The sequence below is a fragment of the Leptotrichia sp. oral taxon 215 str. W9775 genome (assembly GCF_000469505.1).
GTDB lineage: Bacteria > Fusobacteriota > Fusobacteriia > Fusobacteriales > Leptotrichiaceae > Leptotrichia_A.
In genome coordinates, this window is record NZ_KI272826.1 from 55849 (window position 1) to 113519 (window position 57671).

The following is a 57671-nucleotide window of genomic DNA, read 5'->3' on the forward strand; positions in this document are numbered from 1 at the left end:
AAAATGAATTTAAACTGAATAAATTTTGGAAAGGGAAAATTTCTGAAATTGTTTCATGAAATAGAATTGTTGAAAAAAGATGGCATATTAACTTAAAAAAATTAATATCAAACTAAAAATAAGGGACTTCCCTTATTTTTAGCTATAAGTTAAATTCTTTTTCAAAATAGAAAAATTCAAAAAAATCATTTATATTTAGGATTATTTTTCATATTTTTCTGTAATAACTCTTAGTGAATGCCAGCTAAGAGTGGCACATTTTACCCTTGCAGGCATATTTGCAACATATTCCATAAGAACTGCATCTCCAAGTTTTTTACTTTCTTCAGAAGTAAGTTTTTCTTCCTGCTTCATCATTTTAAAGAACAGATTTACCTTTTCTTCAGCTTCAGCCATTGTTTTTCCTTTTATAAGGTCAATAAGCATTGCTGTAGAGGCACTTGAAATGGCACATCCGCTTCCAAGGAAAGCCGCATCTTCAATAACGTCACCATTTAACTTAACTTCAAGTGTAAGGTCATCCCCACAGTTTGGATTGTGGCCTCTTTCAATATATGTAGGTTCTTCAATTTCCTTTTTAAGTTCTCTTCTGTTACTGTATTCCAGTATTGTCTGCTGATATATTTTTTCTAAATTCATATTTTAAACACTTCCTTTATTTTTAAAAGTCCTTCAATTAGTTTTTCTATATCTTTTTCATCGTTGTAAATGCTGAAACTTGCACGGCAGCATGACGGAACTCCCAGATATTTCATAAGAGGCTGGGCACAATGATGGCCAGATCTTACTGCCACATGATAGGAATCCAGAATAAATGCCACATCGTGGGAATGTACCCCCTTTACATTGAAGGCAATAACTCCTGTTCTGGCAACATTTTCTGTGCAGTATGTTTCTATAAATCCTAATTTTTTCATTTCTTCCAATGCTTTTGACGCTAAACTATCTTCAATTTCAGTAATTTTATCATAACCTATCTCTTCAATATATTCAATGGCCGCCTTTAATGTAACAGCACCTTCCACATTTTGTGTTCCCCCCTCAAATTTATTTGGCAGAGGAGCAAATGTAGAATCTTCCTCAGTTACAAACTCTATCATGTCTCCACCGTACAGGAATGGTGGCATTTTATCAAGCAGTTCCTTTTTTCCGTACAATATTCCTATTCCCATTGGAGAAAAAAGTTTATGTCCTGAAAATACGAGGAAATCAGCATCCATTTTTTGTACATCATGTTTATAATGAAGTATAGACTGGGCTGCATCAACTACAGTCAATGCTCCGTATTCATGAGCAAGTTTTACAATTTCTTCAACAGGCTGAATTACTCCGGTAACATTTACCACAGCTGAAACAGCTACTATTTTTGTTTTGTCTGACAGCTTGTTTTTAAAGTCGTTAATATCAAACTGACCATTTTCATCAAGGTAGACAAACTTTATTACAGCTTTTTTCTTTTTAGCAATAAACTGCCATGGAACAATATTTGCATGGTGGTTTGATATTCCAAGTATAATTTCATCCCCTTCATTTATAAATTCCAGACCATAGGAATATGCAATGAGGTTGATTGATTCGGTAGTATTTTTAGTAAAAATAACTTCTTCAAATTTTTCCGCATTAATAAAGTTTTTTACCTTTTCCCTTGCATCTGAAAGCAGGCCTGCAGCTTCTATTGACAAGGCATGGGAACCTCTACCAGGGTTTCCGTTATATTTTTCATAGTATTCCATAATTTTATCAAGCACTATTTTTGGTTTTTGCGAAGTAGCCGCTGTATCTAAATAATGATTTGTAATATTTTGAAATATAGGAAAATCTTTTTTATAGTCCATGTTGACTCCTTTCACTTTTTGTGTCCTCTAAATCTTATAGTAAAGGCTTTTCCTTTACAATTATTATACTTTTTATTTACTGTAATTTCAAGTGGTTTTTAAATACAATTATAAAGTCAGAAAAAAAATTGACAGTTCTTTTATTATGTAGTTTTCCATCTAAATCTTAATTATATTATTTAAGAAATGAAAAGTTATTTAAATAAGAAAAATTTTCATGAAATCCTTGACAATATGAAAAAATATCTATAAAATATCAATAGAAAAATTTCACAAACAAGGGAGATATTGTGATTAAAATTATAAGTCTTGAAAAAGACAGCTAAAAAAACAAAGTAAGTAATAAAAAAATAATATAAAGGAGAGAAACGGCTATGAAATTTGGAACAAAAATTATACATGGGTATAATATGATTGACGAGTCAACAGGAGCTTCTTCCATATCGATATGTCAGGCATCAACATTTCATCAGAATGATATAGATGATGATCAGAAATATACATATTCGAGATTTGGTAACCCTACAAGGGAAGCTCTTGAAGAAGCAATTGCCACTCTTGAAAAGGGGAAATACGGACTTGCCTTCTCATCTGGGATGGCGGCAATAACAGCCGTTCTGCTTTCTTTTTCACAGGGGGATCACCTTGTAATGTGTAAAGATGTATATGGAGGGGCTTTCCAGCTTGTAATGGAAGTTTTTCCACGTTTTGGAATTGAAGTAAGTTTTGTCGATGAAACAGATGTTTCAGAATGGGAAAACGCAATAAAGGAAAATACAAAAGCCTTTTACATGGAAACACCATCTAATCCATTATTAAAAATTACAGATATAGAAGCTGTAGTAAGTATTGCGAAAAAACATAATCTGAAAACAATAATAGACAATACCTTCATGACACCCCAATATCAGAATCCGATTCCTATGGGAGTGGACATTGTTATTCACAGTGCGACAAAATTTCTTAATGGTCACAGTGATGTAGTATTAGGAATGATAGTCACTGATGATGAAGATTTATATAAGGAAATGAAAAAGCAGCAGATAATTTTAGGGGCATTACCTGGAGTTGAAGAATGCTGGCTAGTTTTACGTGGAATGAAAACAATGGAAATAAGAATGAACAAGAGTTCGGAAACGGCTTTAAAAATAGCTGAATATCTTGAAAAACACCCTAAAATTGAAAGAGTGTATTATCCTGGACTGAAAAATCACGAAGGATATGAAATCAATCAAAAACAGGCTTCAGGTGGTGGAGCTGTATTATCTTTTGATTTAGGATGCTGTGAAAAAGTAAGAAGATTCTTTAAACTTATAAAATATCCTATTGTTGCAGTGAGTTTGGGAGGGGTTGAATCAATATTATCATACCCTTATAAAATGTCTCATGCATGTGTACCTGAAGAAGAAAGAATTAAAATGGGGGTAACTTCCGGGCTTATAAGACTTTCTGTCGGAATAGAAGATAGCGAAGATTTAATAAATGACATAGAAAATGCACTGGATAAAATGGATGAAGAGTAAAGGAAGAATATAGATAGTTAAAAAATAATACAGAGGAGGAAATTATGTTAAAAAAACCTGTTATAGGTATATCTTCAAGTGTAATAACTGACCAGGGAGGTATGTTTCCAGGATATAAAAGAACTTATGTAAATAAAGATTATGCAGATGCTGTTATAAAAAACGGAGGTCTTCCAATAATACTTCCCTTCAATGAAGATGAAGAAATTATTAAGGGACTTGTTTCATGTATAGATGGGCTTATTCTGTCAGGAGGACACGATGTGGCACCTTTTAATTATGGGGAAGAACCAGAACAAAGATTAGGGGAAATATTTCCTGAAAGAGATAAATTTGATTTCATGCTTTTATCTGAAGCAAAAAAGAAAGGAATCCCTATTTTAGGAATATGTAGAGGGTTCCAAATAATAAATGCATATGAAGGGGGAACGCTTTACCAGGATCTTTCGTATATTGATTCTGTTCCGGTGTATAAACATTCTCAAGGACATAGTCCTGAATTGAGGACACATTCGATAGAAATTGATGAAAATTCTATTTTACATGAAATATTTGGAGTTAAGGAAATGAAAGTAAATTCATTTCATCATCAGGCTGTAAAAAAAGTGGCAGAAGGATATAGAGTTTCTGCAAAGGCAAAGGATGGAGTTGTAGAAGCAATTGAAGCGGAAAACTATCCATTCCTGGTGGGAGTGCAATGGCACCCTGAAATGTTGGTTAAAATGTATGAAGATATGAATAAGCTGTTCACAGTACTGGTGAATAAAGCAGAAGAAAGGATGGGATAAAATGGCAGAAAAGCAAAAAATGAAGTTCTGGTCAATAGTATTACTTACAATAAATTCAATAATAGGAACAGGGATATTCCTGTCTCCCGGAAGTGTGGCAAAATTATCGGGAAGTTTAGCCCCTTGGATTTATCTATGTGCGGCGGTATTTGCCTCTGTATTGGCAATAACTTTTGCATCGGCGGCAAAATATGTTACAAAAAATGGAGCGGCATACGCCTATTCGAAAGCGGCATTTGGAGAAAATGTTGGGTTATATGTAGGAATTACAAGATTCGTGGCGGCAAGTATTGCATGGGGAGTTATGGCTACAGGAGTAGTAAAAACAACTCTTTCTATATTTGGTTATGACAGTAATAACACTTTATATATAACAATTGGATTTCTTGTTTTAATGTTAATTCTTATGGTTATAAACTTAACAGGAAATGGAATACTTACATTTGTAAGTGACATTTCTACAATAGGAAAACTTTTAGCTCTTGGAATTACTATTATTGCAGGTATTGTTATTTTACTTCAGACGGGGCACACTAATCTTTCTGAAATAAATTTACTTAAAGATGCTTCAGGGGAAAATTTAATCCCAGCTATGACAGTTACAGGTTTTGTTACAGCAGTAATATCAGCATTCTATGCATTTACAGGATTTGAAAGTATCGGAAGTGGAGCAAGTGACATGGAAAACCCTGAAAAGAACTTGCCACGTGCAATTCCTCTGGCTATAGGAATTATAGCGGCTATATACTTTGGAATAGTTCTTGTTTCAATGTTTATAGACCCTAAGGCACTCATTACTTCTAAAGAGGTTGTTGTCCTGGCTTCAGTTTTTAAAAGTAAGATTATTTCAAATATAATAGTATATGGAGCACTTGTTTCAATGTTTGGTATAAATGTAGCGGCATCATTCCATACTCCAAGAATATTTGAAGCAATGGCAAAGGAAAAACAGATTCCTGCATATTTTGATAAGCGTACAAGTAACGGAGTACCTATGAGAGCCTTCTGTATAACAGCATTGCTGGCGATAGTAATACCGATGGCATTTGGTTATAATATGATGGGAATAATGATAATCAGCTCAATTTCAAGATTTATCCAGTTTATAATAGTTCCTCTTGGAGTAGTTTTATTCTTCTATGGAAAAAACAGGGAAGAAGTACTGGATGCGAAAAAGAATTTTGTTACAGATGTGTTCTTCCCATTATTATCAGTAGTTTTAACAGTGTTCCTACTAGTTAAGTTTAACTGGGTGGCACAGTTCTCCTTAAAAACAGAATCAGGAGACATGGTTACTAACTGGTATGCAATTTCAGCAATGGTAATCGGATATGTAGTTCTACCTCTAGTTATGTTTATGTTCAAGAAAAATGAAAAATAATTAAAATATGGTATTATAAAAAGACTATCTCAAAATGATAAAATATAAATATAATAAAAACTATATTTCTCTTCATTTGTTAAAATTTTACTCATATAAAACAGTCATTCATAAAGGAAAAGTCAAAAACTCGCCTAAAGGCTTGGACAGATGACTTTTCCTAAATTCATTTACTGTTTTACATTTTAAAATTTTAAATAATTCGAAAAAATATAGTTTTTTACATTTATTTTTAAGTTTTCTTCTTGAGACAGTCTTTTTTATTATTTTTTAGAGATAGTCTCTACGTTTATTATATTCTCTTTTCCAGTTCATCAAATAAGTGTTCTTTTATTGCTTCATCATCGATGTTATCAAGTATTGGTCTGAAAGATGATTCAACTATAAGTTTTTTAGCTCTGCTTTCAGAAAGTCCTCTGCTCATCAAGTAGAAAAGCTTTGCTTCATCAACTTTTCCTACAGAAGCGGCATGTTCTCCTATTACATCATCTTCATTACAGAATAATGTTGGAATAGAGTGAGCCTTTACATTTTTATCAAGAAGTATTGCAAATTCCCCTTCTCTTCCTTCAGATTTTGAAGCTCCTCTTTCAAAATATAGGTTTCCCCTGAAAACCTTCTGAGCTGTATCTTTAACTGCTCCTCTTCCCTGAATTTCACCTATTGATTTTCTACCTTTAAATACGATTGAATACTCAAGATCAAGTTTTCTATTAAAATCAGCAAGGTATGCAGGTTTAATATATATTTCCGCAGCATCTTCTTCAAGATATGATTTATGGCTTATTCCATTTACTTTAGCACCAAGTTCTACACTGTAATATTCAACTTTTCCTTGCCCAAGAGCTTCTATTTTTGAAGATTCAAAGTTTTCAGACTCAGTGTTTAATGTCTGTATTTTTATTATTTTAACTTCAGAATTTCTTCCAGCTACAACTCTTATTATTCCGTTACGGTAGGATTTTGCTTCATCTTCAGAATTGTAGATCATTATAACAGTGGCTTTTGCAAAATCTTCAACTTCAATAATATTGTAGTCTATAAGAAGATTATTTTCCTTATTAAAGTTATAATTTATATAAATTGGTTTATCTACTTTTTTTCTTTCACTTATTTTTATATATTTTCCTTCATTGTAAAATGTATAATTCTGCAGCTTGAAAAAATCTCCAAGCCCGTATTCATTGTCATTTGAAAGTCTTTCAAGATCTTTCAGGGAATCATTTAATTCCTTTATGGATACACCATCCTGATCGGCATTTTTTACAACAGCGCTATTGAAAGGTTTAAATTCTTCAGGTTCGTTATATTTATATCCGACTCTTTTCCAGTTAGGCTTTTCAAGGGAAGCATATTTTTTAAAACTTTCTTTTCTATAACTGTTGTTATCAAGATTTTGTAAACTTGCTTCATTTAGCATTATATATTCCTCCTAAAATTACTTCTATATTTCTTATCCGATTGTTCCTTCAAGTTCAAGTTCAATCAGCTTATTTAATTCTACTGCATATTCAAGTGGCAATTCCTTTGAAATAGGTTCAACGAATCCTCTTACTATCATGGCTTTTGCCTCATCCTTGCTTATACCTCTTGACATCAGATAAAATATTGCTTCATCGCTTATTCTTCCTATCTTAGCTTCGTGTCCTATATCTACACTGTCGTTATTTATTTCAATTATAGGAATAGTGTCTGATCTTGATTCGTTGTCAAGCATCAATGATTCACATTCAACTGTAGCCTTTGATCCCACTGCATTTGAATTAACTTTTAGCAGTCCTCTGTAAAAAGATGTTCCTCCATTTTTAGAGATTGATTTAGAATGTACTGTTGAAGATGTATTTGGTGCGGCATGAACAATTTTACATCCTGTATCCAGGTATTGTCCTGCTGAAGCAAATGTAACTCCTGTAAATTCACATCTTGAACCTTCCCCTCTTAGGATAGTCATAGGGTAAAGCATTGAAACTCTTGATCCAAATGATCCTGATACCCATTCCATTACACCGCCTTCATCAACGATTGCTCTTTTTGTATTAAGGTTATACATGTTTCTTGACCAGTTTTCGATTGTAGAATATCTCATTCTGGCTCCTTTTTTTACAATCAGTTCAACTGCTCCGGCGTGTAATACGTTCTTTTTATACTTTGGTGCTGAACATCCTTCGATAAAGTGAAGGTCTGCCCCTTCTTCAACTATTATTAATGTATGCTCAAACTGCCCTGCTTCTGCCGCGTTAAGTCTGAAATAAGATTGCAGAGGCATGTTAACTTTTACCCCTTTAGGAACATATACAAATGATCCTCCTGACCATACAGCTCCATGTAATGCCGCAAATTTATGGTCATGCATAGTTATAACTTTCATAAAGTGTTCTTTTACAAGGTCTTCGTGTTCTCTTATGGCAGTTTCTATATCTGTGTATATTACTCCCTGATCTGTAAGTTCCTTATGAACACTGTGGTAAACAACTTCCGAGTCATATTGTGCTCCCACTCCTGCAAGTGACTGTCTTTCAGCTTCAGGTATTCCAAGTCTGTCGAAAGTTGATTTAATATAATCAGGTACATCATCCCAGTTGTCACTCATTACTTTTGCATCAGGTTCAAGATAATGCACTATATCGTTTATATCCAAGTCTGATAAATCAGGACCCCATGTAGGAACAGGCTTTGAATTGAACACTTCCAGAGCTTTAAGCCTGTATTCAAGCATCCATTGAGGTTCATTTTTCTTTTCAGAAATTTTTCTTACGATTTCTTCTGTAAGACCTTTACCTGTTGTAAATTTATGATGCATTTCATCCTTGATGTCATAGACACCTCTTTCAATGTCTGCAATGTAGGTTTTTTTTCTACTATCTTCCATTTTTATTATTCTCCTCTTTAAATTCTCTAAATCTTAGAAAGATTGGGTTATACAAATATTATAATCCAAGTTCTTCCTTCATTTTTCCATATCCGTCTTTTTCTATGGCTTCTACTATTTCAATTCCACCACTCTTAACTATTTTTCCATTCATCAGGACATGTACAAAATCAGGTTTCAGATATTCAAGTACTTTATCATAGTGAGTTATAATAAGTAGAGCTGTATCCTTTGTTTTTAATTTCTGTACCCCTTCAAAAACAATCTTTGTAGCATCAATATCAAGTCCGGAATCTGTTTCATCAAGAATTGCTAATTTTGGTTCAAGTACTGCCATCTGTAAAATTTCATTTTTCTTTTTTTCTCCTCCTGAGAATCCAACATTTAAATGTCTTTCAGCATATTCAGGATTAATATGTAATTTTTCCATTTTTTCTACTAATTCGTTATGGAATTGCATTATATACTGTTTTTCTCCTGTAACAGCTTCTTTAGCAGTTCTTAAGAAATCTTCTACAGTAAGTCCCGGAATTTCTTCAGGATACTGGAATGACAGGAATATCCCCTTTTGTGCTCTTTCATCAACTTCAAGCTCAGTGATGTCTTCACCGTCAAGTAAAATTTGTCCACTGACTACTTCATGTTTAGGATGCCCAACAAGAATACTTGCCAAAGTAGATTTTCCGGCACCGTTAGGTCCCATAATCACGTGAACTTCTCCTTTATTAATCGTTAAATCCAATCCTTTTAATATTTCTTTTCCTTCTACTTCAGATTTAACATTTTTTAATTCTAACAAACTCATTTCTATTTACCTCCAAAATTTATATTAAAACATTCTTTAATAAGTTTACTCTTATATTTTACAAAAAAATTGTAATAAAGTCAAATTTAAAAAAGTTATATTTTAGGTTACAGGAGCACATGTTCATATATGTTTTATATTATCCAATATATTGAATGAATTTTACAATTAATTGAATTTATAGTAAACTTAATCATAGTAATATTTTATTTAATGATATATAAAATAAGATATGTGGGGATGTCGTTATTTTATATGATTGGTTATATATTTGATTTATTTAAAAAATTACTGATTATTGTGCTGTTTATGTGTGAAAGATGATTTCGGAACCTATTAAAACGGGTTCTTTTTTTTACTCATGATTTACTTTACAAGTTACTTATCTTATAGTAAAATACGGGTATAAAATAAAATTATAAAATAATATTTAAAGAAAGGAACAGTAATTAAATGAAAATAAAGGATATATTTGAAGAAAAGGAGCATGTAATTTCATTTGAAATTTTTCCGCCAAATAAAAACTTTTCAGAAGAAAGACTGAAGGAAGTTACTGGAGAGCTTGTAAAACATAAGCCGGACTTTATAAGTGTAACTTATGGAGCAGGAGGTACAACAAAATCAGGAACTATTGAAATGGCTTCCCATATAAAAAATAACTTGGGTTCTGAAGTTTTAGCCCATCTGACATGTGTAGGAAGTAAAAAAACAGAGATTGACAGTTTTCTTGAAGAGGCAAAAAAGCATAATATTAAAAATATAATGGCATTAAGAGGAGATATCCCTCAGGGTGAAGATGAGTCCATTTATGAAAGAGGAGATTACAGATATGCTTCAGACCTTGTAAGAGGTATAAGGGGAGCTCATAAGGATATTTCCATAGGAGCGGCCTTCTATCCTGAAACTCATTATGAAAGCAATGATCTTGCTGATTTGGTTCATTTAAAGAAAAAAGTGGATGAGGGAGTTGATTTTCTAATTTCCCAAGTATGTTTTGACAACAGAATGTTTGTAGATTTTAGGGAAAAGGCAGAAAAGCTTGATATTAAAGTTCCTCTAGTAGCAGGTATTATGCCTATTACAAATGCAGCTCAGATTAAAAGAATAGTTCAGCTATGCAAAAGCAGTATTCCTTCAGGACTTGAAAAAATACTGGATAAATACGGAAGTAATCCTGAATCTATGAAAAAAGCAGGAATTATTTATGCGACTGAGCAGATAATAGAACTTCTTTCATATGGAATAAGAGGAATTCATTTATATACAATGAATAAAACTGATACAACGGAAGAAATAATGAATAATATTTCATTTACAAGATAATCTGTAAGGGACTTTAAAATTTTTTAAGTAATTCTATTTTCTAAATTAATGAAAAACAAATTGCTTTGACTGACATAATAATTGACAAGCTAAGAAATAAAATGTAAAATAATAAGAGAACATAATTTTATAGGAGGTCATAGCAACATGAAAATGGAAAAAACATTGAAAAAAGGATTATTTGTAGCGGCAAGTGCTGTATTAATGGGAATGACTCTGTTTGCAGGAGAAACAAAAACATATCCTAAAGACGGAAAAGGGGATCAGGTTTTAGGATATAAAAATTTAGCTAATTCTTATGGAATTTCAACAAGCTTTGAAGGAAATACAGTTTATGTAAATAGAGGCGGAGCCCCTCTTGAACGTGTATTTGGAGCTGTTGAAGGTGAAAATCAGAAAGCTGAAGTAATGAAAAATAACAAGGTAATTATAAATGGTGGAGTTCTGGCTACAAACGGAGTTTGGGAAAAGGATAAATCCATAAGAGGTGGAAGTGCTTACGGAGCGGCAGGTCAGTCAGCGGTGGTAAGTGATAATGAAGTAATAGTAAGAGGAAATTCCAATGTACAGGGAAATATTTATGGTGGATACAGTCATAGAGGTTCTGTAATAAATAATAAAGTGATAATAGAAGGAACTCCAAAATTTGGAGCAGGGACTGTGTTATTTGGAGGAAGAGGAAGCCGTAATGTAAGTCTTAAGGATGGAAAAGCAGCTCCATTTGATGTTGTTACAGGAAATACTCTTGAAGTGAAAACTAAAAATGTAATTGTAAAAGATGTTAAAAACTTTGAAAAATTTGTATTTAATGTGGCCGTGAATCAGGTAAAATCAAATGATAAATTGTTAGTTCTTACAAATACTGAAGGTGTAGAGCTACAGAAACCTGAAATCGTAAAAGTTTCTGAAAAAGCTCAAATATCAGCTGAAGAAAAAGAACAGATATTAAAAGAAAAAAATAAAGATATAAATGTAAATATTGATGTTGTTCTTCAAGGAAAACCTTCAAAAAATATAAAAAATTTAAAAGTAGTCCTTGTAAATGCTGAAGGAGGACTTAAACTGGATAAATTACCGGAAGATATAAGCAGAACAGAAAAAGGTTATAAATATGAAGTTAAATTTCAGCAGGATGCAAAAAATCTATATGCTGTAATAAATGCACAACTTGTAAAATAGCCTAATAACTAACAATTATACATAACAAAAAAGAGAGATTTCTTATTAGAGTCTCTCTTTTTTGTTATGCAAAGTAACATAAATCTTAAATATAATAATCAATTTAATAATGGTTTTACATTTTAAAATTAAACTTTAAAATAACTATTAAAAAATGTTATTTAAGAAGTCCAATCAAATCAGTTAGAATGAAAGGAATAAATAGCTGTTTATCACCAAAATCAGTTGCTTCATTTTGATTGAAAATAAATACTATTGCATCATCTTCCAAATAGAATTTCTGTTTTTTGTCAACACCTTCAAATTTTCTTTTCTTTTCATCTAAAGTAGCTATACCGAACTGTTTTATTCTGTCGTTAACAGCTGCATTTAAGGCATTGTCATAGTTCTGAACGAATATGTCCTTCATTAATAATGGTTTTCCGTTTTTTGCATTGAATGAAATAGCGTCATTGTAAGTAAGTGTTTCGTTTGTAGTTTTGTTTTTACGTTCTATATTGAAAAGTACACTTACAAAATAAGCGTTATTTCCTGTAACAGAATAAGTCACCTTGTAGACATAGTTTTTAGTTTCCTTAAAATCAGCAATGAATTTTTCCATTTCCTTATTCATTACAGTAACAATCTGATTGTTTCCTGAAAAAGAAGGATACTCAATACGTGATAACCCTAAAGCTTTTGTTCTGGAAACTTCGTTTACTGCATCAGGAGAAGTAGGAACAAAGTTCAGGAAAGTAAATGTTGTATCAACCTTTTCCTTTTTTGCCGCAAATGTTGTGTTGAATGCTACTAATGTCATTAAAACAAGTAAAAATTTTTTCATTTATAAATCACCTCAAAAGTTTATTAGTTTATGTTACTTAGTTATTATATACTAAAATTGGTAAATAAGCAAACTGCTAATTGCAAAAAATGTATAGTTTATATATTTTTTATAATTAAACACTATAACCATAATTAAAATATATATTATTCTGTAAAAAGAAAATGAAAAAATACTTTGAAATTTAAAATAATTTTAGAGAAAAATGCCTAAAATCAGAGTAATTATGAAATAATTACAAATAAAATATACTTTGATATGCAAATTATATACTTTTCAAACTAAATAAAAAAACCTCAAAGCAAAGAAAACACTTGACTAGAGAGCTTTAAAATTGTATCATTGTATAGATAAATAAAGACAATTTATATAAATAATTTTTTAGGAGGAACAATGGCTAAAGTGATGAAAACGATGGACGGAAGTCAGGCGGCAGCTCATGCAGCGTATGCATTTACAGAAGTTGCTGGAATATATCCTATAACTCCTTCATCAAACATGGCAGAATTCGTAGATCAGTGGGCTGCTTATGGTAAGACAAATTTATTCGGAACACCGGTGAAAGTGGTGGAAATGCAATCGGAAGCAGGTGCAGCGGGAACAGTTCACGGATCATTACAAGCGGGGGCTTTAACAACAACATTTACTGCATCACAGGGATTGTTGCTTAAAATACCAAATATGTATAAAATCGCAGGGGAATTATTACCAGGAGTTATACATGTGTCTGCGAGAGCGATATCAGCACAGGCATTATCAATTTTCGGAGATCACCAGGATATTTATGCGGCAAGAATGACTGGATGGACAATGCTTGCAACAGGATCAGTACAGGAAGTAATGGATTTAGCTGGGGTTGCACATTTGGCGGCAATCAAATCAAGAGTACCTGTAATGCACTTCTTTGATGGATTCAGAACTTCACACGAAATAAACAAAGTAGAAGTAATGGATTATGAAGTATATGACAGATTATTAGACAGAAAAGCAGTTCAGGAATTCAGGGAAAGAGCAGTAAACCCTGAAAAACCGGTAACAAGAGGAACAGCACAAAATGATGATATTTACTTCCAGGCAAGAGAAGCACAAAATAAATTCTATGACGCAGTACCTGATATAGTAAATGACTACATGAAGGAAATAAACAAAGTAACTGGAAGACACTATGCACCATTTGTATATTATGGAGCGGAAGATGCTGAAAGAGTAATCGTAGCAATGGGATCAGTTACTGAAACAATTAAGGAAACAGTAGATTTCTTAGCTAAACAGGGAGTAAAAGTAGGACTTTTATCTGTTCACTTATACAGACCATTCTCTGAAAAATACTTCTTTGATGCAATGCCTAAAACTGTAAAGAAAATAGCAGTATTAGATAGAACAAAAGAACCTGGAGCTTTAGGAGATCCTTTATATCTTGATGTAAAAGCGCTTTACTATGGAAAAGAAAATGCACCTGTTATAGTTGCAGGAAGATATGGATTATCTTCAAAAGATACTACTCCTGAACAAATGATAGCAGTTTATAAAAACTTGGCTCAACCTGAACCAAAAGACCACTTTACAGTAGGTATAGTAGATGACGTTACATTTACATCATTACCTCTTGAAGAAGAAATCTTTGCAGGAAATGAAGATTCAAAAGAATGTTTATTCTTCGGACTTGGATCTGACGGAACAGTAGGAGCAAATAAAAACTCAATAAAAATAATCGGAGATAAAACAGATTTATATGCTCAAGGATATTTTGCATATGACTCAAAGAAATCTGGAGGGGTAACAAGATCACACCTTAGATTTAGTAAACATCCAATAAGATCTACTTACCTTGTTACAAAACCTAACTTTGTTGCATGTTCAGTTCCTGCATATATGGGAAAATATGACATGATTTCAGGATTAAGAGAAGGTGGAACATTCCTTCTTAACACAATCTGGGATAAAGATAGAGTTGTTGAAACTATACCAAATGAAATAAAAAGAGAACTTGCAAGAAAGAAAGCCAGATTCTTTATTATAAATGCAACAGAACTTGCAAAAGAAGTTGGACTTGGAAACAGAACAAATACAATAATGCAGTCAGCGTTCTTCTATTTGACACAGGTAATACCTTATGAAGAAGCTAAGGGTTACATGAAAGACTATGCTGAAAAGACTTATGGAAGAAAAGGTCATGACGTAGTTGAGAAAAACTGGGCTGCAGTAGATAAAGGAACTGAAGGACTTGAAGAAATTCCTGTAGATCCTTCATGGGCAGATTTACCAGTAAATGAAGAAATTATAGAATCTAACAAACCGGAATTTGTAAAAAGAATAGCAGATCCTGTTAATGCAATAAAAGGATATGATTTACCTGTATCAGCATTTATAGGATATGAAGACGGTACATTTGAAAATGGTACAACACACTATGAAAAAAGAGGAATTGCAGTTGACGTACCTGAATGGCAACCTGATATGTGTATTCAGTGTAACCAATGTGCTTACGTATGTCCTCATGCGGTAATAAGACCATTCTTAATAGATGAAAAAGAAATGGCGGCATCACCTGAAGGAATGCCTACAATAAAAGCTATTGGAAAAGGATTTGAAAATCTTCAGTTTAAAATACAGGTTTCACCTTTAGACTGTACAGGATGTGGATCATGTGTTAACGTATGTCCAGCACCAAAAGGAAAAGCAATTGTAATGAAACCTATTGATTCGCAATTAGAAAGAAAAGAAGATGTATATACAGATTACCTGTTTAACAATGTTACATATAAAGATAAAATAATGGGTAAAGGAACTGTAAAAGGATCACAGTTTGCAAAACCATTGTTTGAATTCTCTGGAGCATGTGCAGGATGTGGAGAAACACCTTACGTTAAACTTATAACTCAGTTATTTGGAGAAAGAATGATGATTGCGAACGCAACAGGATGTTCTTCAATTTACGGAGGTTCAGCACCATCTACTCCATATACTACAAATTCATGTGGAGAAGGTCCGGCATGGGCATCTTCATTATTTGAAGATAACGCAGAATACGGATATGGAATGTTCCAAGCTGTAAATACTGTAAGACATAGAATAGCTAAATTAATGACTGAGTGTGAAAGTGAAGTAGCACCTGAACTAGCCGACTTATTTGTTGAATGGAGAGAAAACATTAATGACGGTGATAAAACAACTGAATTAAGAGATAAAATGATTCCTTTACTTGAAAAAGAAACAGGAGCAAAAGCAAAAGAAATTCTTGAGCTTAAACAGTATCTTGTTAAAAAATCAATATGGATGTTCGGAGGAGACGGATGGGCATACGATATTGGTTATGGAGGACTTGATCACGTACTGGCATCAGGAGACGATGTAAATATACTTGTACTTGATACGGAAGTTTACTCAAATACAGGAGGACAGGCATCTAAATCTTCACCAGCAGGATCAGTTGCAAAATTTGCTTCTGCAGGAAAACCAGTTAAGAAAAAAGACTTGGCAGCAATTTCTATGACATATGGAAACATCTATGTTGCAAGAATTTCAATGGGAGCTAACCAGAACCAGGCATTGAAGGCAATAAGAGAAGCTGAAGCTTATCCAGGACCTTCAATAATAATAGCTTACTCACCATGTATAGCACATGGATTGAAAGAAGGTATGGGAAAATCTCAAACCGAAGAAAAACTTGCTACTGAAGTTGGATACTGGCCAATCTTAAGATTCGATCCAAGATTAGCTGAAAAAGGAAAAAATCCTTTACAGTTAGATTCAAAATCTCCTGCATGGGATAAATATGAAGAATTCCTGAAGAGAGAAAGAAGATATACTACATTACTTGCAGAGTTCCCTGATCATGCAAAAGTATTGTTTGAAATGAACCTTAAAAATGCAAAAGATACATGGAACTACTATAAGAGAATGGCAGCAATGGATTACTCGACAGAAGAATAATTACATAATGTAATAAAATTTTCAGAATAAATAGCCTGCATTAAAACTGTTCACGGTTTTGATGTGGGCTTTTTACATTGTGGATAGTTTCAGGGAATTATTTATAGTTATCGGAAAATATTATTAATATAAGATTCTTATCGATGTATAACTAAAGTATATTTTACTTTTTTTAATTTAGTTTATATAATTAAGAAAAAAAGGAGGAGATTACTATTCAGAAGAAAAAGTTTGGCAAGAATGAGATATATTTAATAATTAATATTATGATGCTTCAGATTATATATTTGTTACTGACAGTTTACACTAATAATATTGAGTTTCTCAGATTAAGGTTATTAGTTACAACAAAAGAAATTCTTAAGCCATTTTATATTTATGGAAGAAAGTCCGTGTATCTTATAATTCCTATAGCGGAAGAGATGATTTTTAGAAAATGGACATATGACTTTTTAAAGACAAGAACTAAATTTTATAATTTGATTCAGGCTGTTCTGTTTGCATTATTTCATATGATACTTATTGATAAAGTAAAAATTGAGGAAAATATTACAATCAGCTTTTTCTTTTCAATAATAACAGGGGTTGTTTACGGAAATATAAAGGAAAAGACAGGGAATTTGAACTGGTGCATATTTTTTCATTCAGTATACTGTTTTACTTTTGCTTTTATTGGATTAATATATATTGAATTTTTTGCAGATATGATTGAAAAAGTTTCCAAATTAAGAATAACGGAGATGAGAACACTTCCTTATATATTTGCTATTTCTTTGGTAATTTTTATCTGGACTTTAAAGAAAATAGGAATGAACTACTATTCATTGAAAGGTGGGGAAAAATATGAATAGAAATAAAAGTATGTATTTTTATCTTGCTGTTCATCTTCTTAGTTTGTCCTTATTAGTTGCGGTTGCACTATTTATTTTGAATAACATAAAATATTTTGATGAAATAATGGGAAATTATGGAACAAAAATATCAAAACTTTCATCAAACTACATAGAAGTAATTAAGACAGTTATCATTGCTCCGATATCAGAAGAAGTTATATTCAGGGAATGGATATATAATTTTTTGAAAAAAAGAACTAAATTTTATAATCTTATTCAGGCATTCCTGTTTGCTCTATTTCATTTTATATTAGTACAGTCTATATATGCTTTTATATTTGGAATTTTTTTAGGAAATGTAAAAAGAAAGACAGATAGTTTAGAGACAGTGATATTCTGTCATAGTTTTTATAATTTATCAGGACTTCCATATTTAGGATACATTTATTATTATCCAATAGAATTTATAGTTAAAAAATTTTTACATACAGAAAATTTTATAGTCATGGCTGTAGCCTTATCAATACTTCCAATAATTACATTTATATGGAGCTGGAAAAAACTTGGAAAAGATCTTTACAAGCTATAAAAAATCTCTAAAAGACAGGGTATTAGTATTGACAAATGACATAAATAAAGGTATCATTTGGGAGAGAGAAAATGTGGAGTAGACATATAACCTGAAATGATATAATTACTGAAATTTATTTTTATAAGTAAAATACATTATAAAATAGATATTTAATGAAGATATGGTTTACATTCCAAGAAGAAATGTAAGCCATATTTTGATTTTAGAAATATTGAAAAAAGGGAGGGAAAATATGCTTACAACATTGTGTTATCTTGAAAAGGATAATAAATATCTGATGTTACATAGAAATAAAAAGGAAATAGATATAAATAAAGGGAAATGGCTTGGTGTAGGCGGAAAACTGGAAAATGGGGAAACTCCTGAAGAATGTCTGAGAAGGGAAGTCAGGGAAGAAACAGGATATGAGCTTAACAGTTTTGAGAACAGGGGACTTGTGATTTTCAACTATAATGCTGATGAGCCGCTGTTTATGTATCTTTATACGAGTTCTGATTTTAGTGGGATACAGAAGGAATGTGACGAAGGGGATTTAAAATGGATTTCAAAAGATGAAGTTCTTGAGCTTAAGCTATGGGAAGGGGATAAGATTTTCCTGAAACTGCTATTTGAAAACTCTCCATTCTTTTATCTGACTTTAGATTATGAAAATGATGATTTAATAGGGTCAAAATTGGAATTTAAGCAGGAATACAGTTCTTTTGAGGTTTTTGTTCCAGAAAAATACGTAGAAAAAATTGTGGAGAATCTGCAAAGATATTCCCTGCTGACAGAAGGATTTTACGCTGATGTCTACTCCACATCTGACACTGTGGGGCATTGGAAAACTCTGGAAGGAGGAAGTCCTTTTGATGGAGAAGTGGGAAAATCCAGTGTTGCAGATGAAAAAATAATGAAGTTCAGGGTAAAAAGAGAATTTGAGGAGCTGGCATATTATCTGGTAAAAGAGGCTCATCCTTATGAAACTGCGGTTATTAATGTATTCAGGATGGAAGTGTAGGATTAAGAAAAAAAGAAATATGATAAATAACAAACTTATCTCCTTTAAAATTATCATATAATATGATAATATAGTGGAAGGTAAGTATTATATTAAAACGGAAGTGTGAAATGGCAACATATAATTTATTATTTAAAAATTTGGAAGAATTAAAAATAAAAGGTGTCGGAAAAACAAATATAAGTAAATTTAATAAACTTGGAGTATTCACTTTGCATGATTTACTCTATTTTTTTCCGAGAGCCTACGAAGACAGGACAAATAGCAAAAATATTGTAAATCTCCTGCAGGATGAGTTTGCTGCAGTAAGGGGAGTTATTATAAATGTTACAACTCAGTATATAAAAGCAGGAAGGACAATGTTTAAAGCTATATTGAAGGATGATACCGGAATAATGGAATTAGTCTGGTTTAATAACAGATATATAAAAAGCTATATAAAAATAGGTGATGAGCTTCTTGTATACGGAAAAGTGAAAAAATCTGCAAAATTCCAGATGGTAAATCCTGAATATAAAAGACTGGATGAAAACGGTCTTGTAAAGGGGAAAAGTGGTGAACAGATATTGCCCATTTATCCTTCTACAGCTTCATTGAGGCAGGAATCAATAAGAAAAATAATAAATGATGCACTGCTTGATTATGGATACCTACTGGAGGAAAATATTCCTGAAGAGCTTTTAAAAAAGGGAAAACTGCTTTCAAGAAAGGAAGCTATATTAAATGTCCATTTTCCTGAAAGCTTTGAAAAGAAGGAGGAAGCAAAGAGGAGATTTATGCTGGAGGAAATTCTCCTTCTGGAAATGGGAATACTGCAGAACAGATTTGAAACAGATAAGGCAAATAACAATATTTATGAAATAGAAGATAATAAAAAGCTTGTCAGTAAATTTATAGACAGCCTTGAATATGATCTTACAAAGGCACAGAAACGTGTAGTTGCAGAAATTTATAAAGAACTTAAGGCAGGAAAAATAGTAAACAGGCTTATACAGGGGGATGTGGGTTCAGGGAAAACAATAGTTTCGCTGATTATGCTGCTGTATATGGCAGAAAACAGTTATCAGGGAGTCATAATGGCACCTACGGAAATTCTTGCCACCCAGCATTACCTTGGAATTGTGGATGAATTTATGAATCTTGATGTGAGGGTGGAACTGCTGACAGGAAGTGTAAAAGGGAAAAAAAGGGAAAAACTTCTGGCAGAGATAGAAAATGGACTTGTGGACATTGTCATAGGAACACATGCCCTCATTGAAAATGATGTGATATTTAAAAATCTTGGATTAATTATAATAGATGAGCAGCACAGGTTTGGAGTCACCCAGAGGAAGCTTCTCAGGGAAAAGGGAAGCCTTGCCAACCTTATTGTAATGAGTGCAACTCCGATTCCACGTTCGCTGGCACTTACAATATATGGAGATCTGGATGTTTCAATTATTGATGAACTGCCTGTTGGAAGAATGCCTATAAAGACAAAGTGGATTAAGGACAAAGCTGAAAGGCAGAAAATGTACAACTTCATTGCAAAAAAAATTAAGGAAGGAAGACAGGTATATGTTGTTTCTCCGCTTATTGAAGAAAGTGAAACATTAAATGTGAAATCGGCTCAGGAAACATTTGAAGAATACAGCGGGATATTTCCTGACAGAAGAATTGGGCTAATTCATGGGAAGCAGAATTATAAGGAAAAACAGGAAGTTATGAGCAAGTTTAAGAAACATGAACTTGACATACTGGTTTCCACGACAGTAATCGAAGTGGGAGTCAATGTTCCAAATGCTTCAATAATGGTAATACGTGATGCCCAGAGATTTGGTCTTTCATCCCTTCACCAGCTGCGTGGAAGAGTAGGGAGAGGTCAGTATCAGTCATACTGTTTTCTGGAGTCAGAAACTGATAATGAACTTTCTGCAAGACGTCTGGAAGTTATGGAAAAAACCACTGACGGATTTAAAATAGCTGAGGAAGATTTGAAATTGAGAAATTCAGGAGAAATAATGGGAACACGTCAGAGCGGAGTTTCAGATATGGTACTGACGGATATTGTGAAAAATGTAAAGGAAATAAAATATATCCGTGACTATGTAATAAAATATCTTGAAAAGAATAACGGAAAAGTGGAAAATGAATATTTGAGACTTGACATATATGAGAAATTTCATAAAAATGGAAAGATAGAAAATTAAAAAAATTATTTTAAAAACAGGTACTTCTAATATTCTATACTGAAAAAATTAAATAATTTTTTATTTAAACGGAAAGGATTTCAATAAATGAAAAAATTAGTAAAAAGATATATTGCAGAATCGGGACTGCTTTTAATAGGAATTCTCTGGGGAATGGGATTTGTTACTGTAAAGATTGGACTAAATGCAGGAATGAACACATTTTATCTTATGTGGCTCAGATTTCTGGGGAGTTTTGTGCTACTGTCCATATTATTCAGGAAAAAAATAAAGAAAGTTTCAAAGGATGATTTGAAGGCTGGAGTAATACTGGGAATTATCCAGTATTTCGGCTATGTTTTCCAGACATATGGAGCGGCACATACAACCGTAGGAAAAAATGCCTTTTTTACAGCAATTAATGTAATAATCGTACCTTATATATTTTGGATGTTAAATAAGAAAAGACCTGATATATTTTCTTTTTCTGCTTCAATTATTTGTCTAATTGGAGTGGGAATAATGAGTCTTGACAGCAACCTGAATTTTACTCACCTTAATAAAGGTGATGTAATGACAATAATATCAGCATTTTTCTTTGCGTTGCAGGTGGCTTATACAGGATATTTCGGAAGAAAAGTTCATCCGATGAATTTAGTACTTCTCCAGATGCTTGTAGGAGGTCTGTTGTTTGCAGGAACACAGTTTGCAACTTCAGGATTAAGGGAAGTTATACCACTTCATGGAGAAACTTTGATGGCAATTATTTATGCAGTAGTATTTTCAACAGCAATCCCTATGCTGCTTCAAATATACTGTCAAAGACTGACAACTGCTACAAGGGCTTCTATACTGATGTCGACTGAATCAATGTTTGCACCTATATTTGCTTTCTTGGTCTTAGGAGAAATGATGACATTACGTGTTGCACTGGGAGCTGTTTTTATACTGTTTTCAGTAGTTGTTTCTGAAACAAAGCTGGGAATGGTAAAGGAAGCAAATTTATAAACATTTAAATAAATGAACTAAAAAAGAACATGATTTACAAAAACTTCTGATTTTATAAGTTTTCTAATCATGTTCTTTTTATTGATTCTTTTCATTCAAAATAGATTTTCTAATCCATTATCAGTAGAAGATTATCTATTTTTTCTGTAATTTTTTCCTTAAGTTCATTTTCCTCAAAATAATCAAGAAGATATGTTCCCCCTAAAATATTGAGGTATATGATAATTTCATTAAATAATTTTGTCTTTATTCTTACTCCATTTTTTTCAAAATCATAAATGGCAGATAAAAAAGCTTTTGTAACAGTAGGACTGTTACTGAAACTGCTTGAAAAAAGATACAGAAGCTTTGTTCTGAAATCTGTTTTAAAAACATTAAGCAGTTCAAACGGATCAGCATGTGTTCCGTCATAAACAAGATGTCCTGTCCACCATAATCTTGCTAAAGGATGCATAATAAGGGACTTTCTTTTTCCATGTGAAAAGAAAAAAGTGTTTTTTATCAGATTTTCAGTTATTTCTTTTTTATCGAAGGAATTTCTATATTTCACATAATCCCAGAAATCACTATGTGCCATTCCGGCCCATAAATTTTCATTTGATGCTTCTACAACTGATAAATTTTTCATTGCAGAATAAAGAATTTTTACATTTTCCAAATCAGTTTTTTCAGGCTCTTCAGAAGACATATCCAAATTAAATTGAGGAACTTCCTTTTTAAATTCGAGGAAGGGTGAATTATCGTCAAAAAACTTGAAAATCCAGTCGTTTGTACTTGATTTATAGTTTTCAAGATTAATTTCAACGTTTTTTCTCAATGTTTCAAGAGAAATTTCCTTTAAAAAATTCAGTATCATACTATTTCCTCCTCGCTCTGTTCAAGTTCCATCATTGCATTGAAACTTCTGCTTACAGGGAAATTTATTATTTTTTGTGCCAAGTCATATGAAAACTCCCTTTCAAGCGTTTCCCTGCTCAGTTCAATATTCATATTTGCCAGCACTTTTTTAATTGTCTTAAACCAGCTGTATTCTTCAAAAGTTTCCAAATCAGAATTTTTTAGGTTTTCAAAGACATAAATCAATGTTGGGAAAATAACTGAGGAATGAAGCAGTGGCTGAAAAATTCCCTTTGACAATATTGAATACTGTTCGTATTCTGTTTTATAAAGTGAAATCCCAATTCTGTCATTCATCATATCAATTTCCATTCCGCTTTTATCTTCAGAATTCTTTTTCAGTATTAAAAATATTGAAGGCATCTGAACAAGATTATCCTTTTCCTTTTCAATTTCAATGTTGAAAGGCTTAGCAATTGCAAGGATATTGGCTTTTTCAATATTAAAAGAAACATCCTTATAATCATCATTGAAGTTTTTATTTGTATAGTTGTCAATCTGCGTTTTTGCTATAATGAAAAAACAGATGTTTATTTTATTGTTAAGCAGGGATTCGTGTATGGAAATATTTTCAAATCCAAGTTTTGATTTTATTATAGTTCTGTAAGAAGTAGAAGGACATTCTATGTGGAATACAAATTCCGCATACTCCTCTTCTATAAGTTTTAATAACTTTTCATCATCTGTATTTGCAGTCAGATGGAAAATTATTTCGTCACCCTTTCTTCCAACTTTCAGGTTTGATGTGAAGGAAGAATTTACATAGTCATCTGAAAAATAAGTAAGTACAGGGTAAGGATAAAGTCTATACTCTATATTCATATAATTCCACCTCCATCGAACATTCATCGGAATAATTTAAAATAAAGGTCATAACAAATTTTTCATCTTTTTTCAAATTTTCAATGTATATTTTATCCTGGTTCAGAAGAAGGGAATTGTCAATGCTGTCATCCTTGTATGCATTTCTTATTTTTGACTTAAGGTTATTCTGTTCTCCTGAAAGGCTTATACGTACACAGGCTTTTTCAATATCCCTCTGAGGAGATATTACAAGTCTGTATTTTTTCATTTTCTTATTTAGTAATATTAAACGCAGACCTACATCTTCAACACGATTTATTTCCTGTATTTCAGTAACATTATTATCAGAATTTAATATGGAAAATTCATTTTTCAGATATTTTTCCTCTTCAGTTATATTTGCCACATTTCCAAATACTGAATCAGCAACTTCCATAACTTCGTCATTAAAGTCATCTGTAATGTTCATTCTAGGATTGTTGAAATCATCACTGGTTTTAGGTATAGTTTTTATATTTCTCTTTTTAGGATTTTCAGTAATCTGCTCAGCAGAAACTTTTCTTGTTTCATCACTTATCTTATCAATTTTGCTATTTTCAACACTTGCATCAAGAAGCAGAAGATTATCAGGCAGGAATTTTCCTATTCCTTCAACTTCCATATGTTCATCAACATTGCTTCTGCCAAGTTCTATAATCTTGTTTATAATCAGCTGTTTCAGTTCCCTTAAAACATTTTTTGCATTTTTGTCGGGATGTCTGTCAGGTTCCCAGCTGTCATGCTGAGGAGCTTCCATCTGTTTGAAATAACTGTTAAGATTATCTCCGCTTAAAATAAAGATGGCAGAGAATCTTATATTTGATGGCAATCTGTCCAAATCAAATATTTTCATTCCATTTGCCCGTGAAATGAGAACTTTTCTGTTTAAGTTGTCGTATAAAATTTTCAGTTCAAAAGGTCCTAAATCCCTGAAAGTATCCCCAAGGAAGAAACTGTTAGGATGTTCTCCGGGGTTGTCAGTAGATGTAAGTACCTGATAGTAACTCCATATAGACTGATATTTTTTGTCTTCGTTTATTTTGAAACTTTCAATTATATTTTTCAGAGTATTTTCTGAAATTGTTATATCTCCAATTTTAACAACAAGGTTTTTATTGTATATCGCCACAAGGAAGTTATCCAGTATAGCTATTACAAGTTCTTCCTGCCAGTTGTCAGCATTCAGGAAACCTGCTATGTAAAGGTCGGTTCCGGTAGTACCGTTTCTCTTGAAGGAAGAATCAAGATTAAGTTCTTCAAATAATGGAGTATTCTTTTCTGTTTCTCCGTAGTATCCTATTCCCTGTGTAAATTTTTCAGTATTTCCTACCTTCCATTTTGGAGGACCTGACATTGAAATCTGATATCCCATTCCCTGTGTATTTTTATTATCTTCTATCGGGAAGGAAATAAGTCTCGAAACACCTTGAGAAGCAAGAATTCCGTCTGTATCAAAACTTGTATAGAAGACAGTTCTTATATCAGAGCATGCAAAAGGGGCGGATTTACCGATACCGTAACTTCCACCTGTTGCACCTTGCTTATCAGAAATACCTGAAGATTTTATCAGGCTATGCCATGGATTTACTTTGTATGGTTCCTTTGAACCTGTCAGTCCTGTAGTGTTAAAATCACTAATTCTTAAAATATCTATACTTTTTTCATTCATTTTGCCACAGGCTTTTTCAAAGAAAATCTTTGATTTCTGATCTGTTTCAAAATGAAGACATGTGTTTAGGGCTTCATCTAATTTTGCATAACCCGGCAGATTTTTTGTTTTTATCTGGAATTTCGAAAATTCCACAGTTACCGGTACTGAAGCGTCAAGACGTGCGTCCAGTGAGTTCTGGCATACCTCCTTTGCCAGAGAAGAAAACAGAGTCCCTCTGTAAGTTTCAATTCCTGCTTCGCTTATTCCGTGCCTTTGGGCATAGTTGCTTTCAGGAAAATTCCAATTTATATTACTCATATATTATAAAAACTGAAATTTCTATAACTTTCAGTTTACACCCTCCTTTAAAATTATATATTATTATACTTTAAATTTATCATAAATAATTTACAATAGTCAATAGTTTTTAAAAAAATATTTGAAAAACTAGTCATTTTATTCAAATTATGTTAAAATACTAAATAGATTATAAAATAAAAAACATAAAACAGACAGAAATTTTAAAGAATAGTTGGAGGAAAAATCTTGGAAATCTTAAGTAGTGTGGCAAAGGAATTAAACCTAAAATTGTCACAGGTTGAAAACACCGTAAACCTTTTTGATGAAGGTGCGACTGTTCCCTTTATAGCACGTTACAGAAAAGAAGTTACTGGTAATCTGGATGAAGAGCAGATAAGGGAAGTAATTGAAAAAGTTACATACTACAGAAATCTTGAAAAAAGAAAAGAAGAAGTTATAAGGCTTATAGAAGAGCAGGGAAAACTTACTGAAGAACTGAAAGCAAGCATAACAAACGCTTTAAAACTGCAGGAAGTGGAAGATCTGTATCTGCCTTATAAGAAAAAGAAAAAGACAAAAGCCGATATTGCAAAGGATCAGGGACTGGAACCGTTATCAATATTCGCTTTATTGCCGAAAACAACTATGGATTCCTTAAAAACTGAAGCAGAAAAATATATTACAGAAGAAGTTCCTACAGTGGAAGCTGCAATTGAAGGGGTACATCTGATTATTGCACAGAATTTATCTGAAGACATAAAAATAAGGGAATTTTTAAGGGAAAGAATTGCAAAATATGGAATACTTACTTCAAAAGTAATTGAAAAGAATAAAGGCGAAGATGAAAAAGGCGTGTATCAGGATTATTATGAATATTCAGAAGCTATTGAAAAGGCGGCTTCAAATAGAATTCTAGCATTAAACAGAGGAGAAAAGGAAAAAATTCTGAAGGTTGACATAGATATAGATGAAAAAACTGAAGAATTTATAATGAACTTCATACTGAAAACTTTTGGAAATAAAAATCTGACTGAATTTTACAGGGAAATTATAAGGGATTCCCTTGACAGACTTGCATATCCGTCAATAAAAAATGAAGTGAGAAATATATATACTGAAAAAGCCGAAGAGGAAGCAATAAATATATTTTCAGAAAATCTGGAAAAACTGCTGCTTCAGCCGCCATTATCTAAAAAAACACTTATGGGTCTTGATCCGGGATACAGGACAGGATGTAAAATGGTTGTTATAAATAAGGACGGATTCTATGAAACAAACGATGTTCTTTATCTTGTTGAGGAAATGCACAATCCAAGACAGCTTGCAGAGGCTAAAAAGAAAATATTAAACTACATTGATAAATATGGTGTGGATATAATAGCAATAGGAAATGGTACAGCATCGAGGGAAACAGAAAGCTTTGTAGCTAAAATAATAAAGGAAGCCAACAGACAGGTGTCATATCTGATAGTAAGTGAAGCAGGAGCATCAGTGTATTCGGCTTCAAAACTTGCGATAGAGGAGTTTCCTGATCTGGATGTTACTGCAAGGGGAGCAATATCAATTGCCAGAAGAATACAGGATCCTATGGCTGAGCTTGTAAAGATAGATCCGAAGTCAATAGGAGTTGGAATGTACCAGCATGATGTAAATCAGAAAAAATTAAACGAAACATTGGAACAGACGATAGAACACGTGGTAAATAATGTTGGAGTAAATATTAATACTGCGTCATGGGCACTTCTTAGCTTTGTATCAGGAATTAAGAAAAATGTGGCTAAAAATCTTGTGGATTACAGACATGAAAATGGGGACTTTAAAGATAGAAAACAGCTTAAGAAGGTAAAAGGTCTTGGAGACAAGGCGTTTGAGCAGATGGCAGGGTTCGTAGTGGTGCCTGATAGTGAAAATCCTCTTGACAATACAATAATTCACCCTGAATCCTATCATATTGCAGAAACAATACTGAAGGAAGCAGGATGTAAAGTTTCTGACCTGAAGGAAAATCTGGATGAAGTAAGACAGAAGCTGAAAACAGTTAATCTGGATAAAATTATAAAGGAAAATGACTTTGGGCCTCAGACTGCAAAAGATGTATATGAAGCGCTTTTGAAGGATAGAAGGGATCCAAGGGATGAATTTGAAAAGCCTTTATTAAGATCTGATATACTGAACATGGATGACCTTAAGGAAGGAATGGTTCTTGAAGGAACTGTTAGAAACGTCGCAAAATTTGGGGTTTTTGTAGATATAGGATTAAAAAATGATGCATTGATTCACATATCCCAAATATCGGATAAATTTGTATCAGATCCTACAAAAGTACTGTCAGTAGGACAAATAATAAAAGTTAAAATCCTATCACTTGACAAGGAAAGAGGAAGAGTGGGGCTTACAAGAAAAGGTATCTAATATTTTAAGTAATTAAATTATGAATAGAGAAAGAAGGTAAAGAGAGATGAGTTTATTTTTAATTGGGCTTGTGCCTATAATTTTGTTTTTGGTTTTATTGGCAGGATTAAAAAAATCTGCAATGTTCAGTGCGTATACTAGTTTATTGACTGCGATTGTTTTAACATTTGTTGTTCCAGCATGGAGAATGCCGGTACAGGGGATACTTGCTTCCATACTGGAAGGATTTGCGGTAGCGTGGATGCCAATAGGATTTGTAGTTATTGCGGCGTTGTTTGCATATGATCTGTCAGTAAAAACAGGAAAAATCGAAACAGTAAAAAAGATGCTGGGAAATATTACAACAGATAAAAGAGCGCAGGCGTTAGTACTGGCATGGGGATTTGGAGGATTCATAGAAGGTATAGCAGGATATGGAACAGCAGTTGCAATTCCTGCGGCAATAATGGTGTCACTAGGATTTAATCCATTGAATGCGGCGTTGATATGCCTTATAGCAAACTCTACACCAACAGCATTTGGTACAGTAGGACTGCCTGTTACAACAATGGTTTCAAAACTGGGACTTGACAAGGCAGGGAACTTTACACCTCTGTTTACATCATTGTTATTACTTATATTGACATGCCTGATTCCATTTATTATTGTTCAAATGGCAAATAAGGAAATAGAAGGTGGAAAAAATCCTGCATTTGGAAAAGGAATAATTCCGGTAATTATAGCTTCAATTTTGGGATATCTTATACAGCCTGCAATAGCATTTACAATGGGAGCAGAGCTGACAACAATATTATCAAGCTTACTTGCAATGATATTAATGATAGTGTCTATAAAAATGTTTGTTAAAAATGATGAGGGATTTGAAAAGGCTCATGTTACAGGACAGGAAGCTATTCTTGCGTGGCTGCCTTATATTCTGATGATAGTACTTATAGTGGGAACAAGTCCGGTTGTGGAACATATCCATACAATGCTGGAACCTACTACTACTAAATTTAACTTTGCTTTAGGAAATCAGAAAGCATGGTTTAATGACGGAGGAGATCCAAGTGTAACATTTAAATGGTTATTAGCTCCTGCGGCACCATTATTTTTAGCAACAGTAATTGCAGGATTTATACAAAGAGCTAAAATAAAGGACATGGGGGAAGTGCTGTGGCATACAACAGTTCACAAAATTCCTTCATTAACAGTAATTATGGGAATAGTTGCATTATCAGTAGTTATGAAACACAGTGGAATGATACAAAGTATAGCTGACGGATTTGTAAGCCTTACAGGAAAAGGATTCCCGCTGATTTCACCATTCCTTGGAACAATAGGAACATTTGTTACGGGAAGTGACCTTTCATCAAACTTGCTGTTTGGAGATCTGCAGCATAGTGTTGCTGAAGGACTGAAACCAGGAAGTGACATGTTGAAATCATTGTTTATAGCTGCAAATACTGCAGGAGCAACAGGAGGAAAAATGATATCACCTCAAAATATTGCAATAGCGGCTTCTACTGTTGGACTTGTAGGACAGGAAGGGGATATGCTGAAATTTACTATTAAATACTCAATAGTTTATGCAATAATTTTAGGTATACTTGTATTCATCGGAAGCGGAATGATAGCTTAATTATAAAAAAATGGTAAAATGGAATATGAGGGCGGCGATGAGCCCTCATATAAACAACAAAAAAATTGGAGGAGAAATGTCAGAAGAACAGAATGTTGAAAAGGTAGATTATGCGGGAACGTTAAATTTACCGAAAACAAGCTTTAAAATGAAAGCAAATCTGGCTCAGAAGGAGCCAATCACTCTAAGGGACTGGAATAAGGCAAATATTTATGAAAAATCCCTGAAGGAAGACAAAGGATATTTCATATTGCATGATGGACCGCCATATGCAAATGGTAATATTCATATAGGACATGCCTTGAATAAAGTTCTGAAGGATATAATTTTAAAATATAAAAGATTGAGAGGCTATAATGCTCCGTATATTCCTGGATGGGATACACATGGACTGCCGATAGAATGGAAAATCATGGAGGAACTTGGAGAAAAGGCTAAAAGCATGACTCCACTTCAAATAAGACAGGAATGTAAGAAATATGCACTTAAATGGGTAGAAAAACAGAAAGCAGAATTTATAAGACTGGGAGTTCTAGGAAACTGGGATGATCCTTATGTTACATTAAGACCTGAATATGAAGCGGAACAGCTGAAAGTATTCAAGGAAATATATGAAAATGGATATGTATATAAAGGGTTAAAACCTGTATACTGGTCACCAACTACAGAAACTGCACTTGCTGAAGCGGAAATTGAATATAAGGATGTTGAATCACATTCAATTTATGTAAAATTTGAAGCAGAGCAGGATTTACTTGATAAACTTGGAGTAGATGAAGCAAGTATCCTAATATGGACAACTACTCCATGGACATTGCCGGCAAACTTGGGAGTGTTCCTGCATCCTGAATTTGATTATGGACTTTATAAAACAGAAAAAGGAAACCTGATTTTAGCAAAAAGTCTTGCTGAAACAGTGTTTGCAACACTCGGATTATCTTATGAGCTATTGAAGGAATTTAAAGGAACAGAATTGGAAAAAACACATTACAGACATCCATTCTTAGATAGAAATGGATTAGTAATGCTTGGAGACTATGTAACTGCAGATGCAGGAACAGGAGCAGTCCATTCTGCACCTGGGCATGGGGTGGATGACTACAACTATGCATTAAAATATAATATAGGAATATTGTCTCCTGTTGATGACAGAGGTCACATGACAAAAGAAGCAGGTAAATACGAAGGTATGTTCTATGCAAAGGCAAGCAATGTAATAGTGGAAGACCTTACTGAAAGTGGCCATCTGCTTCACCACAGTAAATTTACCCATTCATATCCCCACGACTGGAGAAGTAAAAAGCCTGTAATTTTCAGGGCAACTGAACAGTGGTTTATAAGTGTTGATGAAAGCGATATCAGACAGAATGCGCTGGATGCACTGAAGGATGTTGAATTTGTTCCTGAATGGGGGAAAAATAGAATTAATGCAATGCTTGAAACAAGACCGGACTGGACTATTTCAAGACAGAGAGTATGGGGAGTACCGATACCTATATTCTATAACAGGGAAACAAATGAAGTTATATATGAGCCTGAAATAATGGATAAAGTTATTGAGTTAGTAAAAAAAGAAGGAACTGACATATGGTGGAAATATGAAGCTGAAGAAATCATAGGGGAAGAACTGCTTGAAAAATATAACCTGAAAGATACTCCATTAAGAAAAGAAAGAAGTATAATGGACGTATGGTTTGATTCAGGAGTTTCACACAGAGGAGTTCTTGTGCCAAGGGAATTGCCAAGACCTGCAGACCTTTACCTTGAAGGAAGTGACCAGCATAGAGGATGGTTCCAGTCATCACTGCTGACTTCGATAGCAAGTACAAAGGATGCACCATATAGAAGAATACTTACTCACGGATTTGTAATGGATGGACAAGGTAGAAAAATGTCAAAATCATTGGGAAATACTATACTTCCTAAAGATATTACTGAAAAATATGGAGCTGATATTCTGAGACTTTGGGTATCTTCAGTAGATTACAGGGAAGATGTAAGAATTTCTGAAAATATACTTCAGCAAATGTCTGATGCATATAGAAGAATAAGAAATACTGCAAGATTCCTTATGGGAAATTTAAGCGATTTCAATTATTCAGAAGACAAGGTTGAATATAATGAAATGTTTGAAATTGATAAATGGGCTATGCATAAGCTTGAAGAATTAAAGGAAAAGACTACAAAATATTATGATAAATATGAATTTTACAGTTTATTCCAGGAAATAACATATTTCTGTTCAATTGAAATGTCTTCTTTCTATCTGGATATAGTAAAAGACAGACTTTACTGTGAAAATAAGAAATCTCTTGAAAGAAGAAGTGCACAAACTGTACTGACAGAAGTGTTAAGAGTTCTTGTAAGGGTAATTTCTCCTGTGCTGTCATTTACGGCAGAAGAAATCTGGGAAAGAATACCTGAAAGTATAAAAGAGGAAGAAAGTGTTCATTTAACTTCATGGATTGAAGCAAATCCTGAATATAAAAATGAAGGACTTGCTAAAAAATGGGAAAAGATATATCATTTAAGAAAAGAAGTTAATAAAAAGCTTGAAGCTGAAAGACAGGCCGGAATGATAGGGCACTCACTTGATGCAATAGTTCTTCTTAATATATCAAATGATGAATATGCATTCCTGAAGGAATATACAGAAGCTGAAGTTTCTGACCTGTTTATTGTTTCACAAGTTAAGTTTGTAAATGACAGATTAAATGAAAGTGAAATAGATGGAATTACCATCGCTGTAGAAAAAGCATCTGGAGAAAAATGTGAAAGATGTTGGAAATATGATGAGGAAGTTGGTCATGACCACGAACATACAGATGTATGTCCGAGATGTGCCAAAGTTCTTAATTCTTTGGAAAAATAGCAATTAAAAAGAGGGTGTCTCAAAATTTGAAAAAAATAGGTTTACATTATTTTTTAAGTTTTTTTGAGACAGCCTCAGCAAATAAATTTATTTTTTCAAAATAGGAAAAAGGAAGGAAATATGCTTTATATAATAATTATTACAGTCCTTACGCTGATTGATCAATTCACAAAATCTGAGATGCTGTCTGTGGCAGATGGAAGTATTGGGTATTCGATACCAGTTATACCAGGATTTTTTCACTTTACCTATGTGGAAAACCATGGAGGAATTTTTGGACTGTTTCAGGGGAAAATTGGGGTATTTACAGTTGTCAGCTTACTTTTATTAGGGTATATAGTATTTACAGAGTATAAAAACTTTAAAAACTATACAAAATGGACAAAAATAGGAGTTTCCATAATAGCCGCAGGAGCCATAGGAAATATGATTGACAGAATATTCAGAGGGTTTGTCGTGGATATGATAGACTTTAACGGATTATGGCATTTTGTATTTAATGTTGCAGATATGTATGTGCATATAGGTATTTATATTATTGTAATAGACTATCTTGTAAGAAAACATATGGAAAAGAATAGAAAATAGTCCATGTGGATGTCTCAAAATAGGAAAAATATAATAAATAAAACTATATTTTTCATTTACTAAAATTTTACTCATATAAAAGAGCCTCATGCTGATTTTAACTGATATATATTTAAAATATTTAAATAAAAAAATAAGGAAAGGATGGAGACAAATGACTTTTCAGGAAATAATACTTACGTTGCAGAAATTCTGGGGAGAAAAAGGTTGTGTAATCGGGAATCCTTATGATGTGGAAACAGGAGCAGGAACATTTAACCCTGACACATTTTTAATGTCCTTAGGGCCTGAACCTTGGAAGGTTGCATATGTTGAACCGTCAAGAAGACCAAAAGATGGAAGATATGGAGAAAATCCAAACAGAGTTTATCAGCATCACCAGTTTCAGGTAATCATGAAACCGTCACCTGAAAATATCCAGGAGCTTTATCTTGAAAGCATGGTAGCTTTAGGAATAGATCCGAAGAAGCATGATATAAGATTTGTTGAAGATAACTGGGAAAGTCCTACGCTTGGAGCATGGGGGCTAGGATGGGAAGTATGGCTTGATGGAATGGAAATTACGCAGTTTACTTATTTCCAACAGGTAGGTGGACTTGAAGTGGAAATAACTCCGGCTGAATTGACTTACGGACTAGAAAGAATAGCTCTTTATCTTCAGGACAAGGAAAATGTATATGACCTTGAATGGACAAAAGGAGTAAAATACGGAGAAAGACGTTTCCAGTATGAATATGAAATGTCCAAATACAGTTTTGAAGTGGCTGATGTACCTATGAATTTCCAGCTGTTTGACATGTATGAAAAGGAAGCGTTGAACTGCCTTGAACATAAGCTTGTATTACCGGCATATGATTATGTTCTGAAATGTTCCCATACATTTAACAATCTTGATGCAAGAGGAGCCATCAGTACAACTGAAAGAATGTCGTATATTCTTAGAGTCAGAGATTTAGCAAAAAGATGTGCAGAACAATTTGTAGAAGTTAGAAAAGGATTGGGATATCCTTTACTGAAAAAGTAAAAAGGAAAGAGAGGAGATTATATGGATTTTCTTTTTGAAATAGGACTGGAAGAGCTTCCTTCCAGATATGTAGATGAAACTGAAGCAAATTTGAAAAAGATAATGACAGAAAAATTGACAGACGAAAGAATTTCATTCTCTGATATCGAATCCTTCAGTACACCGAGAAGGGTTGCTGTTATTGTGAAGAATATTGCTGAAAAACAGCAGGATCTGGATAAAAAAAGTGTGGGACCGTCAATAGAAATTGCTTACAAGGACGGAAAACTTACAAAAGCAGGAGAAGGATTTATAAAATCCCAGAATGCGTCTGAAAGCGATGTTAAAATTGTAGAAAATGAAAAGGGAAAATATATTTCAATTGAAACATTTATTGCGGGAAAGGCAACTGAAGAGGTACTGCCGGAAATTCTGGACAGTGTTGTAAGAAAAATAGAATTTGAAAAATCTATGAAATGGAGCGACAGAACATTCAGATTTGCAAGACCTATAAAATGGTTTGTAACACTTTTAGGAGACAAGGTGCTGCCTTTTGAATTTGAAGGGATAACAGGAAGCAATAAAACAAGAGGTATGAGATATTTTGCATCTCAGGATGCTGAAATACCTGCTCCGGCACAATATGAAGAAGTACTGGAGAAGAACTGTGTCATAGCTAAAAAAGATAAAAGAAAAGAAGCAATTCTTAAAAGTATAAAAGAAAACTGCGAAAACGACGGAGACGTTGCAGTAGTAAACAACTATCTTCTGGAAGAGGTTATAAACCTTGTGGAATATCCTTATGCAATTAAGGGGGAATACAACAAGGATTATTTACTGCTGCCTGAAGATATTACAACTATTACAATGGAAACACACCAGAGATATTTCCCTGTGAGGGATAAAAATGGAAAACTGACAAACAAGTTTATCCTTATAAGAAATGCTCCTGAATATTCTGAAACTGTAAAGAAGGGTAATGAAAAGGTTATAGAGCCAAGACTTGCAGATGCAAAATTCTTCTTTGATGAGGATTTAAAAGGTAAATTTTCAGATAATGTGGAGAAATTGAAGGAAGTTACATTCCAGAAGGATATGGGAAGTATCTATGACAAGGTGGAAAGAAGTAAAAAAATAGCGGAATACCTTGTAGATGAACTTAATCTTCAGGATAAAAAGGAAAATATACTGAGAACAGTTGAGCTTGCAAAAGCAGATTTAGTATCAAATGTAATAGCAGAAAAGGAATTTACAAAACTTCAGGGATTCATGGGTTCAATTTATGCTGAAAAGCAGGGAGAAAACAAGGATGTTGCGGCAGGTATTTTTGAACATTACTTGCCAAGATACCAGGGAGATACATTGCCTGCCACAATAGAAGGAGCAATTGCAGGAATAGCTGATAAAATTGATACGGTTACAGGATGCTTTTCTGTTGGTTTAAAGCCTACAAGTTCGAAAGATCCGTATGCATTGAGACGTGCAATACAGGGAATAGTGTATGTCACATTGAATTCTAAGCTTGACTTTAATTATAAAAAGCTGATTGAAAAAGCATATGAAATTTTTTCGGAAGATAAAAAAATTCTTTCAGAAAATGTAGTTCAGGATATTACAGAATTCTTTAAACAGAGGGTTGTAAACGTTCTTTCTGAAAAATATAGCAAGGATTTGATTTCATATGAAATTGATCTTGAAGACAGTGTTGTAAAACTGGATGAAAGACTGGCAGTCCTTTCTGAACTGTCAAATACAGAGCATTTTAAAACACTGATAAATCTTCTGAAACGTGTAAAAAATATAGTTAAGGAAGAAAAAGAGAACGATACATTGCTTGATGAGTCGTTATTTGAAAAAGAAGAGGAAAGAAACCTTTACAAATTCAGTAATGAGCTTGAAGCACTTGAAAATCAGGAATTTTCAGTTTATATAAAGACATTGCTTGAAAAATCTGATATAATAGATGAATACTTTGATAATGTAATCATTAATACAGAAAACAGTAAAATAAAAAATAATAGGATTGCACTGATGAAAAAAATAGAAAATTCTATCGAAAAAATAATGATTATATAAGGAAAGATTGAAAAATATTAAAAGTGAAAAATAGTTAAATTCCTTAATTTTAAAGGGATTGAAAAAAAAGTAAAATAAAAAAATTAAAAAACAAAAAAAGAGTTGATTTTTTTAGCAACTTATAGTATAATCTTAGAAGAAAGTTAGGGAAACTATGAAATTAAATGATTTGAAATATCAAGGAGGAAATTAAATGAAAAAGTTAGTTATTTTAGGGACAGCTTTATTAGCATTAAATGCTATAGCGTCTGAAGGACAATTGAAATTCGGATACGATTTCAGTAGAGATGCAAAATATGGTGAAGGAGAAAACCTTAAATTTAAAAAAGGACCAGTTCTTGGTGCAGAATACATCTTCGATAACCAAGGAGAATTTGAATGGGGAGTTGGAGCTGAATACAAATTATCTTCAAATTCAGGAAAATTAAAAGATAAATTCAACAACAAACAATTTAGAAGTGCACCTGTGTATGCATTAGGAAAATTCAACCTAGTAACTACACAATCTGGAAATGATGCTTTATACGTATTAGGAAGAGCAGGATATAACTTCGCTAATGAAGCTAGAGAATTAGCTTCTGATACAGATATTTCTGGTGGATTATATGGAGCAGTTGGATTAGGAACTGAATTTGGACCAGTTTCATTAGAAGCTTTATATGAAAAAGCAGGATTCTCAGAAAAAGATAGAACAACTGGAGATAGAGAAAGAAATTCATTAGACACATTTGGAGTAAGAGTTGGATACAGATTCGGTCAATTGAAAAATGACAGAGGACCAAAAATAGTTAAAGAAGTTGTTACTGTTGAAAAACCAGTAGAAGTTGTAAAACCAGCTCCACAACCAAAAGTAATTGGTGCTAAAACTGTTGAATTACCATTCAGCTGTTCAGCAAGCGAAAAGAAATGTGTAATCAGAGGATTTAAAGTTGACGGAAGAGTACCTAACGAAGCTGAAGCTAGAGATTTAGGAACTATCGCAAACGTAATCAACCAATTCGCTGAAGGTGGATCAATCGATTTCGTTGGACATACAGATTCTACAGGATCAGATGCTTACAACCAAAAATTATCAGTATCAAGAGCACAAAACGTTGCTAGATTATTGAAAGAATATGGATTGAAAAACACAGTTTCTTACGGAACTATCACAGGAAGAGGAGAATCTCAACCAGTTGATACTAACAACACAGTTAAAGGAAGATACAATAACAGAAGAGTTGAATTATTCTTCCAAAATGTAGATTTCGAAAACGTAAGATTTGTTGATGGAAACTAATTTTAAATAATATAGAATTGCCTTGAAGTTTTACTTCAGGGCTTTTTTTTGTTTTATTTATTCAATTTTTTCAAAAAATGTGGTAAAATAAATAACAGATAGGGAAACTACTAATATAGAAAGGAGTCACGGTTAAGTAACATATATCGTGTGAAAAAAATATGAACATAGTATTATTTGGAGCTCCAGGAGCAGGAAAAGGAACTCAGGCGAAAGAACTTATAAAAAAATATGAAATACCTCAAATTTCTACAGGAGATATTTTAAGAGCGGCAATAGCAAATAAAACTCCGTTAGGATTAGAAGCAAAAAAACTTATGGATGAAGGTAAACTTGTATCTGATGAAATAGTAAACGGACTTGTAGAAGCAAGACTTCAGGAAGATGACTGCAAAAAAGGGTTTATTCTTGACGGATTTCCTAGAACTGTTGCTCAGGCCGAGGAATTAGATAAAATATTGGAAAAATCCAACAGGGAAATTGAAAAGGTAATTGCCCTTGATGTAAGTGATGATGAAATAATAGAAAGAATTACAGGAAGAAGAGTATCTAAAAAGACAGGAAAAATATACCACATAAAATATAATCCGCCTGTTGATGAAAATCCGGAAGACCTTGAACAGAGAGCTGACGACAATGAAGAAACAGTGAAAAAAAGACTGGCAGTTTACAATGAACAGACAGCTCCGGTTTTAGATTTCTATAAAAAACAGAACAAGGTTTATTCTGTGGATGGAGCAAAAAAACTGGATGAAATAACAAAGGATATAATCGAAATATTGGAGAAATAGTAAAATAAAGTGATTATATTTATCAGAATCTGAAATAAAGTTTCTGATAAAATTTTAAAGAAAAAGCCCATTTTTAACAGGAATTATTTTCAAATAACTAAAAATGGCAGAAAGAGTAAGTACAATGATAATTTATAAAACAATGGATGAAATAAAAAAGATAAAAAAAGCAAATGAAATTATAGCGAGACTGTTTGAAGATGTACTGCCTCAGTATATTAAGCCGGGAATAAGTACACATGAACTGGATCAGATAGCGGAAGACTACATGAGATCTCAGGGTGCAATTCCAGGGACAAAAGGATATGATATAGGAAGACCTTATCCTCCGTATCCGGCAGCTACATGTATTTCTGTAAATGAAGTTGTAGTGCATGGAATTCCAAGTAAAAAGCAGATCCTGAAAGAGGGAGACATACTGACAGTTGATACAGTTACGGTGCTTGACGGATATTTTGGAGATGCGGCAATAACTTATGCTGTAGGAGAAATAGACGAAGAAGCAAAAAAACTTATGGAAGTTACTAAAAAGGCCAGAGATATTGGAATTGAAGCGGCACGTGCCGGAAATAGAATAGGTGACATAGGGCATACTATTCAGGAATATGTGGAAAGTTTTGGATTTTCTCTTGTAAGAGATTTTGCAGGACATGGTGTCGGAAAAGAAATGCACGAAGACCCAATAATTCCAAACTATGGAAAAGCTGGAACTGGTGCAAAAATTGAAGATGGAATGGTAATTACTGTTGAGCCTATGGTAAATGTAGGGACTTACAAGGTAAAAATACTTCAGGATATGTGGACAGCTGTCACAAAAGACGGTAAAAGATCTGCCCAGTATGAACACAGTCTTGCAATTGTAGATGGAAAACCTTTAATATTAAGTGTAAAGGACTAGAAAATATTAGTATAAAATAGCCGTTTACAGAAAGTTTAATATATTGGAGGTTGAAATTGGGTATTATTGCTGGATTGTTAATATTGCTTGTGGCGGTGGAGCATATCTATATTCTGATTATAGAAATGTTCTTCAGTGAAAGCAAAGTTGCCCAGAGAAGTTTTGGGCTTGAAAAAGAGTTTCTTAAAGATGAAAGAGTAAAAATAATGATGGCTAATCAAGGACTATATAATGGATTTCTGGCGATGGGATTAATATGGAGCATATTTGAGACAGGTGTATTTCAGATTCAGCTTGCCATATTTTTTCTGTCATGCGTGGTGTGTGCGGCAATATATGGTGCTGTTACAGTTTCATACAGAATTCTTCTTATGCAGGGAGTTCCTGCTATTTTGGCTTTGTTGGCTATATTTGCTATATAAAATAAAGGAGAAATTACACTATGGAAACAGTTTTGGTAACAGGAGGAGCAGGGTACATAGGCTCCCATACAGTACTGGATTTGATAAAAAAAGGTTTCGATGTTATTATTGCTGATGATTTCAGCAATTCAAGTAAAAAAGTTATAAGTATTCTGGAAAGGCTGGCAGACAGGAAAATAAAATATTATGAACTGGATATACGTAATAAGGAAGGTTTAAGGGAAGTTTTCAAGGAAAATAAAATTGATGCTGTCATTAACTTTGCCGGATATAAGGCGGTAGGTGAATCAGTTGAAAAGCCTCTTATGTATTATGATAATAACCTAATAGGAATGATAGTTCTTCTTGAAGTTATGCAGGAATTTTCAGTGAAAAAACTTGTGTTCAGCTCTTCAGCTACGGTTTACGGTATTCCAAAGGCAATGCCATTAGTGGAAGACAATGACATGGGAGCTACAAATCCTTATGGAAGAACAAAACTTATGATAGAGCATATTCTTGTGGATCTGGCCGCATCAGATGATTCATGGGAAATAATAGCATTAAGATATTTCAATCCTCTAGGTGCACATGAAAGTGGAGATATAGGGGAAGACCCTAATGGAATTCCTAACAACCTTGCACCTTACATCACTCAGGTGGCAGTAGGAAAACTTGAAAAATTAAGCGTATTCGGAGATGACTATGATACACCTGATGGAACATGTATAAGGGACTTTATCCATATAAATGACCTGGCGGCAGGACATTCAGCCTCAATTAAATATCTTGTTTCAGGAAAAGGTAAAGGATTTGAAGCGATTAATCTTGGAAGCGGAAAAGGATATAGTGTCCTTGAAATAGTTGAAAATTTTGAAAAGGCGGTAGGAAAGAAAATACCTTATGTCATAGCAGGACGTCGTGCAGGGGATATTCCAGTATCTTATGCACGTATAGATAAGGCTAAAAATCTGTTAGGTTGGGAACCTACATATACAATAGAGCAGATGTGTGCAGATTCATGGAACTGGCAGAAGAAAAATCCTAATGGATATAAGGATTAGTACATAAATATTTTTAAAATTATTAAAATGAAGAAATGGAACTGTAAAAAATGGGGAGATAAAAATAAGTCTGTAAAGGTGATTTTAATGTATTTTCTTGTTTGTTCAGTTCCATTTTTGCAACATATACTATAGTCAGAAAAGGAGAAGGACTTATGGGAAGAATAGTGGCTATAGGCGGAGGAGAAATAAAAGATGGAGAGACTTTAAACATTGACAAATTTATAGTTTCACTTTCTGGAAAAGAAAGACCTTCGCTGCTCTTTATTCCTACTGCGAGTCATGATGCGGAGGGATATATTGAAACTGTTAAAAAAGTTTACGGAGAACTTGGATGTGATGTAAAAATTCTCTATCTGACAAAGGAAAATATTGAAGAGGATGACATAAGAGATACAATATTAAAATCTGATATTATATATGTTGGAGGGGGAAATACAGAATATATGATGAAAATCTGGGAAAAATATTCAGTAGATAAATACTTGAAGGAAGCATATAAGAAAAATATTGTGCTTTCCGGACTAAGTGCAGGGTCACTATGCTGGTTTAAGGCTGGATTCAGTGACAGTGAATTTATTGAAGGGATAGATAGACCGAGGTATAAATGGGTGAAAGGACTGGGTATTTTACCATATCTGAATAATGTCCATTATGAGGAAGAGGAAAGAAAAGAATTTGATGAAATAATGAAAAAAGAAAGTACAGATGCGATTGCACTTGAAAGTAATGTTGCATTTGTTGAAATGGATGGAAAAACTTTTTATATAAGGGCAGACAAAAAAAGAAGTGCATATTATTTTTTGCGTAAGGGAAAGAATCTGGAAAAACATATGATAAAAGAAGAGGAGTATTTAGATATCTAAATTTACATAATGCAAGTATTTAAATGAAGTTGAAAGGAGAGAGACATGCTGTATTTTGCAAATGATTACACAGAAGGAGCCTGCAAGGAGATACTGGATGCATTTATAAGGACAAATGATGAGAAGCTTCCGGGATATGGAACTGACAAGTATACTTTAAGTGCGAAGGAGAAAATAAAGAAGGCGTGTAAAAATGATAATGCAGATGTGTACCTTTTAACAGGAGGAACCCAGACAAATGCAGTTGTAATAGATGCCCTGCTGGAATCTTATGAAGGAGCTGTTGCAGCTGAAACAGGCCATATAAACGTACATGAATCAGGAGCGATAGAATTCACAGGCCATAAGGTGATGCCACTACCTCAGCATGAAGGGAAAATAAATACTGTAGAATTAAGAAAATTCATTGAGACATTTTACAATGATCAGAACCATCAGCATATGGTCTATCCTGGAATGGTTTATATTTCCCACCCTACAGAATACGGAACTCTTTATACAAAAGAAGATTTAACGGAACTTAGTAAAGTCTGCAGAGATTATGGAATACCTCTGTTTGTGGACGGAGCTAGACTTGGATATGGCCTGATGGCTAAAAATACCGATGTTACACTGGAAGTTTTATGTGAGCTGTGTGATGTGTTTTACATTGGAGGAACAAAAATAGGGGCATTGTCCGGAGAAGCAATTGTCTTCACGCATAATAATGCACCAAAAAATTTCGTCACATTTATAAAACAGCATGGAGCATTGCTTGCAAAGGGAAGACTTCTGGGAGTGCAGTTTGACACGCTGTTTACAGATAATCTGTACTTCAGGATAAGTAAACATGCCATAGAAATGTCGGAAATATTAAAAAGGGAACTGGCTGAAAAAGGATACAGATTCTACTTTGAATCACCTACAAATCAGCAGTTTATAATAGTTGAAAACAGTAAAATGGAAGAGCTTTCAAAACGTGTTGTATTCAGCTTCTGGGAAAAATACGATGAAAACCATACAGTTATAAGATTTGCCACAAGCTGGGCAACCAGAAAGGAAGATGTGATAAAACTTATGGAATTGTTATAAATAAAGCTTTTCTGTAATTACAATACTGAACTGGAAAATATTAAATTTAGTTAATATAATGAAAGAAATCTAAAAATGGAGGAAAAGAATGGAGTATAAACTGATTGCTACTGATATGGATGGAACATTATTAAATGATGAACATTTCACTTCAGCAGGAAATATTGAAGCAATAAAAGAGATTCAGAAAAAAGGGGTGAAGTTCGTTCTGGCAAGCGGAAGACCAAGTTTTGCAATGTTTGAATATGCTAAAGAACTGGAAATGGATAAACTTGGGGGATATGTATTGGCATTTAACGGTGGTCAGCTTATAGATATGACTGATAGGAAAATGATTTTTCATGAAGGGCTTGACTGGGAAGATATAAGAAAAATATACGAACTTTCATGTGAAATTGAAATTCCGATGGTTTTATATGGAGATGATACTGTTTATGCAAGCAAGGATACTGAAAATACAAGATTTGAAGCAAAACTGTGCGGAATGAAGTTTACAGAGTTTGGAAGTCTTGAGGAACTTAAAGGCTACGGAATTGACAAAACTACAAAATCCATGCTTATAAGCGATCCTGAAACAGTAAAAAAAGCGGAAGAACATATGAAATCAAAATATGGAAATGACTATTTTATAGCAATATCCAAACCTATCTTTCTTGAAATTGCAAATAAAAATATAAATAAAGGTAAAACATTGAGAAAGCTGGGAGAGTTAATAGGTATAAAAATGGAAGAAATGATAGCTGTAGGAGACAGTTATAATGATATTCCGCTTCTTGAGGTGGTAGGTATGCCGGTTGCAGTTGCCAATGCAAATGACGAAATAAAGGCAATGTCAAAGTTTGAAAGTACTTCAAATAATGATGATGCATTAAAGACAGTTATTGAAAAGTTTTTTTAGTAATAAATAAAGATAGACAAAACAGAAAAAAAATCGTATAATATTACGATTACACTAATCAATTAGAGTAATTCAAAAAAATTGTTCAGAATGTGAAAAAAAACTGGACATTTTTTTGGAGTTTTGATATAATTGAAAGGATCCGAGGTGAGTTTTATGGCAAAACAAGATGTACTTGAGTTAGAGGGTGAAATTTTAGAAGCTCTACCAAATGCCATGTTCCAAATAAGATTAGAAAATGGACATGAAGTATTGGGACATATCTCAGGTAAAATGAGGATGAACTATATTAAGATTTTGCCTGGAGACAAGGTAACGGTTGAAGTTTCGCCGTATGATCTGTCAAGAGGAAGAATCGTGTATAGGAAAAAATAACATTTTTATTGGAAGGAGGGTTTTTAATGAAAGTAAAAGCTTCAGTAAAACCTATCTGTGACAAATGTAAGATCATCAAACGTCACGGGAAAGTAAGAGTAATATGCGAAAACCCTAAACATAAGCAAATACAAGGATAAGAAAGACAAATAAGCAATCTGAAAAAATTTTTATTTAAGTTATATATAATTCGAGAGAGATATGATATAAAATAAAAATTGTAAAGATATGTTTGGCTGTAGGGCTTATTCCTTAGGTTTTTTATGTAAGGGCATATTGAAGAAGGTTAAAAATATCAAAAACAGAGGAGGAAAAAAATTTGGCTAGAATAGCGGGAGTAGACATTCCAAGAAACAAAAGAGTTGAAATTTCATTAACTTATATCTTTGGAATAGGTAGAAGCACTTCAAACGAGATTTTAGAAAAAGCAGGTGTTGACAAGGACATCAAAGTAAAAGATTTAACTGAAGAACAAGTAGGGAAAATCAGAACAATAGTTGAAGAGTACAAAATCGAAGGGGAACTTAGAAAAGAAATCAGACTTAATATCAAGAGATTATTGGATATTAAGAGTTACAGAGGATTAAGACACAGAAACGGACTACCTGTAAGAGGACAAAAAACTAAGACAAACGCAAGAACTAGAAAAGGTCCAGTTAAAATGGCAATAGCTAAGAAAAAATAATTAAGTTAAGGAGGAAACCATAAGTGGCTAAAAGACCAGCAGTTTCAAAAAAGAAAAAATTAAAAAATATTCCTAATGGGATAGCATATATACATTCTACTTTTAATAATACTGTTGTAACTATAACAGATTCTGAAGGAAAAGTAGTAATCTGGAAATCAGGAGGAACTTCAGGGTTCAAAGGAACAAAAAAAGGAACTCCATTCGCAGCTCAAATAGCGGCAGAACAAGCAGCGCAAGTTGCAATCGAAAATGGAATGAAACAGATAGAGATTAAAATAAAAGGACCGGGATCAGGAAGAGAAGCTTCTATAAGATCAATTCAGGCTACAGGTCTGGAAGTAACGAGAATAGTTGATATAACTCCGGTACCTCACAATGGTGCAAGACCACCTAAAAAGAGAAGACCGTAAATTTATTAAATAAGGAGGAAATAGATAAATGGCAAGAGATAGACAGCCGGTGTTAAAAAAATGTAGAAATCTTGGTTTAGATCCAAGCGTTCTAGGTGTAAATAAAAAGTCAAACAGAAATATAAGACCAAATGCAAATAGAAAATTAACAGAATACGGAACACAAATGAGAGAAAAACAGAAAGCTAGATTTGTGTACGGAGTAATGGAAAAACAATTCTATAAATTATATGAAGAAGCAACAAGAAAAGAAGGAGTAACAGGGGAATTATTACTTCAATACTTGGAAAGAAGATTAGATAATGTTGTATACAGATTAGGATTTGGAGCAACAAGAAGACAGGCAAGACAAATTGTCAGCCATGGTCACGTATTAATAAATGGAAAAAGAGTTAATATAGCTTCTTACAGAGTAAAACAGGGAGATGTAATTTCTGTTAAAGAAGATTCTAAAGAAATTTCAATCATCAAAGAATCAGTAGGACAGAAATCAGTTCCAGGATGGTTGTCATTAGAAGAATCTACATTAACAGCTAAAGTACTTGAAAATCCTGGAAGAGATGCAGTTGATTTCGATGTAAATGAATCAATGATTATCGAGTTCTACTCTAGATAATAATATTATAATCCAAGGAGATGATTTAGCTTGTTGAATATAGAAAAAATAGCTAAAAATATAAAGTTAACTGAAGAAAAAGAGGGAAGACATTCCGCTAAATATATACTGGAACCTCTTTACAGAGGGTACGGAAATACTATAGGAAATGCTTTAAGAAGAATATTATTATCATCAATACCTGGATCTGCAATAAAAGGACTTAGAATAGACGGAGTATTAAACGAATTTTCTACAATACCTGGAGTAAAGGAAGCTGTTACTGACATTATATTAAATGTTAAGGAAATAGTTGTTGAACTTGATGAACCAGGAGAAAAGAAGATGTTCTTATCTGTTAAAGGTCCTAAAGTTATTACAGCAGCTGATATAAAAGTTGAGGCCGGTATAAAGATTATAAATCCTGAGCAAGTTATTGCAACTGTTACAACTGATAAGGAAATAAATATGGAATTTTTAGTTGATTCAGGAGAAGGGTTTGTAGTTTCAGATGAAATAGATACTGAAGGTTGGCCTATAGGATATTTAGCAGTAGATGCAATATATACACCGATTAAAAAGGTAAATTATAGAGTAGAAGATACTATGGTTGGTAGGGTTACAAACTATGACAAATTAGTTCTGGAAATTGCTACTGATGGAAGTATTGAAATACAGGATGCACTTTCTTATGCTGTAGAATTACTGAAAATACATGTTAATCCATTTACTAATATTGGAAATAACATGAGTAAATTCAGAGGCAGCGAAGATGAAGCGACAGCAACAAATACTGAAACTGAAAATAATATAGAAGACATGAAGATAGAAGAACTTGACTTCACTGTAAGATCTTACAACTGTCTGAAAAAAGCAGGAGTAAACACTATATCTGATCTTACTTCAATGTCATATATTGAATTATTAAAGATTAAAAACTTAGGTAGAAAATCTTTAAATGAAATAATAGATAAAATGAAAGAACTTGGCTACGATTTAAGTGAAGAAGCCGGTAATTAATAAAATAGTATCAAGGAGGGAAGAAGTAGATGAATCATAATAAATCATATAGAAAATTAGGTAGAAGAAGTGATCATAGATTAGCAATGATGAAAAATATGACTATTTCTTTAGTAAATGCCGAAAGAATTGAAACGACAGTTACAAGAGCGAAAGAATTAAGAAAATTTGTTGAAAAAGTGATAACATTAGGAAAAAAATACAATAATTTTAATCTTGAAAATAATGATGAAAGAGCAAAAGCTATTCACTTGAGAAGACAGGCGTTCGCATTTTTAAGAAATGAAGAAGCTGTTGCTAAAGTTTTCAAGGAAATTGCACCTAAATACATGGATAGAAATGGTGGATATACAAGAATTATTAAAACTGATGTAAGAAGAGGAGACTCTGCTGAATTAGCAATAATAGAATTAGTGTAGTTTAAATAAAAATTTTTTTTGAAAAGTCGATATTTTTTAGGGGTATCGGCTTTTTATTGTAAAAATATCAAATATATCGGAAAGGAATATACAGATTTTATACTGTATAATTAAATAAAAGATGAAGAAAAAAGAATTATTAATGATTGGATTAATGGTATTTTCTGTATTTTTTGGTGCCGGGAACCTTATTTTTCCACCAATTATTGGAAAGCAGGCAGGAACAAGTGTATTTACTACAATGTTCTTTTTTAGTATAACAGCTATTATATTTCCTATTCTTGGAGTAGTAGCAGTTGCAAAGTCGGATGGACTTAGAAACCTGGCTAATAGAGTAGATCCTATATTTTCAATTATATTCACTATTGCGGCATATTTGGCTATAGGACCTGCACTTGCAATGCCAAGAGCAGGTACTTTACCTTTTGAAATTGCAATATCGCCATATATACCGGCAAATGTTCCAAAAGGTCTTATACTGTTTATTTATACGACAGTATTTTTCGGAGTAGTATACTGGCTAAGCTTAAGTCCTAACAAACTTCTGGAAAGAATAAGCAAAATTACATCACCTATATTTCTTGTGTTAATACTTATGCTTTTTGTAGGTACTTTCTTAAAGCCAATGGGAGGATATATGCCACCTGAACCTTTATATGCAAAGAATATGGGATTACAGGGTTTCCTGGACGGGTATCTTACTTTAGATGCACTGGCAGGGCTAAATTATGGTCTGGTTGTAGTATATGTTATTAAACAGAAGAATATACTGGAAGAATCTAAAATAACAAAGATTGTAGTTTTAACAGGAATATTTGCAGGAATTTTACTTTTTGTTGTGTATATGATGCTTGCACATGTAGGAGCGTCAAGTATTTCAAAGTTTCCAAATACAAGTAATGGGGCAGAAATATTGGCAGATGTAATGAAATACCTATATGGAAATTTTGGAGCGGTACTTCTGGCATGTATGTTTACAGTTGCATGTCTTAATATAGGAGTTGGTCTGACAACTTCATTAAGCCAGTATTTTCATTCTATGGTAAAAAGAGTTCCTTATAAAGTCTGGGCTACAATATGGGTTATATGGAGCTATATGCTGGCAAATCTTGGACTGAATAAGATAATGGAATATAGTGTTCCGGTGCTTCTGGCAATTTATCCGGCTTCATTAGTTCTTATTGTTCTTGCACTGATAGACAAGTATATAAAGGGGAGTTCAACTGTATATAGATTTGCAATATATCCTACTGTTGTAATAAGTATTATACATACGCTTGATAAAATAAATATTGAAATACCTCTGGCATCCTCACTGGTAAAAAAATTACCTTTGCAAAGTGCCGATTTGGGATGGCTTTCTGTAGCTGGAATTTGTTTTGTAATAGGATTTATCATATCTAAAGTGACAGAAAAAAATACTGTTGATGTAGAGGTTAATTAAAAATAATAGTTAATAAATTTTGAAAATTGAAATTTTATATAAAATTTTTGATATGATTTAATGTAAATAGTAAAGGGGCTGTTTTTTAACAGCCCCTTTTTAAGGAGTGTTTGTAATTAAGAATATTACCATGCAGAATTTATTACTACTTCTTCTCCATATCCACCATTAAGTTTTTGAGGGTTAGTAGAGTTGTACGCTCTTTGTACACGGATTCCTCTAATTCCTAACTCTCTTGCAGCAAGAATATCATCATCACTGTCTCCGTAGTGGATAGATACATTATGTTTTTTAATGTAGTATGATTTATCATATTTGTATCCTCCTGTAGGAGTGTCAGCAGTATATTCTACGTAAACTTCTTTAGGCAATTCAAAGTATCTCTGTAATGTTTTAGAAAGTTTAGTAGAAGTATAGTTCTTATCTTTTGAGTGTTTAGTTCTTCCAGTTATAAAGAATACATTATCTCCTCTTTCAAGGTGCATTTTTATAAGATCTTTTGCAGATTGTTTAGGAATTGAATGTTCATCTCCATTTTCAGCAACATAATCCCAGAACTTCTGATTGTAAAGATAACTTATTGGTCCTCTTTTATCTCCAGGAATTTGGTAGTAGTGCTGTCCATAGATGAAATATCCACTTGAATGAAGTAATGTATCATCAATATCAAAACTTACGTTGATAGGCCCTTTTCCTTCAAGACTTTTCTTAATATCTTCCACAGATACAAAATGTACTGCTTTCTGAACTTTATCAGTTGAGTAGAACCCTTCGTGAGTATAAGGAACTTTTGGTCCTGCAGCAAATGCAGAAGTAGCTGACAAAACTGCCAGAGCTAATAATAATTTTTTCATTATATCCTCCTAAAAATTAAGTTACATTATATTATACCCTATTTTAAAATTTTAACATTAAAATAGAATTATTATTTTATTGATTTTTATTGTAAAAATGTGGAATATGGGGTATAATTTAGGTAAGTAAAGAATCTATTTTATCTTTATAATATCAAAAAAGATTATGATATAGATTAAGATAGGGGACTTGTAGCAAAGTATTATAATATTGACAATGAAAAAATGGTGACAGGAAAAATAAAGAATAAGACAAAATGGGAAATAAATGGTGCTTGGAACAGCAGTGATTTTTTTACTGAAACAATAAAAAGAGGTATTCGTTGGGAAGGGACTTCACCAAGTGGAGTAAAAATAGAAGGATTTTTAAATAAGAAGGGAACAAGAGCCTTTCCAAAATATGAAGGAGGAAACTGATGAAAGTGAAATTTTTTTATAAATTAGCTAAAATAGGTAAATTATGGCCTCCAGACTGTGATGTTATAGATGATGAAAAATATGATGTTAATTACTCACGTTATTTAGCTGGAGCTGTATGGGAGATGAGATATGTCTCAGATGTAGATCGGGAACTGGATGAAATAGAAAGAGTGGAGAGTGGGGAAATAGAGTGCTTTGAAACAGGAACAGAGATATTTTTCACTTTCGTATATAAAGACAGGGTAGAGTTTGGATCAGACTTCTACGACTGGCCGGACTGGAGCTGTACTTTGGATGAATATAAAAGAGTATTGTTAGGAAAAAAGGCATTTTTAATGCTACCTAAAGAAATAGAAAGTTATTTGGAAATAAAGATAAATGACATTGAGAAATAAATGTAGAGTTAAATTATTGAAAAGATTTCTATTATTTAAACTAGACAGTAATTGGAGTATTCCTGCTGTTTTGTCTATCCTGTGGAAATAAACAGTCAAAAGATGTATCGAGTAATTCGTCAGGAGAAGTGAAAAAAGTTGAAAAAAACAATTAATCAAGAATATTAAGGATTATCATAACCAGAATGAGGTAAAAAATAATGATAACACTGGATTTTTACATTCAACAAATAATAGTTATTTTACTTGTATTAAACTTGAAAAATTATTGTTATTTTAAATTTCGTGATATTATTCTTCTAAGCATAGATGCTATTATGGATTTGGAATGACTATTCTAACTCTTTATAACGGGATAGGCATAGAAACAATATTCTATACTGTTATTTTTGTGTTCGGTATAGTAAAAATATTTCAAATAATATTTATTTTTAAAAATAAGAAAATTAATAAAAAAATGATAAAAATAACTTGAATTATTGAGATAATAATATTTATTATCTGGCTTATTCTTAATCAGTAGTAATTCAAGAAGAAAGGAATATAATGAAAAAAATATTGTTTATATTACTGATATTTTTATCCTGCAATAATACAAACAGTGATAGCAGGGGAAAAGAATATTTTTATAAACTTCAGGAAAAGTATGTTAAATCAGATGGAGAGAAGGATTTTTCAGAACTGCTGGATTTTTATAATGTCTATAAACAGAAGGAAATTAAGGAAGCAAAAGAAAAACTTGAGGAGTTTTATAGACAGAATAAAGATATGGATGCACTGCAATATATGCTGAAAAATAGTGATATAACAGATAACAGTTATTATCTGGCAACTATTTATGAAGATTGTGAAAATTCCAAATGTCTTGAAAGGCTGTTAAAGTTTTATAATTCTGCATATGAGCTGACAAAAGATATCGAAAGATTTTCTTCTGTCCTAGATTTCGGAAGTGAAGTTCTTGGAAAGGAAAAATATGAGTCGCTGGAAAAATTTTCGATTGATAATAACTCGTTATATGCCATAAATATTAAGAAAACAAGGGAAAACATGATTGAAGAAGAATATGAAAACCCAAAAATAAGGATAAAGAATAAGGAATATATTATCTTACAGGAAAAGGAAATAAATTTAGTAAAAGAAAATCAGAAGATAAAATTTTTTCTTATAAGCAGTACTGTTGAAGGTGGAGGGATTGAATCCTATCTGTATTTCAAAAATAAAGGAAGGGAATATCTGACAAAACTTGAAATACATACAGTAGGGTCTCCATATAATATTGAGCTGAAAGATTTGAATGGAGACGGTCAGGAAGAAATAATAATTGAAAATTTAGAAGATGGAATATTTATGTCTTTAAATAAACTCTATGTATTTAAAGTTACTGAAAATGGTATGGAAAAAAAACTGAACACGTATGACATAGACTTAAAGAAATATTTTGATTATAAAATGAATATTAAGAATATGGTAATTACTGTGAAGGATGACTTTGGATACAGGAAAGATACAGAGTATAAATTACCTGATAGAATAGAGACGAGATTTTTCGGAGCTTTTGATGGAGTAATACAAGGAGTAGTTAAAGATAAAATTATAATGAGAGTAATTAATTTTCAAAATTATGAAATAGTTTTTGACAAGGATTTAAATTATAAGCTGAAGGCCATCACTCCAGAAAATAATCCGCTTAACCTATCGGTTAATTACGGACTTTATGAGCAGGCAAAATAATAAAATATAATAATTCAAATTATTTAAAGTAATCATAAATAAAAAACACATCTGCCCCGAGATATACTCCTTATCAGATGTGTTTTTATTTTCCACAATTTATATTTTTAAGTTTATTTTAAATATTTTCAGCTAACTATTCTGAATCCTTTGCTAAAATTTTGTTATCATTTATAAGCTGTTCAGCAACCCATTCAGCAACTTTTCCTGTAATTTCAACACAATGACGTTTTCTTTCAGGACTTTTAAAGTCGTCGCCTCTCCATTTTCTTGTCATTACACGGCAGCAGCATGATCCATATTCTTTCATAGTGTAGTCATGAAGACCTTTTGACATTTCAAACATTTTTTCCTGCATTGCTTCTCCCTGAGTTCTTCCGTAAACAATTCCTAATGCCATTTGTCCTCCAGATACAGATCCGCAAAGACATCCTGCTTTTCCCATTCCTATAGGGAATCCACTTGCCATTTTAACAACTTCAGGTTGATATGGCTGTCCAAGATAGTTGTTTATAACTGTAACAACTGCTTCACTACAGAAAAAAGTTCCGTCATCGTAAAGTTCTTCAGCATCCTTTTTAATTTTTGCAACAAGTTCTTCTTTTGTGTATTGAGTTGTATCAATTTTATCCATTGTTCTCTCCTCCAACATGATATAATTAAAAAAATAACTTTTTCTCTTTATAATATAGCATATAAAATAAAATTATGGAAGAAGGAAAAACAAATACAGTATTTGAAATTTGAATATACACAACAAACGTTATTGAATAAATTTATAAATTGCTAGGGAAAAGTATTATTTAAAGGATTTGAACAAAATTAAACAATAAATTTACAGATTTATAAAAAAACTCGATAAAAGTTGTAAAATAGCGATAAATATGATACCATAGAATGTACAATTGGGAATTGGAAATGTTATGAAAATGTTGGAGGAAAAAATTTGAAGAATCTTGTGATACAGTTTTTAATAATGGTATCTGTGGGAACGTTAATTGGATGGTTTACAAACTATTTAGCCATAAAGCTGTTATTTAGACCTTATAAGGAAGTGAACCTGCTGTTTTTCAAAATACAGGGACTTATACCAAAAAGAAGGGATGAAATCGCTGTAAATATATCGGAAGTTATTGAAAAGGAGCTCATATCCCTTGATGATATAGCCGAAAAGTTTCAGAACAGTGAATTTAATGAAGAAATGATTGATGAACTGCTTGATAAAATAATCGGGGAAAAACTGCAGAGAAGCATTTTAGAGAAAAATCCGCTGCTGAAAATGTTAATTAATGATTCGATGATAGAAAAAATAAAGAAGTATTTTAAAAATGCAATACTTGAAAACAAGGAAGAAATAATCTCGGAAATAATTAAAATTGCAAAAGATAAAATAGACTTCAAGGAAATAATGCTTTCAAAAATGCAGAATTTTTCACTTGAGGAAACAGAAGAGATAATATTGAGAATTTCTAAAAATGAATTAAAGCATATAGAAATAATAGGCGGAATATTAGGTGGAGTTATTGCAGTGTTCCAGTTTTTTATAATGCTGTTTGTAAGACAAATATAAAAGCGGTAGGTAGATATGATGGATGATGAAAGAATATTGGCACCAAAGGAACTCAGTGAAGACAATATTCAAAAGTCTTTACGTCCAAAAACTTTTAATGAGTATATAGGACAGGAAGATTTAAAGGAAAAAATGAATATTTTTATAAAAGCTGCAAAAATGAGAAATGAGGCAATGGATCATATACTTCTTTATGGACCGCCGGGGCTTGGAAAAACCACCCTTGCAGGAGTTATTGCAACAGAAATGGGAGTGAATCTTAAAGTCACTACCGGACCTGTTCTGGAAAAGGCTGGAGATTTAGCGGCAATTTTGACATCTCTTGAAGAAAACGATATCCTGTTTATAGATGAAATTCATAGGCTTAATACGTCGGTGGAGGAAATACTTTATCCTGCTATGGAAGACGGGGAACTGGATATTCTTATTGGGAAAGGTCCGGCCGCAAGAAGTATAAGAATTGAACTTCCAAAGTTTACTCTGATTGGAGCAACAACAAGGGCAGGACAGCTGAGTACTCCACTGAGGGACAGATTTGGGGTAACTCATCGTATGGAATACTACAAGCTGGAAGAACTGAAGGAAATTATAAGAAGAGGAACGAGCATACTTAATGTAAAGTACGATGAAGACGGAATAGAGGAAATTGCAAGAAGAAGCAGGGGAACCCCCAGAATAGCCAATAGGCTTTTAAAAAGAGCAAGGGATTATGCCCTTGTTACAGGAAACGGAGTTCTTAATAAGGAAAGCGTAAATGGAATACTGAAACTGCTTGGAGTGGATGAAAATGGACTTGATGAACTTGACAGGAATATACTGAAATCAATCATAACCGTGTATAACGGCGGACCTGTGGGAATTGAGACATTGTCACTGCTTCTGGGTGAGGACAAGAGAACAATAGAAGAAGTTTATGAACCTTATCTTGTGAAAATAGGCTTCATTAAAAGAACTCAGAGGGGAAGAATTGTTACAGAACATGGATACAGACATCTTGGGCTTGAAAAGGCGTTGTCAGGTAAGGAAGATGTTGAAAATGATTATGAAAATAGATTATTTTAAAGAGCTTTTCCTAATTGGAAATAGGTTATATTCAAAGTATAATAAATGTTGAGGTGTATTTAATTGTTGACAGTCATAGCAGATAAGAAGAATATTAATGGAAATGAAATTCTGATAAATGACAGGGGAGACTGTAACCACATACAGAATGTCTATCGTTTAAATGTGGGGGACAGATTAAGGGTTATTGATGGTGAATATGAATATGCCACTGAAATTACCGGCATGGGCAAAAAAGAAATAAAACTAAAAATAATAGAGAAAAAAACTGATAATTATTCGCTGAATATTAATATAGATGTTGCACTCGGAATATTGAAAAATGACAAGATGAATCTAGCAATTCAGAAACTTACAGAAATTGGAATAAATAAAATAATACCTTTAAAAACTGAGAGGGTTGTTGTAAAGATTAATGAAAAAAAGGAAAAATGGGAAACAGTGGTAAGAGAATCCCTTAAGCAGTGTAAAGGTGTAAAGTTTACAGAGATTGATGAAGTGACAGGGCTACAAAGCATAAACTATGAATTATATGATAAAATTATATATGCTTACGAGAATAGCTGTGAATCGGAAATTTTATTTAATTTAATTGATAATAAGGATAAAAATATTTTATATATTGTTGGGCCTGAAGGAGGCATAACTGAAGAGGAGGTTATGTTTCTGAAAAGTAAGGGCGGAATTGAAATAAGTCTTGGAAAGAGAATATTGAGGGCAGAAACGGCGGCAATTGTCATAGGAGGTATACTGGCAAATGTCTATAAGTAACAAAGATATGGAAAGAGTAACAGAAGATAAAAAGCAGAAGGAAAAAACGGTGGCATTTTACACGTTGGGATGTAAAGTGAACCAGTATGAAACAGAAATTATAAAGAAGGATTTTCTTGATAATGACTACAGGGAAGTAGACTTTGAAGAAAAAGCAGATGTATATGTTGTAAATACATGTACAGTTACAAATGTCGCTGACAGGAAGAACAGGAAAATGCTGCGGCGTGCAAAAAATAACAATCCTGATTCAGTTGTAGTAGCTACAGGCTGTTATGCACAGACGAATCTTGATGACCTGAAGGAAATGAAGGAAATAGACTTCATTATAGGAAATTCAAAAAAGGAAAATGTGTTCAGCATAGTTGACAAGAATGTTTCACATTATCAGGTAGACAACATATTTGATGAGAAGGAGTACAGTTCTAAAAAATATACAGTATTGAGGGAGAAGGCAAGAGCGTTTGTAAAAATACAGGACGGATGTACAAAATTCTGTTCCTACTGTAAAATACCCTATGCAAGGGGACTGAGCAGATCAAGAGCTGTTGAAAGTGTTCTTGAAGAAATAACTTATCTTGGTGAGCAGGGGTATAAGGAAGTTGTCCTGACAGGTATAAATATGAGTGAATATGGGCTTGATCTGGAACCAAAAACTGATTTTGATAATGTACTTGAAAAAATACTGGAAATAGATACTATTGAAAGAGTGAGAGTAAGTTCGGCTTATCCAGATACAATAACGGATAAATTTTTGCATATGCTTAAAAATAATCCGAAGCTGATGCCCCATCTGCATGTATCGATTCAGACAATGGATGATAAAATACTACATCTTATGAGAAGGGAATATGAAGCAAAGTTTGTAGTGGATATACTTCAGAAGGTTCAGAAGGAAGTTCCTGAAATTTCCCTGACAGCTGATGTTATAGTTGGATTTCCTCAGGAAGAGGAGGAAAATTTCAGTAATACTATGAAAAATCTTGAACTGATAGGATTTTCAGATTTACACGTATTTCCTTATTCTGACAGGGAAAAAACCACAGCTGCAAAGCTTGATGGGAAAGTTGAGTCGCAGGTAAAAAAAATGCGTGTGAAAATGGTGGAAGAGCTGAATAAAAGAAAATATGCAGAATTTAGAGAAAATATGATTGGAAGCAGCCAGAAAATTTACATAGAAGAAATCACAGAAGATATAGCTTATGGATATACTGAAAATTATATAAAGGTATTTATGAAACTGAAAAATGAAAATGAAAATAATCTCGATGTTAAGGTATCAGATATGGTTGATGTAATTATAACAGGATTTGATGGTACTTTACTTGAGGGAAATATAATAAAAATATGGGATTGAAAAAATTAAATAAAAAGGAAGTGTAGAATGAAAGGGAAAAACGATTTGGAACTGGAAAAAGAAGTTTCTTCAATAGTTAATATTATTGAAGATAAAAAAGGACAGGATATTAAAGTGTATGACATGAGAGGAAGATCGCCATTTTTTGATTATTCCATATTATGTACAGGAAGTTCTTCAAGAAATATTGAAGCGATAGCGTCAGATATAAAGAAAAGTCTGACAAATATTAGAAATGTGGAAGGACTTGAAGAATGTAACTGGGTTCTGATAGATGGCGGAGACATTATTGTAAGTGTATTTAGTAAGGATGCAAGGGAATACTACCAGCTGGATGCATTTTATTCAGGAGTTAACGGAAACCAGACAGAAGAAGAGATAGATTAATAAAACATATAGAAGTGCGTATTTGAAGGAGTAAAATATATGAGAGAACTGGATAAGGAGGGAAGAAGCCCTAGATACATTGCTTTCATCTCTCTGGTAACACTTGTTTTTTTAATTTTTATAGGAAGATTGTTCGCGATACAGATACTGGAAGCTTCAAAATACGAAGAAAGAGCATTGCAGAACAGAATAAGGACTAATATTATAAAAGCAACAAGAGGGGAAATATATGACAGGAATGGAAAACTTCTCGCAAAAAATATTACAGGATATATGCTGGTTCATTATGCTACAAAACAGATAGACTCTACAGATACAAAAATTCTGAGGGAAATACAGAGTTTTAATATGGATCAGATAAGAGAGAGACTGTCAAAAGAGAAAAAATCCAGACAGGAAAAACTTCTGGAAACAATAATAGACATAAAAAAAATAAGTGAACTTACAGGGTATACAACAGATTACATTATTACAAGGTTTTTTAAACAGCCACGTATAGGAACTGATAAATCAATACTTGTTATAGAAGATTTAGATAAGAATATAGCTTTAAAAGCTATAGAAAAAATCGATAATAATAGG

Annotated in this window: 53 protein-coding genes (1 of these 53 running past the window's edge); 42 read left to right on the plus strand and 11 right to left on the minus strand. The window is 32.9% G+C overall.

Going from position 1 to position 57671, the window contains the following annotated elements:
• Positions 1 to 201: 201 nt before the first annotated feature.
• Both sufU and HMPREF1984_RS01295 read right to left on the minus strand, forming a co-directional pair.
• Positions 202 to 639: a Fe-S cluster assembly sulfur transfer protein SufU gene (gene sufU / locus HMPREF1984_RS01290; RefSeq protein ID WP_021766062.1), complete on the minus strand. Its 438-nt coding sequence runs from the start codon at positions 637 to 639 to the stop codon at positions 202 to 204.
• The gene (locus HMPREF1984_RS01295) at positions 636 to 1835 is read right to left on the minus strand and encodes a SufS family cysteine desulfurase (protein ID WP_021766063.1); all 1200 of its coding nucleotides are present in this window, start codon (positions 1833 to 1835) and stop codon (positions 636 to 638) included. Before HMPREF1984_RS01295 ends, sufU begins: the two co-directional genes overlap by 4 nt.
• 374 nt (positions 1836 to 2209) lie before the next feature.
• Between HMPREF1984_RS01295 and HMPREF1984_RS01300 the strand changes: the two genes are divergently transcribed.
• The 3 genes from HMPREF1984_RS01300 to HMPREF1984_RS01310 are packed head-to-tail and all read left to right on the plus strand — an operon-like array spanning position 2210 to position 5527.
• A complete protein-coding gene (locus HMPREF1984_RS01300; protein WP_021766065.1) occupies positions 2210 to 3358 on the plus strand; it encodes a PLP-dependent aspartate aminotransferase family protein in 1149 nt (382 codons plus the stop codon).
• Positions 3359 to 3402: 44 nt separating this feature from the next.
• Positions 3403 to 4146 carry a gamma-glutamyl-gamma-aminobutyrate hydrolase family protein gene (locus tag HMPREF1984_RS01305; protein WP_021766066.1) on the plus strand — a complete coding sequence of 248 codons (744 nt, stop codon included), beginning with the start codon at positions 3403 to 3405 and terminating at the stop codon, positions 4144 to 4146.
• Position 4147: 1 nt separating this feature from the next.
• The gene (locus tag HMPREF1984_RS01310) at positions 4148 to 5527 is read left to right on the plus strand and encodes an APC family permease (RefSeq protein ID WP_021766067.1); all 1380 of its coding nucleotides are present in this window, start codon (positions 4148 to 4150) and stop codon (positions 5525 to 5527) included.
• 292 nt (positions 5528 to 5819) lie between these two features.
• On the opposite strand, the gene sufD is transcribed toward HMPREF1984_RS01310, so the two are convergent.
• The 3 genes from sufD to sufC are packed head-to-tail and all read right to left on the minus strand — an operon-like array spanning position 5820 to position 9201.
• Positions 5820 to 6947, minus strand: coding sequence for a Fe-S cluster assembly protein SufD (sufD, locus tag HMPREF1984_RS01315; protein WP_021766068.1), 1128 nt, complete (start codon positions 6945 to 6947; stop codon positions 5820 to 5822).
• A 33-nt stretch (positions 6948 to 6980) separates the two neighbouring features.
• Complete coding sequence (gene sufB / locus HMPREF1984_RS01320) at positions 6981 to 8396, minus strand: Fe-S cluster assembly protein SufB (protein ID WP_021766069.1); 1416 nt, start codon at positions 8394 to 8396, stop codon at positions 6981 to 6983.
• Between the two features lie 58 nt (positions 8397 to 8454).
• Positions 8455 to 9201 (minus strand): Fe-S cluster assembly ATPase SufC, encoded by a 747-nt coding sequence (gene sufC / locus HMPREF1984_RS01325; protein WP_021766070.1) that lies wholly within the window; start codon positions 9199 to 9201, stop codon positions 8455 to 8457.
• A 453-nt stretch (positions 9202 to 9654) separates the two neighbouring features.
• On the opposite strand from sufC, the gene metF reads away from it, so the two are divergent.
• Positions 9655 to 10524, plus strand: coding sequence for a methylenetetrahydrofolate reductase [NAD(P)H] (metF, locus tag HMPREF1984_RS01330; protein WP_021766071.1), 870 nt, complete (start codon positions 9655 to 9657; stop codon positions 10522 to 10524).
• Positions 10525 to 10671: 147 nt separating this feature from the next.
• Complete coding sequence (locus HMPREF1984_RS01335; RefSeq protein ID WP_021766072.1) at positions 10672 to 11703, plus strand: hypothetical protein; 1032 nt, start codon at positions 10672 to 10674, stop codon at positions 11701 to 11703.
• 157 nt (positions 11704 to 11860) lie between these two features.
• Here the strand turns inward: HMPREF1984_RS01335 and HMPREF1984_RS01340 are convergent, their stop codons facing one another.
• A complete protein-coding gene (locus tag HMPREF1984_RS01340) occupies positions 11861 to 12526 on the minus strand; it encodes a DUF3298 domain-containing protein (protein ID WP_021766073.1) in 666 nt (221 codons plus the stop codon).
• A 393-nt stretch (positions 12527 to 12919) separates the two neighbouring features.
• On the opposite strand from HMPREF1984_RS01340, the gene nifJ reads away from it, so the two are divergent.
• The 6 genes from nifJ (at position 12920) to HMPREF1984_RS01370 (ending at position 22060) form a co-directional block, all read left to right on the plus strand.
• On the plus strand, positions 12920 to 16459 hold the full coding sequence (nifJ, locus tag HMPREF1984_RS01345; RefSeq protein WP_021766074.1) for a pyruvate:ferredoxin (flavodoxin) oxidoreductase: 3540 nt from the start codon (positions 12920 to 12922) through the stop codon (positions 16457 to 16459).
• 392 nt (positions 16460 to 16851) lie between these two features.
• The gene (locus HMPREF1984_RS01350) at positions 16852 to 17310 is read left to right on the plus strand and encodes a CPBP family intramembrane glutamic endopeptidase (RefSeq protein WP_198011740.1); all 459 of its coding nucleotides are present in this window, start codon (positions 16852 to 16854) and stop codon (positions 17308 to 17310) included.
• Positions 17303 to 17881, plus strand: coding sequence for a CPBP family intramembrane glutamic endopeptidase (locus HMPREF1984_RS01355; protein WP_021766076.1), 579 nt, complete (start codon positions 17303 to 17305; stop codon positions 17879 to 17881). Before HMPREF1984_RS01350 ends, HMPREF1984_RS01355 begins: the two co-directional genes overlap by 8 nt.
• A 235-nt stretch (positions 17882 to 18116) precedes the next feature.
• A complete protein-coding gene (locus HMPREF1984_RS01360) occupies positions 18117 to 18884 on the plus strand; it encodes an NUDIX domain-containing protein (RefSeq protein ID WP_036099344.1) in 768 nt (255 codons plus the stop codon).
• A 110-nt stretch (positions 18885 to 18994) separates the two neighbouring features.
• Positions 18995 to 21073, plus strand: a complete 2079-nt coding sequence (recG, locus tag HMPREF1984_RS01365; protein WP_021766078.1) for an ATP-dependent DNA helicase RecG — start codon at positions 18995 to 18997, stop codon at positions 21071 to 21073.
• A gap of 87 nt (positions 21074 to 21160) precedes the next feature.
• Positions 21161 to 22060 carry a DMT family transporter gene (locus HMPREF1984_RS01370; RefSeq protein WP_021766079.1) on the plus strand — a complete coding sequence of 300 codons (900 nt, stop codon included), beginning with the start codon at positions 21161 to 21163 and terminating at the stop codon, positions 22058 to 22060.
• Positions 22061 to 22169: 109 nt separating this feature from the next.
• Here the strand turns inward: HMPREF1984_RS01370 and HMPREF1984_RS01375 are convergent, their stop codons facing one another.
• The 3 genes from HMPREF1984_RS01375 to HMPREF1984_RS10845 are packed head-to-tail and all read right to left on the minus strand — an operon-like array spanning position 22170 to position 25769.
• Positions 22170 to 22916, minus strand: coding sequence for a DUF6339 family protein (locus HMPREF1984_RS01375; RefSeq protein WP_021766080.1), 747 nt, complete (start codon positions 22914 to 22916; stop codon positions 22170 to 22172).
• A complete protein-coding gene (locus tag HMPREF1984_RS01380) occupies positions 22913 to 23779 on the minus strand; it encodes a hypothetical protein (protein ID WP_021766081.1) in 867 nt (288 codons plus the stop codon). Before HMPREF1984_RS01380 ends, HMPREF1984_RS01375 begins: the two co-directional genes overlap by 4 nt.
• Positions 23763 to 25769: a hypothetical protein gene (locus tag HMPREF1984_RS10845; RefSeq protein WP_021766082.1), complete on the minus strand. Its 2007-nt coding sequence runs from the start codon at positions 25767 to 25769 to the stop codon at positions 23763 to 23765. Before HMPREF1984_RS10845 ends, HMPREF1984_RS01380 begins: the two co-directional genes overlap by 17 nt.
• A 228-nt stretch (positions 25770 to 25997) precedes the next feature.
• Here HMPREF1984_RS10845 and HMPREF1984_RS01390 point away from each other — a divergent pair, with 228 nt between their 5' ends.
• From HMPREF1984_RS01390 to brnQ, 22 genes are all read left to right on the plus strand, one after another.
• Entirely contained in the window at positions 25998 to 28163 is a 2166-nt protein-coding gene (locus HMPREF1984_RS01390; protein WP_036099346.1) for a Tex family protein, read from the plus strand.
• Between the two features lie 46 nt (positions 28164 to 28209).
• Positions 28210 to 29784, plus strand: a complete 1575-nt coding sequence (locus HMPREF1984_RS01395) for an L-lactate permease (protein WP_021766084.1) — start codon at positions 28210 to 28212, stop codon at positions 29782 to 29784.
• A 76-nt stretch (positions 29785 to 29860) separates the two neighbouring features.
• Positions 29861 to 32656 (plus strand): isoleucine--tRNA ligase, encoded by a 2796-nt coding sequence (gene ileS, locus HMPREF1984_RS01400; protein ID WP_036099393.1) that lies wholly within the window; start codon positions 29861 to 29863, stop codon positions 32654 to 32656.
• Positions 32657 to 32776: 120 nt separating this feature from the next.
• The gene (lspA, locus tag HMPREF1984_RS01405; protein WP_036099348.1) at positions 32777 to 33244 is read left to right on the plus strand and encodes a signal peptidase II; all 468 of its coding nucleotides are present in this window, start codon (positions 32777 to 32779) and stop codon (positions 33242 to 33244) included.
• A gap of 154 nt (positions 33245 to 33398) precedes the next feature.
• Positions 33399 to 34268 (plus strand): glycine--tRNA ligase subunit alpha, encoded by an 870-nt coding sequence (gene glyQ / locus HMPREF1984_RS01410; RefSeq protein WP_036099395.1) that lies wholly within the window; start codon positions 33399 to 33401, stop codon positions 34266 to 34268.
• 21 nt (positions 34269 to 34289) lie between these two features.
• Positions 34290 to 36323: a glycine--tRNA ligase subunit beta gene (gene glyS, locus HMPREF1984_RS01415; RefSeq protein ID WP_021766088.1), complete on the plus strand. Its 2034-nt coding sequence runs from the start codon at positions 34290 to 34292 to the stop codon at positions 36321 to 36323.
• Positions 36324 to 36516: 193 nt separating this feature from the next.
• Positions 36517 to 37602 carry an OmpA family protein gene (locus HMPREF1984_RS01420; RefSeq protein WP_021766089.1) on the plus strand — a complete coding sequence of 362 codons (1086 nt, stop codon included), beginning with the start codon at positions 36517 to 36519 and terminating at the stop codon, positions 37600 to 37602.
• Between the two features lie 161 nt (positions 37603 to 37763).
• Positions 37764 to 38393, plus strand: coding sequence for an adenylate kinase (locus HMPREF1984_RS01425; RefSeq protein ID WP_021766090.1), 630 nt, complete (start codon positions 37764 to 37766; stop codon positions 38391 to 38393).
• 124 nt (positions 38394 to 38517) lie between these two features.
• Positions 38518 to 39291, plus strand: a complete 774-nt coding sequence (map, locus tag HMPREF1984_RS01430) for a type I methionyl aminopeptidase (RefSeq protein WP_036099397.1) — start codon at positions 38518 to 38520, stop codon at positions 39289 to 39291.
• Between the two features lie 56 nt (positions 39292 to 39347).
• Positions 39348 to 39713 carry a DUF1304 domain-containing protein gene (locus HMPREF1984_RS01435; protein WP_036099350.1) on the plus strand — a complete coding sequence of 122 codons (366 nt, stop codon included), beginning with the start codon at positions 39348 to 39350 and terminating at the stop codon, positions 39711 to 39713.
• 20 nt (positions 39714 to 39733) lie between these two features.
• On the plus strand, positions 39734 to 40756 hold the full coding sequence (gene galE, locus HMPREF1984_RS01440; protein WP_021766093.1) for a UDP-glucose 4-epimerase GalE: 1023 nt from the start codon (positions 39734 to 39736) through the stop codon (positions 40754 to 40756).
• 155 nt (positions 40757 to 40911) lie between these two features.
• Positions 40912 to 41622 carry a peptidase E gene (locus HMPREF1984_RS01445; protein WP_036099352.1) on the plus strand — a complete coding sequence of 237 codons (711 nt, stop codon included), beginning with the start codon at positions 40912 to 40914 and terminating at the stop codon, positions 41620 to 41622.
• Positions 41623 to 41667: 45 nt separating this feature from the next.
• A complete protein-coding gene (locus HMPREF1984_RS01450; protein ID WP_021766095.1) occupies positions 41668 to 42693 on the plus strand; it encodes a low specificity L-threonine aldolase in 1026 nt (341 codons plus the stop codon).
• Between the two features lie 88 nt (positions 42694 to 42781).
• Entirely contained in the window at positions 42782 to 43591 is an 810-nt protein-coding gene (locus HMPREF1984_RS01455) for a Cof-type HAD-IIB family hydrolase (RefSeq protein ID WP_021766096.1), read from the plus strand.
• Positions 43592 to 43747: 156 nt separating this feature from the next.
• Positions 43748 to 43966 (plus strand): translation initiation factor IF-1, encoded by a 219-nt coding sequence (gene infA, locus HMPREF1984_RS01460; RefSeq protein WP_021766097.1) that lies wholly within the window; start codon positions 43748 to 43750, stop codon positions 43964 to 43966.
• Between the two features lie 26 nt (positions 43967 to 43992).
• Entirely contained in the window at positions 43993 to 44106 is a 114-nt protein-coding gene (gene rpmJ, locus HMPREF1984_RS01465) for a 50S ribosomal protein L36 (protein WP_036099354.1), read from the plus strand.
• 179 nt (positions 44107 to 44285) lie between these two features.
• Positions 44286 to 44651 carry a 30S ribosomal protein S13 gene (gene rpsM, locus HMPREF1984_RS01470; RefSeq protein WP_006807645.1) on the plus strand — a complete coding sequence of 122 codons (366 nt, stop codon included), beginning with the start codon at positions 44286 to 44288 and terminating at the stop codon, positions 44649 to 44651.
• Positions 44652 to 44674: 23 nt separating this feature from the next.
• A complete protein-coding gene (gene rpsK, locus HMPREF1984_RS01475; protein ID WP_021766098.1) occupies positions 44675 to 45064 on the plus strand; it encodes a 30S ribosomal protein S11 in 390 nt (129 codons plus the stop codon).
• Positions 45065 to 45092: 28 nt separating this feature from the next.
• Positions 45093 to 45680 carry a 30S ribosomal protein S4 gene (gene rpsD / locus HMPREF1984_RS01480; protein ID WP_021766099.1) on the plus strand — a complete coding sequence of 196 codons (588 nt, stop codon included), beginning with the start codon at positions 45093 to 45095 and terminating at the stop codon, positions 45678 to 45680.
• Positions 45681 to 45710: 30 nt separating this feature from the next.
• Entirely contained in the window at positions 45711 to 46679 is a 969-nt protein-coding gene (locus HMPREF1984_RS01485) for a DNA-directed RNA polymerase subunit alpha (protein ID WP_036099356.1), read from the plus strand.
• Positions 46680 to 46708: 29 nt separating this feature from the next.
• The gene (rplQ, locus tag HMPREF1984_RS01490) at positions 46709 to 47098 is read left to right on the plus strand and encodes a 50S ribosomal protein L17 (RefSeq protein ID WP_021766101.1); all 390 of its coding nucleotides are present in this window, start codon (positions 46709 to 46711) and stop codon (positions 47096 to 47098) included.
• A gap of 121 nt (positions 47099 to 47219) precedes the next feature.
• Positions 47220 to 48542 (plus strand): branched-chain amino acid transport system II carrier protein, encoded by a 1323-nt coding sequence (gene brnQ / locus HMPREF1984_RS01495; RefSeq protein ID WP_021766102.1) that lies wholly within the window; start codon positions 47220 to 47222, stop codon positions 48540 to 48542.
• Positions 48543 to 48667: 125 nt separating this feature from the next.
• Here the strand turns inward: brnQ and aphA are convergent, their stop codons facing one another.
• Complete coding sequence (gene aphA / locus HMPREF1984_RS01500) at positions 48668 to 49396, minus strand: acid phosphatase AphA (protein ID WP_021766103.1); 729 nt, start codon at positions 49394 to 49396, stop codon at positions 48668 to 48670.
• Positions 49397 to 49621: 225 nt separating this feature from the next.
• Here aphA and HMPREF1984_RS01505 point away from each other — a divergent pair, with 225 nt between their 5' ends.
• The 3 genes from HMPREF1984_RS01505 to HMPREF1984_RS01515 all read left to right on the plus strand — a co-directional run bounded on the left by HMPREF1984_RS01505 (position 49622) and on the right by HMPREF1984_RS01515 (position 51942).
• Positions 49622 to 49813 carry a hypothetical protein gene (locus HMPREF1984_RS01505; protein WP_021766104.1) on the plus strand — a complete coding sequence of 64 codons (192 nt, stop codon included), beginning with the start codon at positions 49622 to 49624 and terminating at the stop codon, positions 49811 to 49813.
• A complete protein-coding gene (locus HMPREF1984_RS01510; protein ID WP_021766105.1) occupies positions 49813 to 50211 on the plus strand; it encodes a hypothetical protein in 399 nt (132 codons plus the stop codon). The genes HMPREF1984_RS01505 and HMPREF1984_RS01510 overlap by 1 nt, the downstream gene beginning before the upstream one ends.
• A 546-nt stretch (positions 50212 to 50757) precedes the next feature.
• Positions 50758 to 51942 carry a hypothetical protein gene (locus tag HMPREF1984_RS01515; RefSeq protein ID WP_021766108.1) on the plus strand — a complete coding sequence of 395 codons (1185 nt, stop codon included), beginning with the start codon at positions 50758 to 50760 and terminating at the stop codon, positions 51940 to 51942.
• Positions 51943 to 52078: 136 nt separating this feature from the next.
• Here HMPREF1984_RS01515 and HMPREF1984_RS01520 read toward each other — a convergent pair whose 3' ends face one another.
• A complete protein-coding gene (locus HMPREF1984_RS01520) occupies positions 52079 to 52576 on the minus strand; it encodes a C-GCAxxG-C-C family protein (protein ID WP_036099359.1) in 498 nt (165 codons plus the stop codon).
• Between the two features lie 312 nt (positions 52577 to 52888).
• On the opposite strand from HMPREF1984_RS01520, the gene HMPREF1984_RS01525 reads away from it, so the two are divergent.
• From HMPREF1984_RS01525 to mrdA, 6 genes are all read left to right on the plus strand, one after another.
• Positions 52889 to 53512, plus strand: coding sequence for a DUF445 domain-containing protein (locus tag HMPREF1984_RS01525; protein WP_036099361.1), 624 nt, complete (start codon positions 52889 to 52891; stop codon positions 53510 to 53512).
• Positions 53513 to 53530: 18 nt separating this feature from the next.
• Positions 53531 to 54574 carry a Holliday junction branch migration DNA helicase RuvB gene (ruvB, locus tag HMPREF1984_RS01530; protein WP_021766111.1) on the plus strand — a complete coding sequence of 348 codons (1044 nt, stop codon included), beginning with the start codon at positions 53531 to 53533 and terminating at the stop codon, positions 54572 to 54574.
• Between the two features lie 63 nt (positions 54575 to 54637).
• Entirely contained in the window at positions 54638 to 55345 is a 708-nt protein-coding gene (locus tag HMPREF1984_RS01535; protein ID WP_036099363.1) for a 16S rRNA (uracil(1498)-N(3))-methyltransferase, read from the plus strand.
• Entirely contained in the window at positions 55332 to 56702 is a 1371-nt protein-coding gene (gene mtaB / locus HMPREF1984_RS01540; protein WP_021766113.1) for a tRNA (N(6)-L-threonylcarbamoyladenosine(37)-C(2))-methylthiotransferase MtaB, read from the plus strand. Before HMPREF1984_RS01535 ends, mtaB begins: the two co-directional genes overlap by 14 nt.
• Before the next feature lie 27 nt (positions 56703 to 56729).
• Positions 56730 to 57089: a ribosome silencing factor gene (gene rsfS, locus HMPREF1984_RS01545; RefSeq protein ID WP_021766114.1), complete on the plus strand. Its 360-nt coding sequence runs from the start codon at positions 56730 to 56732 to the stop codon at positions 57087 to 57089.
• A gap of 39 nt (positions 57090 to 57128) precedes the next feature.
• Positions 57129 to 57671 carry the 5' end (the start) of a penicillin-binding protein 2 gene (gene mrdA, locus HMPREF1984_RS01550; RefSeq protein WP_021766115.1) on the plus strand. It continues 1491 nt past the right edge of the window, so the window shows 543 of its 2034 coding nt (coding positions 1–543); the start codon lies at positions 57129 to 57131; its stop codon lies beyond the right edge, outside the window.

Excerpts from the sequence above, each read along its gene's own strand:
- mtaB (WP_021766113.1), top strand. The coding sequence starts at position 55,332 with ATGTCTATAAGTAACAAAGATATGGAAAGAGTAACAGAAGATAAAAAG.
- HMPREF1984_RS01425 (WP_021766090.1), top strand. The coding sequence starts at position 37,764 with ATGAACATAGTATTATTTGGAGCTCCAGGAGCAGGAAAAGGAACTCAG.
- HMPREF1984_RS01445 (WP_036099352.1), top strand. The coding sequence starts at position 40,912 with ATGGGAAGAATAGTGGCTATAGGCGGAGGAGAAATAAAAGATGGAGAG.
- HMPREF1984_RS01395 (WP_021766084.1), top strand. The coding sequence starts at position 28,210 with ATGAGTTTATTTTTAATTGGGCTTGTGCCTATAATTTTGTTTTTGGTT.
- HMPREF1984_RS01520 (WP_036099359.1), bottom strand. The coding sequence starts at position 52,576 with ATGGATAAAATTGATACAACTCAATACACAAAAGAAGAACTTGTTGCA.
- rsfS (WP_021766114.1), top strand. The coding sequence starts at position 56,730 with ATGAAAGGGAAAAACGATTTGGAACTGGAAAAAGAAGTTTCTTCAATA.
- galE (WP_021766093.1), top strand. The coding sequence starts at position 39,734 with ATGGAAACAGTTTTGGTAACAGGAGGAGCAGGGTACATAGGCTCCCAT.
- lspA (WP_036099348.1), top strand. The coding sequence starts at position 32,777 with ATGCTTTATATAATAATTATTACAGTCCTTACGCTGATTGATCAATTC.
- sufD (WP_021766068.1), bottom strand. The coding sequence starts at position 6,947 with ATGCTAAATGAAGCAAGTTTACAAAATCTTGATAACAACAGTTATAGA.
- infA (WP_021766097.1), top strand. The coding sequence starts at position 43,748 with ATGGCAAAACAAGATGTACTTGAGTTAGAGGGTGAAATTTTAGAAGCT.
- ileS (WP_036099393.1), top strand. The coding sequence starts at position 29,861 with ATGTCAGAAGAACAGAATGTTGAAAAGGTAGATTATGCGGGAACGTTA.
- rpsD (WP_021766099.1), top strand. The coding sequence starts at position 45,093 with ATGGCAAGAGATAGACAGCCGGTGTTAAAAAAATGTAGAAATCTTGGT.
- sufC (WP_021766070.1), bottom strand. The coding sequence starts at position 9,201 with ATGAGTTTGTTAGAATTAAAAAATGTTAAATCTGAAGTAGAAGGAAAA.
- HMPREF1984_RS01355 (WP_021766076.1), top strand. The coding sequence starts at position 17,303 with ATGAATAGAAATAAAAGTATGTATTTTTATCTTGCTGTTCATCTTCTT.
- HMPREF1984_RS01335 (WP_021766072.1), top strand. The coding sequence starts at position 10,672 with ATGAAAATGGAAAAAACATTGAAAAAAGGATTATTTGTAGCGGCAAGT.
- HMPREF1984_RS01360 (WP_036099344.1), top strand. The coding sequence starts at position 18,117 with ATGCTTACAACATTGTGTTATCTTGAAAAGGATAATAAATATCTGATG.
- nifJ (WP_021766074.1), top strand. The coding sequence starts at position 12,920 with ATGGCTAAAGTGATGAAAACGATGGACGGAAGTCAGGCGGCAGCTCAT.
- HMPREF1984_RS01305 (WP_021766066.1), top strand. The coding sequence starts at position 3,403 with ATGTTAAAAAAACCTGTTATAGGTATATCTTCAAGTGTAATAACTGAC.
- HMPREF1984_RS01380 (WP_021766081.1), bottom strand. The coding sequence starts at position 23,779 with ATGAATATAGAGTATAGACTTTATCCTTACCCTGTACTTACTTATTTT.
- HMPREF1984_RS01310 (WP_021766067.1), top strand. The coding sequence starts at position 4,148 with ATGGCAGAAAAGCAAAAAATGAAGTTCTGGTCAATAGTATTACTTACA.
- aphA (WP_021766103.1), bottom strand. The coding sequence starts at position 49,396 with ATGAAAAAATTATTATTAGCTCTGGCAGTTTTGTCAGCTACTTCTGCA.
- metF (WP_021766071.1), top strand. The coding sequence starts at position 9,655 with ATGAAAATAAAGGATATATTTGAAGAAAAGGAGCATGTAATTTCATTT.
- HMPREF1984_RS01450 (WP_021766095.1), top strand. The coding sequence starts at position 41,668 with ATGCTGTATTTTGCAAATGATTACACAGAAGGAGCCTGCAAGGAGATA.
- HMPREF1984_RS01300 (WP_021766065.1), top strand. The coding sequence starts at position 2,210 with ATGAAATTTGGAACAAAAATTATACATGGGTATAATATGATTGACGAG.
- HMPREF1984_RS01510 (WP_021766105.1), top strand. The coding sequence starts at position 49,813 with ATGAAAGTGAAATTTTTTTATAAATTAGCTAAAATAGGTAAATTATGG.
- HMPREF1984_RS01340 (WP_021766073.1), bottom strand. The coding sequence starts at position 12,526 with ATGAAAAAATTTTTACTTGTTTTAATGACATTAGTAGCATTCAACACA.
- sufU (WP_021766062.1), bottom strand. The coding sequence starts at position 639 with ATGAATTTAGAAAAAATATATCAGCAGACAATACTGGAATACAGTAAC.
- rplQ (WP_021766101.1), top strand. The coding sequence starts at position 46,709 with ATGAATCATAATAAATCATATAGAAAATTAGGTAGAAGAAGTGATCAT.
- map (WP_036099397.1), top strand. The coding sequence starts at position 38,518 with ATGATAATTTATAAAACAATGGATGAAATAAAAAAGATAAAAAAAGCA.
- HMPREF1984_RS01515 (WP_021766108.1), top strand. The coding sequence starts at position 50,758 with ATGAAAAAAATATTGTTTATATTACTGATATTTTTATCCTGCAATAAT.
- sufB (WP_021766069.1), bottom strand. The coding sequence starts at position 8,396 with ATGGAAGATAGTAGAAAAAAAACCTACATTGCAGACATTGAAAGAGGT.
- brnQ (WP_021766102.1), top strand. The coding sequence starts at position 47,220 with ATGAAGAAAAAAGAATTATTAATGATTGGATTAATGGTATTTTCTGTA.
- HMPREF1984_RS01420 (WP_021766089.1), top strand. The coding sequence starts at position 36,517 with ATGAAAAAGTTAGTTATTTTAGGGACAGCTTTATTAGCATTAAATGCT.
- glyQ (WP_036099395.1), top strand. The coding sequence starts at position 33,399 with ATGACTTTTCAGGAAATAATACTTACGTTGCAGAAATTCTGGGGAGAA.
- HMPREF1984_RS01295 (WP_021766063.1), bottom strand. The coding sequence starts at position 1,835 with ATGGACTATAAAAAAGATTTTCCTATATTTCAAAATATTACAAATCAT.
- HMPREF1984_RS01370 (WP_021766079.1), top strand. The coding sequence starts at position 21,161 with ATGAAAAAATTAGTAAAAAGATATATTGCAGAATCGGGACTGCTTTTA.
- HMPREF1984_RS01375 (WP_021766080.1), bottom strand. The coding sequence starts at position 22,916 with ATGATACTGAATTTTTTAAAGGAAATTTCTCTTGAAACATTGAGAAAA.
- HMPREF1984_RS01455 (WP_021766096.1), top strand. The coding sequence starts at position 42,782 with ATGGAGTATAAACTGATTGCTACTGATATGGATGGAACATTATTAAAT.
- HMPREF1984_RS01505 (WP_021766104.1), top strand. The coding sequence starts at position 49,622 with ATGGTGACAGGAAAAATAAAGAATAAGACAAAATGGGAAATAAATGGT.
- ruvB (WP_021766111.1), top strand. The coding sequence starts at position 53,531 with ATGGATGATGAAAGAATATTGGCACCAAAGGAACTCAGTGAAGACAAT.
- recG (WP_021766078.1), top strand. The coding sequence starts at position 18,995 with ATGGCAACATATAATTTATTATTTAAAAATTTGGAAGAATTAAAAATA.
- glyS (WP_021766088.1), top strand. The coding sequence starts at position 34,290 with ATGGATTTTCTTTTTGAAATAGGACTGGAAGAGCTTCCTTCCAGATAT.
- HMPREF1984_RS10845 (WP_021766082.1), bottom strand. The coding sequence starts at position 25,769 with ATGAGTAATATAAATTGGAATTTTCCTGAAAGCAACTATGCCCAAAGG.
- rpmJ (WP_036099354.1), top strand. The coding sequence starts at position 43,993 with ATGAAAGTAAAAGCTTCAGTAAAACCTATCTGTGACAAATGTAAGATC.